Annotated in this window: 44 protein-coding genes; 5 read left to right on the top strand and 39 right to left on the bottom strand. The window is 48.5% G+C overall.

Going from position 1 to position 57671, the window contains the following annotated elements; translation table 11 throughout:
- Positions 1 to 167: 167 nt before the first annotated feature.
- The 5 genes from BN3772_RS06935 to BN3772_RS06955 form a co-directional block, all read right to left on the bottom strand.
- Positions 168 to 3197: a bifunctional DNA primase/polymerase gene (locus tag BN3772_RS06935; protein WP_042198132.1), complete on the bottom strand. Its 3030-nt coding sequence runs from the start codon at positions 3195 to 3197 to the stop codon at positions 168 to 170.
- A 65-nt stretch (positions 3198 to 3262) separates the two neighbouring features.
- Positions 3263 to 3790 (bottom strand): hypothetical protein, encoded by a 528-nt coding sequence (locus BN3772_RS06940; RefSeq protein WP_157643559.1) that lies wholly within the window; start codon positions 3788 to 3790, stop codon positions 3263 to 3265.
- A gap of 188 nt (positions 3791 to 3978) precedes the next feature.
- On the bottom strand, positions 3979 to 4779 hold the full coding sequence (locus tag BN3772_RS06945) for a hypothetical protein (RefSeq protein ID WP_042198137.1): 801 nt from the start codon (positions 4777 to 4779) through the stop codon (positions 3979 to 3981).
- A 144-nt stretch (positions 4780 to 4923) separates the two neighbouring features.
- Positions 4924 to 6225 (bottom strand): copper amine oxidase N-terminal domain-containing protein, encoded by a 1302-nt coding sequence (locus BN3772_RS06950; protein ID WP_042198139.1) that lies wholly within the window; start codon positions 6223 to 6225, stop codon positions 4924 to 4926.
- 63 nt (positions 6226 to 6288) lie between these two features.
- Positions 6289 to 7287: a TcaA NTF2-like domain-containing protein gene (locus tag BN3772_RS06955; RefSeq protein WP_042198142.1), complete on the bottom strand. Its 999-nt coding sequence runs from the start codon at positions 7285 to 7287 to the stop codon at positions 6289 to 6291.
- Between the two features lie 162 nt (positions 7288 to 7449).
- Here BN3772_RS06955 and BN3772_RS06960 point away from each other — a divergent pair, with 162 nt between their 5' ends.
- Positions 7450 to 7818, top strand: coding sequence for a helix-turn-helix domain-containing protein (locus BN3772_RS06960; RefSeq protein WP_042198144.1), 369 nt, complete (start codon positions 7450 to 7452; stop codon positions 7816 to 7818).
- 60 nt (positions 7819 to 7878) lie between these two features.
- Here BN3772_RS06960 and BN3772_RS06965 read toward each other — a convergent pair whose 3' ends face one another.
- The 4 genes from BN3772_RS06965 to BN3772_RS06980 form a co-directional block, all read right to left on the bottom strand.
- Positions 7879 to 8907: a hypothetical protein gene (locus tag BN3772_RS06965; protein WP_042198146.1), complete on the bottom strand. Its 1029-nt coding sequence runs from the start codon at positions 8905 to 8907 to the stop codon at positions 7879 to 7881.
- A 71-nt stretch (positions 8908 to 8978) separates the two neighbouring features.
- Positions 8979 to 9452 carry a hypothetical protein gene (locus tag BN3772_RS06970; protein ID WP_042198149.1) on the bottom strand — a complete coding sequence of 158 codons (474 nt, stop codon included), beginning with the start codon at positions 9450 to 9452 and terminating at the stop codon, positions 8979 to 8981.
- 132 nt (positions 9453 to 9584) lie between these two features.
- Positions 9585 to 10106: a hypothetical protein gene (locus BN3772_RS06975; protein ID WP_052380405.1), complete on the bottom strand. Its 522-nt coding sequence runs from the start codon at positions 10104 to 10106 to the stop codon at positions 9585 to 9587.
- A gap of 361 nt (positions 10107 to 10467) precedes the next feature.
- Positions 10468 to 13653: an Eco57I restriction-modification methylase domain-containing protein gene (locus BN3772_RS06980; protein WP_042198152.1), complete on the bottom strand. Its 3186-nt coding sequence runs from the start codon at positions 13651 to 13653 to the stop codon at positions 10468 to 10470.
- A gap of 169 nt (positions 13654 to 13822) precedes the next feature.
- Between BN3772_RS06980 and BN3772_RS06985 the strand changes: the two genes are divergently transcribed.
- Positions 13823 to 14842 carry a transposase gene (locus BN3772_RS06985; protein WP_086074447.1) on the top strand — a complete coding sequence of 340 codons (1020 nt, stop codon included), beginning with the start codon at positions 13823 to 13825 and terminating at the stop codon, positions 14840 to 14842.
- 624 nt (positions 14843 to 15466) lie between these two features.
- On the opposite strand, the gene BN3772_RS06995 is transcribed toward BN3772_RS06985, so the two are convergent.
- The 4 genes from BN3772_RS06995 to BN3772_RS07010 form a co-directional block, all read right to left on the bottom strand.
- Positions 15467 to 18349 carry an N-6 DNA methylase gene (locus BN3772_RS06995; protein WP_042198156.1) on the bottom strand — a complete coding sequence of 961 codons (2883 nt, stop codon included), beginning with the start codon at positions 18347 to 18349 and terminating at the stop codon, positions 15467 to 15469.
- Between the two features lie 4 nt (positions 18350 to 18353).
- Entirely contained in the window at positions 18354 to 20273 is a 1920-nt protein-coding gene (locus BN3772_RS07000) for a DNA methyltransferase (protein WP_052380406.1), read from the bottom strand.
- A 209-nt stretch (positions 20274 to 20482) separates the two neighbouring features.
- Entirely contained in the window at positions 20483 to 20962 is a 480-nt protein-coding gene (rlmH, locus tag BN3772_RS07005; RefSeq protein WP_039878000.1) for a 23S rRNA (pseudouridine(1915)-N(3))-methyltransferase RlmH, read from the bottom strand.
- A gap of 841 nt (positions 20963 to 21803) precedes the next feature.
- A complete protein-coding gene (locus tag BN3772_RS07010) occupies positions 21804 to 22145 on the bottom strand; it encodes an ArsR/SmtB family transcription factor (RefSeq protein WP_042198158.1) in 342 nt (113 codons plus the stop codon).
- 207 nt (positions 22146 to 22352) lie between these two features.
- Here BN3772_RS07010 and BN3772_RS07015 point away from each other — a divergent pair, with 207 nt between their 5' ends.
- Complete coding sequence (locus BN3772_RS07015) at positions 22353 to 23792, top strand: MFS transporter (protein ID WP_086074448.1); 1440 nt, start codon at positions 22353 to 22355, stop codon at positions 23790 to 23792.
- A gap of 120 nt (positions 23793 to 23912) precedes the next feature.
- Here the strand turns inward: BN3772_RS07015 and BN3772_RS07020 are convergent, their stop codons facing one another.
- Together BN3772_RS07020 and BN3772_RS07025 are read right to left on the bottom strand one after the other, a co-directional pair.
- Positions 23913 to 24080 carry a CxxH/CxxC protein gene (locus tag BN3772_RS07020; protein ID WP_066377900.1) on the bottom strand — a complete coding sequence of 56 codons (168 nt, stop codon included), beginning with the start codon at positions 24078 to 24080 and terminating at the stop codon, positions 23913 to 23915.
- Positions 24081 to 24182: 102 nt separating this feature from the next.
- Positions 24183 to 25961 carry a M3 family oligoendopeptidase gene (locus BN3772_RS07025; protein ID WP_042198160.1) on the bottom strand — a complete coding sequence of 593 codons (1779 nt, stop codon included), beginning with the start codon at positions 25959 to 25961 and terminating at the stop codon, positions 24183 to 24185.
- Between the two features lie 169 nt (positions 25962 to 26130).
- On the opposite strand from BN3772_RS07025, the gene BN3772_RS07030 reads away from it, so the two are divergent.
- Positions 26131 to 27468, top strand: coding sequence for a DUF2252 domain-containing protein (locus BN3772_RS07030; protein WP_042198163.1), 1338 nt, complete (start codon positions 26131 to 26133; stop codon positions 27466 to 27468).
- Between the two features lie 64 nt (positions 27469 to 27532).
- On the opposite strand, the gene cydC is transcribed toward BN3772_RS07030, so the two are convergent.
- The 7 genes from cydC to BN3772_RS07065 all read right to left on the bottom strand — a co-directional run bounded on the left by cydC (position 27533) and on the right by BN3772_RS07065 (position 36021).
- Positions 27533 to 29329, bottom strand: a complete 1797-nt coding sequence (gene cydC / locus BN3772_RS07035) for a thiol reductant ABC exporter subunit CydC (protein ID WP_042198165.1) — start codon at positions 29327 to 29329, stop codon at positions 27533 to 27535.
- A complete protein-coding gene (gene cydD / locus BN3772_RS07040; RefSeq protein WP_042198167.1) occupies positions 29326 to 31083 on the bottom strand; it encodes a thiol reductant ABC exporter subunit CydD in 1758 nt (585 codons plus the stop codon). The genes cydC and cydD overlap by 4 nt, the downstream gene beginning before the upstream one ends.
- On the bottom strand, positions 31083 to 32099 hold the full coding sequence (gene cydB, locus BN3772_RS07045) for a cytochrome d ubiquinol oxidase subunit II (protein ID WP_042198170.1): 1017 nt from the start codon (positions 32097 to 32099) through the stop codon (positions 31083 to 31085). The genes cydD and cydB overlap by 1 nt, the downstream gene beginning before the upstream one ends.
- Positions 32086 to 33492, bottom strand: coding sequence for a cytochrome ubiquinol oxidase subunit I (locus BN3772_RS07050; RefSeq protein WP_042198173.1), 1407 nt, complete (start codon positions 33490 to 33492; stop codon positions 32086 to 32088). The genes cydB and BN3772_RS07050 overlap by 14 nt, the downstream gene beginning before the upstream one ends.
- 223 nt (positions 33493 to 33715) lie before the next feature.
- Positions 33716 to 33946: a cold-shock protein gene (locus tag BN3772_RS07055; RefSeq protein WP_042181873.1), complete on the bottom strand. Its 231-nt coding sequence runs from the start codon at positions 33944 to 33946 to the stop codon at positions 33716 to 33718.
- A 219-nt stretch (positions 33947 to 34165) separates the two neighbouring features.
- Positions 34166 to 34366 carry a cold-shock protein gene (locus tag BN3772_RS07060; protein ID WP_039878010.1) on the bottom strand — a complete coding sequence of 67 codons (201 nt, stop codon included), beginning with the start codon at positions 34364 to 34366 and terminating at the stop codon, positions 34166 to 34168.
- A 404-nt stretch (positions 34367 to 34770) separates the two neighbouring features.
- Positions 34771 to 36021 (bottom strand): S1C family serine protease, encoded by a 1251-nt coding sequence (locus BN3772_RS07065; RefSeq protein ID WP_042198175.1) that lies wholly within the window; start codon positions 36019 to 36021, stop codon positions 34771 to 34773.
- 375 nt (positions 36022 to 36396) lie between these two features.
- On the opposite strand from BN3772_RS07065, the gene BN3772_RS07070 reads away from it, so the two are divergent.
- Complete coding sequence (locus BN3772_RS07070; RefSeq protein ID WP_042198178.1) at positions 36397 to 36603, top strand: hypothetical protein; 207 nt, start codon at positions 36397 to 36399, stop codon at positions 36601 to 36603.
- Here BN3772_RS07070 and BN3772_RS07075 read toward each other — a convergent pair.
- The 17 genes from BN3772_RS07075 to BN3772_RS07155 form a co-directional block, all read right to left on the bottom strand.
- Positions 36572 to 37378, bottom strand: coding sequence for an MBL fold metallo-hydrolase (locus BN3772_RS07075; RefSeq protein WP_042198180.1), 807 nt, complete (start codon positions 37376 to 37378; stop codon positions 36572 to 36574). The two genes, BN3772_RS07070 and BN3772_RS07075, sit on opposite strands and share 32 nt — an antisense overlap.
- A gap of 14 nt (positions 37379 to 37392) precedes the next feature.
- Complete coding sequence (gene yycI / locus BN3772_RS07080) at positions 37393 to 38148, bottom strand: two-component system regulatory protein YycI (RefSeq protein ID WP_042198182.1); 756 nt, start codon at positions 38146 to 38148, stop codon at positions 37393 to 37395.
- 41 nt (positions 38149 to 38189) lie between these two features.
- Complete coding sequence (locus tag BN3772_RS07085; RefSeq protein WP_042198184.1) at positions 38190 to 39467, bottom strand: YycH family regulatory protein; 1278 nt, start codon at positions 39465 to 39467, stop codon at positions 38190 to 38192.
- Positions 39464 to 41302, bottom strand: a complete 1839-nt coding sequence (walK, locus tag BN3772_RS07090) for a cell wall metabolism sensor histidine kinase WalK (RefSeq protein WP_042198186.1) — start codon at positions 41300 to 41302, stop codon at positions 39464 to 39466. The genes BN3772_RS07085 and walK overlap by 4 nt, the downstream gene beginning before the upstream one ends.
- Positions 41302 to 42033 carry a response regulator YycF gene (gene yycF / locus BN3772_RS07095; protein WP_042181889.1) on the bottom strand — a complete coding sequence of 244 codons (732 nt, stop codon included), beginning with the start codon at positions 42031 to 42033 and terminating at the stop codon, positions 41302 to 41304. Before yycF ends, walK begins: the two co-directional genes overlap by 1 nt.
- Before the next feature lie 137 nt (positions 42034 to 42170).
- Positions 42171 to 43718: a M23 family metallopeptidase gene (locus BN3772_RS07100; RefSeq protein WP_052380407.1), complete on the bottom strand. Its 1548-nt coding sequence runs from the start codon at positions 43716 to 43718 to the stop codon at positions 42171 to 42173.
- Positions 43719 to 44057: 339 nt separating this feature from the next.
- Complete coding sequence (locus tag BN3772_RS07105; protein WP_042198189.1) at positions 44058 to 44693, bottom strand: hypothetical protein; 636 nt, start codon at positions 44691 to 44693, stop codon at positions 44058 to 44060.
- Between the two features lie 168 nt (positions 44694 to 44861).
- On the bottom strand, positions 44862 to 46148 hold the full coding sequence (locus BN3772_RS07110; protein WP_042198191.1) for an adenylosuccinate synthase: 1287 nt from the start codon (positions 46146 to 46148) through the stop codon (positions 44862 to 44864).
- A 214-nt stretch (positions 46149 to 46362) separates the two neighbouring features.
- Positions 46363 to 47724 (bottom strand): replicative DNA helicase, encoded by a 1362-nt coding sequence (gene dnaB / locus BN3772_RS07115; RefSeq protein ID WP_042198193.1) that lies wholly within the window; start codon positions 47722 to 47724, stop codon positions 46363 to 46365.
- Between the two features lies 1 nt (position 47725).
- Positions 47726 to 48172: a 50S ribosomal protein L9 gene (rplI, locus tag BN3772_RS07120; RefSeq protein WP_042198195.1), complete on the bottom strand. Its 447-nt coding sequence runs from the start codon at positions 48170 to 48172 to the stop codon at positions 47726 to 47728.
- A complete protein-coding gene (locus tag BN3772_RS07125; protein ID WP_042198197.1) occupies positions 48169 to 50178 on the bottom strand; it encodes a DHH family phosphoesterase in 2010 nt (669 codons plus the stop codon). Before BN3772_RS07125 ends, rplI begins: the two co-directional genes overlap by 4 nt.
- 11 nt (positions 50179 to 50189) lie before the next feature.
- On the bottom strand, positions 50190 to 51107 hold the full coding sequence (locus BN3772_RS07130) for a DUF2232 domain-containing protein (RefSeq protein WP_042198200.1): 918 nt from the start codon (positions 51105 to 51107) through the stop codon (positions 50190 to 50192).
- A gap of 6 nt (positions 51108 to 51113) precedes the next feature.
- Complete coding sequence (locus BN3772_RS07135; protein ID WP_209443626.1) at positions 51114 to 51416, bottom strand: MazG-like family protein; 303 nt, start codon at positions 51414 to 51416, stop codon at positions 51114 to 51116.
- Between the two features lie 271 nt (positions 51417 to 51687).
- Positions 51688 to 52119, bottom strand: coding sequence for a CBS domain-containing protein (locus tag BN3772_RS07140; protein ID WP_042198204.1), 432 nt, complete (start codon positions 52117 to 52119; stop codon positions 51688 to 51690).
- Between the two features lie 176 nt (positions 52120 to 52295).
- A complete protein-coding gene (locus BN3772_RS07145) occupies positions 52296 to 53333 on the bottom strand; it encodes an LCP family protein (protein ID WP_042198207.1) in 1038 nt (345 codons plus the stop codon).
- 389 nt (positions 53334 to 53722) lie between these two features.
- Positions 53723 to 55441, bottom strand: coding sequence for an oligopeptide ABC transporter substrate-binding protein (opp4A, locus tag BN3772_RS07150; protein ID WP_042198209.1), 1719 nt, complete (start codon positions 55439 to 55441; stop codon positions 53723 to 53725).
- Between the two features lie 280 nt (positions 55442 to 55721).
- Complete coding sequence (locus tag BN3772_RS07155; protein ID WP_042198212.1) at positions 55722 to 57668, bottom strand: endonuclease MutS2; 1947 nt, start codon at positions 57666 to 57668, stop codon at positions 55722 to 55724.
- Positions 57669 to 57671: the final 3 nt, after the last annotated feature.

The following is a 57671-nucleotide window of genomic DNA, read 5'->3' on the forward strand; positions in this document are numbered from 1 at the left end:
CGGAAAAAATGGGGCCTGGAGACCGGCGTTGACAAAGGGAAATCTTAAAGAAAAGTCAGGGGGTGGTGGGGTTTTTCTTTGATTGTTGTTGACTTTGTTGGCCTCCTGTCAGCCCCCTGGGTCGGAGGTTTGTGGGGAGGTTCCCCCTTTGAGGGGGAGTTGCGGCTTCACGTCTCAAACCAATCGGAAACAGGCCTCGGCTTCTGAGCGGCAGCCGCTTTTCGGACATTCTCCCGAGCTTCACTCTCGGGATCAGACTCCCAAACGGCGCTGCGCTTGATCCAGACGGTGTTGACCCGTTGTCCGTCGATGGCTTTCCTTCGAGTGAACTTGACCTTTTCCTTGCCATGGTCCCGGGTGATCTCCGGCTCCAGCAGCCCGTCAAAGTGGAGTTGCCGCCAGAGGTCCTTCATCTTGAGTGGAATCTGCTCCTGCTGTTTGGACAAAAATGTGCTGACTTCGTTGTACAACACACTCGGCAAAAAGTAGAAGCGTTCGTTGTCCTGCCAGCCTACATGCTTTCCCTTTGGAGCAAGATCTTCGCATGACTTGCGCTCCGCTACGTTTGCAGGAAGAGTGTAGAGCGAACCGTTTTGCAGCAGTTCGCCAACAATGGACAGAAACTGTTCGCCCGGCCTTGCGCCCAACACCTGCTCACTCTGTTCTTCGGACAGAGAAAGCAAGGTGGTCCAGCCTTCGTCCAGCCGCAATTGTCGCTCCGACTCCGTCAGAACGCCCTCAAGGGCGGCAAACTTCAAAAGGTTGTCCCAGCCCAGGAACAGCCAGGCGGCGTTTTCTGCCAACCTCCCGTGGCTTTGACCAGGCAGAGCAAGGTCACGCCTTTCCCGGAACGTTTGCCGGAGTCCTTCTGCAAATCCGGGTTTCGACATCTGCTCTCCTACCCAAGCCACGTACCCGGTCATCGTCGAAGCTAAAAGGTCACTCTGTCGCTGGGCCTCACTCAGCCTGACGAGGTCAATGTCGCTAGGTCGAAGCTCCACTCCCTGAACGCGTGCGCTGCTGGAGTGCCCGTCAATCTGCTGCTCTCCGGTGACGAGCGCGATTCCCTTGGCGGCGTAGTCGGCCCGAAGGGAGGCGTCTGTCTTCATCCGTCCGCGCCCTACCCGGTCGCCGTAGCTGCGAATCAGGAACTGCGCGATCTGCTCCATCTTCCGGGCCTCACCGGAGCTGGCGCTCGGGTGGAAGTCGTCGATCCAGAGCAGGCAATCCTTGCAGTCGAAGGCGCGTTTCTCCAGGGAATTGGCCGTGTCCTTGAAGCTGGCCGGAGGCCCCTTGGGGCTGAACTGGCCGAAGTGGCTCAGAAACAGCGCAGAAAGTGTGGACTTCCGGGTCCCAGTCACGCCGTACAGCCACAGCAAGAAGGCCGGTTCGATCCCGACTTGTCGAAGGGCTTCGCAGAGCGGACTCAAGAACACGGCAGACAGCAACGGAAGCGTGACTTCCGGCTTGGCGACATTCAGAAGGTTCAGGCTGGCGCGGATCGGCTGCTCAAGGGAAGCGCCCGGCTCGGGGAGAACGTACTTCTCCAGCCGCTTGTCCAACTTTACCTCGACATTTTCCTCTCCCACGCAGCCCCCGCCGTGCAGGTATCTCCAGCCTTCAGGAAACCGCCGGAAGCCGAGGTGAGCGTACACGGTTTTCTTCAGCGCGTCTTTGCTGAGGAGCTGGATGAGGTGGCGCATCTTCGCCTTGGCTGCGAATTCCGGCTCCAGATTGGCGCTTAACCCCCAGCGAAAAATCCAGTTCAAGGACTCAAACTCCTCCATCTTGACCTCAAGGGGCGGAAGAGGCCTCCAAGTATCCAGGGAGACGCCTTCAATCGTAAAAAATTGCCGCGCCTCCGCGCCGTCGTCCGCAAGAACCGTCGCCGAGGCGTAGGCGACAAAGTTGGCAATGGGGTGGAAAGTCTCTTCGCCCTTCTTGGCGTAAGTGCTCTCTCCCACCTTGCCGTCCTTGATCTGGTACTGTCCCTCCGCCAGCCTTTTGTCGATGTGCTCCGGCAGGGCAGGCTTTGGCTTCTTGGACCTCACCCAATCAGCCGGGGAGTTGGACATCTGCCCGTCCTTTAGGCGGACGGAACCGAAGCAGGCTTTCACCTGATCGGTTGAACAGCCGAAAGCGCTACAGCGCGGATGACCGAAGGCTTCGGCCCTGGCGTCCGCCTCCATCTTCTCCAGCCTGGACTCGCTGTGTGCATCGTGCTTTTCCGACGCTTCCGAGAAGAAACGGGCTTCTTCCTGCTTACCCAAGCGTGTGAGCAGGGAAGTGGTCTTGAACCAGGCGTCCTCGCTGCATCCGCCGTCCGCCTGTTCTCCGGTGATTTGGAGAAGACAGGGACAACCCTTAGCCAGCCGTTCCAGCGTTGGAGCCTGACTGATGAGTCCGGCAGGGCTGAAAGAAGGGGAAGAAAAGCTGAATGAGGCGCTTGGAGCAAGTTTTCCGGTTAGAGGTTGGGAAAGGTCCACATTTTCGGAAAAAGCTTCTTGAGCGTTTTCCTGCGATGGATCTGCCTCATCTTCCTGAGCTTCGTCGTCAAACAGCCCAGCTGCGGCCCAAGAAGTGTTCATCTCCCTAAGCATCCATTCGGGTGCCGGGGCCAGCGGCAAGTCGTCAGGACTGCCGCCTTCCTCCCACTCGTAGACACCGCCGTTGGCGTGAACGGAGCCGGGAATGACCGTGTACTGGCCGTCTCCCAGCAGTTCCAACGCCTCGTGCTCATCGTCTGCGGAGGAAAAGGATGCCTTTTTAAAGACAGCGTCGTAAGGCGTTAGGTAGAGGTAGCGATAACCTCCGCCCGGTGTGGAATATCTCCAGGTAGGAGGCAGGTCGCCGCCAGAGAGTTCCTCCAGCTTGGCTCTCCCGAACTCCCCGTCCACATCAATAGCAATGACACGAGAACGTTTGCCGAGTACCAAACCGGCGTTCCAGTTCGGACGTTTGGCAAACCAATTCCTGATCTGCTCCAAATCCGTAGTGGCCCGATTTCTCCAGTCCGAAATTAAGGTTAGTTTGCCAGGGCGCTTACAGCTCTTTCGGTGATTTTTGCTCATGCCAGAATGACTGTGTGAGCAGAGAGGCAAAACAGGCATACCCAGTCTGCCCAACCGTAGAGCCTCATTTAATATTTTCAATGGGTATTTTGGATTAGTGTTGTCCGCTTGCTTTTCAATAGTCAAGGTGCATGTCCTCCTGTCAGTGGTAATGCGGACGGTTCACCCGCAGAAGCGAACCGTCCGTCGTGTTACTCGTACTGTTCTTCGCCGTCCGCCTCTTCCGGGTTAGAACCTTCGGAATCATCGTCAAAGTCGTCGGGGATCAATTCCGTTTGGACAAGGTTGGTGAAGGACCTGCCGTTTTTGGCGCTGTTGATCTTGACGGTTAGGAGCAGTTCGCGTCCCTCCAGGCCGATGACGTCGAGTGCTTCTTTCGGTCCTGGCAGCAAATCGGTCACCTCGAGCAACTGGCGGAAGGGCGAGCCTTCCTTCCAATCCGGTTGAATCAGGAAGGATTCAACCAGAGATTCGCCTTCAGTGTTGAAGAACTCCGCCTCGAGCCGCAGGCGTTCGGTTCCGGTTGAGCTGATGACAGAAGCAGCCATGATCTTGGCCTTGTACTGGTCATCGGTCAATGTGTCGAATCCTGGGCGGCGGAGCAGAAGCGGTTCTTCATTGGGGCGAGTTAGTGCTGAGCGAAGAGGCTCTCTGTTCTTGTTACTGGCAGTGGTTTCTTCTTTAGAGGTACTGTTTGGAATTCTTTTGATTGGTGGCAATAGTATCAGTCTCCCTTAACTTAGTAATGGTTGCTACAAACTACACACTAAGTATCACAGAAACTGAGGGCCAAAATATTTACAGAAATTAACCCGTTTTCTGTAAAATAAACGACTAAAATTAAGGTGGTAGAGAGCAGCATAGAAAAAACCATTCATGGTTACCGTCTAGGTAACCATGAATGGTTCTATTCAAAGTCTTTTGAAGATTTCATTTCCGTAATCAGTCTTTGTCCAACTGCATTCTCAGTTAACTTATTAATGGTACTCATGTTAGCCTTAGGTCCCAACAAAGCCACATTGAAACCCTCTTGCTCTATCAATTCGTTTAAGTCGCCAAAGATAGCTTGATGAGTCATCAATCGACTAATTTGTTCACGCCACTCGCTTAAAGCTGATTCTAATATCATCTGGTAGTCACGGATCATTACCAATTGAAATTCTAAGCTCATCATTTGCTCTGTAGAAAAAATATCTTCGGCAAGCTGACTATGAGCTTTATTTTGAAGGTCAATGATTTTCTCTTGTAAGAGTACATTACTGATAAGTTGAATACTTTGATCAGAAGGCTTATCCAGAGTTAAGGCTTGTTTATAGAATAATATTAACTCTTCGGATTCCTCTAAAGTTAGCTGGATTTCTTTTCTTATCTTTTCATACAAATGTCTATACTTTCCGTTATGGTAAAAGGCTTTAATGACAGTAATAAAAGCTATTTTTTGAAAAGAGTCAATCTTAGTATTTGCATTTGTTATACCTAAGAGTTTATTCATAGTTTGAATTATTCTTCTAACTTCTTGATCAGCCGCTTGAAAAGCATCGGTTCCTTTTTTAACTCCGGTTATGTCCTGAGTCAATCCCGCAATCGTAAAAAAAGACGGTTTCTTTTTTTTCTTATTCTTATTCTTTTTCTTATTCTTATTCTTTTTCTTATTCTTGTCCTTGCTGTAATGGGCAGGGCGATTATATGGTTTCTTAATATTTGACAAATTTCTCACCAACCATTTAAGATTCAATGCTTACCTATTATATTGAACGAGACAAGAAAATCAAAGAAAAAAACAATGTGGGATATAACAAAAAGCACCGTCTCCTAGAAGACGATGCTTTTTCTAAATAGGTTTGGATGAGATTTAATCATTTTTAAAAACAATAAACTTTGTTGTTTCGCCTCTGTCAGTCACCACCCGAATGAAGAAAGACCCGGAAGTTGGTTGGAACTCTGAACCCGCATCTAAAAATGAAGAAAGGGGAATCATCAATCCCTCGTATCCATTGTTAGAAATAATGGTTTTGGCAGTTGGCGTAAACGTGTAATCCTGAATTTGCACGCTCTTTATCTCCATGCCGGTCAAGTAAGGATCGAAGATTTTCAGTCCATCGGCACTGAGGGTCAACTGCAGACTGTCCATTTTTTTCTGCGCTTCTGCCTGCAGTTCAGGGATCACGACCGAACCACCCTGAGAACGAGTAGAGCGGATGTCATATTCCTGGGACGAACTGAGTAAATTTCCGGCAACTAGGAGAGTCATTGGTTCCGTTTGTTTGCGTCCTAAGGTATCCATCGTGTCCACGCTTCCGCTACCTACTGGAATGCCATTCACAGTAATGCTATCACCAGCCTTGAGAGCAGCCGTTCCAAAGTAGAAAATTTGGAAGTACACGCTATCCTCCCAACTCTCCGTCATTTCTCGGTACTTTCCGCCTGCGTGGGCGACGACTCCAGTTACCGTTTTGCCGTTGCTCAATTTGATTTGACGGATGCTGTCGATCTCCAAGAACGTAAAATTGACAATTGTAGAGCTGTACTTATTCCAATCCCGGGCAATTTCGTTAACCGGTATGGACTTGGCTATCTTATCGAGTGATAGAGGGTTAGCAGCCGAACCGAAGAATGCAGACTGATTATTGGAGAGCGTCTGTTTAGTATTTGCATTGAGCTTAATTCCACCCGCGTACTGATCGAGAGCCAGCGACAGCGTGGCGATCCCGTCGGTGGAGGCGGAAGTTATTGAGGCATTGCCGCTTGTAAGGACCACAGTGTTATTTTTGAAGCTTACGCTGTACCCAAAGGCTTCGGCCACCGCCCGAGCTGGAAGATACACTTTGTTTTGAATGGACCGAGCAGGTACCTCCAACTCTTTGTACAGCATCCCGTTCTTGTAAACCTGCTTTTTGCCGATAGTCACGTTTACCGTGGTATTTCCCTTGACTGCTGTGATGGTCTGCGCCTTGGCATCCCACTTGATTTGGCCGACACCCAGGGCGTTGAGCAGCTCTCGCAGCCCGAAGAAAGTGATGCCTTGTTGAATGAAGGATGGGCTTGTGACTGCCGTTCCGTTGACGCTGAGCTTGACTGAAGCTGCAGAGGCGGTACCGCTGAGAAGAGTTAGAGCAGTGATCGAGGCGATAAACAATGACTTGATTTTTTTCATGAATTTGATTGCTCCTTTAGTATAAGGGTGGTTATAACCACAAGCAGAATGGACTCCAAAATATTATTCAGCCTTCGCTAAAGAACTGAATTGAAAGACTCCCTGATCGACCTGAAAGGCGGTGTACGTCCATACGTTGTCAGTCGTTTTCTCAGTACCATCTGCTAAAAAGACCTTGATCTGCTCCCTTACCTTCATCGTGAGCGTGCCATTCCCCTCATCGTAGGATGTCGATAGAATCTCATATTCTTCTAGTTCCTCACGCGTACCCTTCTCGCTGAGTGTTTGAACAAGCTTTTGCTGTTGGGTGTAGAGGTTGCTGTCGTACAGCAAATGGATCTCCACCAAGGAGAAATCTCCGGTGTTGATAGCTTCGATCAAGGCGTTCAGGTATCCGGTGTAGTTGTCCTCGAAAATAAAATCGTCGGACTTGGCATTTCCGCCTTCAATAAATGAAGAGCTGCTGTCAGTGGTTGGCGGTTCTCCCACCGGAGCTACAGAAGAATCTGTCGCAGATGTGGAAGATAACCCTCCGTCAAATGAAGTGATTCGGTACACATCGTTTTGCCCAACGAAAAACTTAAGCTCGCTTACGTCCTCAGGTCGGACGACAAAGCCTACGCGAAGGGTACGCTTTCCGCCAGGCAAAACCGTTGAGGTTTGGATGTCACCTTTCTCCACGGTTTCTGCAGTGGGATCGCTCTCCAGCAGTTCTTTGTTGACTGTGAGCAGTGCAAAGGATCGGCCAGAGACTTCCAGTTGACTGTCAGTGCCGTTTTGCAGCGTGAGATCAAACACCAAGAATTCCTGATCGAATACATTCATTTTTAATTCTGCGCTGTTAATCTTAATGAGTAGTCCCTTATATTCCGTTTTCCACAAGTGCCCTGCAGGAGGATCAGCTACGGTAGTGGTATCATTTATGGGTGTTGGTCCATGAGTTGCTGCCGTTTGAGGTTTTGCAGTTATCTGAGCAGCCGATTCAGTGACATTCTTTGAGGAGCAACCAGAAATAAGGAGTGTCGCAATTAAGATGACAAAAGCAATTAAGTTTCTTTTCATGTAAAATCTCCTTGTTCAACAATTGTTGGAGAATTAGTATCGAGAAATACAATATACCAGACAAAATAGCACCAAACAATACGATTATAACACCAAACTCGTATCTTTGGTAGTTGGTTCCTTGGGGTAACTCTCTCTTACGCTTATCATGAGGTGATGCTCATGGTACATAAGGCGAAGAGCGACCAAAAAGAGGCAGAGGCGTTTGCGAAAAAAGTAGGAGAGAAGATCAGAGTGCTTCGTGTAGAACAGGGGCTATCCCAGGAGAAATTAGGAGAACTGGCGGAGCTGAACTCGAATTATATTGGGCAGATTGAACGTGGGGAAAAGAGCATTTCTGTCTTTACCCTGAAAAAGATTGCCGAAGGCTTGTCCCTGTCATTAGAGCAATTATTTCGCATAGTGGACCCTGCCGATCGAGAAGATGCATTAGGAGAAATGATTGAATTGATAGTTAAACGACCTGTTTATGAGCACGCCAAAGCGTTGACGGTGTTGAAGGCTGCTTTGGACTGGAAGGAAACTACGTAAATTGAGAACGTTGTTCTGTCCGTCTGAGTTCTAGGGATCCAGTTCTCTTTATTGTAGGTGTTAAACTTTTATTAGGTACTTTGAATTGATGCTTAGGGATTCTTCAGCATGTTTGAGATATAATTTCATATCCCTGGTAGATTGATTGGCCTGTTCGGTAAAAAGCGGGCGCAGGAGGGGATTATCTAATTTAAAGTAGTCTCGCCCCCGCTGTTCTCCAAACAAAGCGATCATGGCGTAGTGGTAACTTGCCGAATTGCAAATACCTGCCGTACCAAGAGGAATGTAATCGGCAATTTCACCCACAGTGAACTTAAATGTGGGATCTTTTCCTGCTTCCAAAGAAAGAAGCAAGCAGGCGAACAGTACGTCGCAGTTGGCGCGCCCAACGATCTGCTCCATCCTAAAGCGCTCAGAAGTAAGCCCATCCCACGTAAAAGTGCGAATGGTGGGTTCTATGGTCCGAAAGTCCGGTGATACCTGCTTGTAAGCGTGCCTGTTACCGTAGGCCTTCAAGAAACGGTCGAGTTTGACCCGTGAATCTTCCTTATAAGGTAACTTGGGAATGATGGATCGGAAAAAGGATGTGTAATCCTCCAAATCAGTAAACTCTAGACTCCTGCTTGCTTCATTCTCAGAATGACTGGTTTCCTGAAGAAGTTCCCGCATGGCTTCCATCCGGTGCCGATCCACAAGTTCAAAATCATTAGAATGTTGAAGGTGGAGCAGAAACGCTGCTGCTGAAAAGCCAGTGCTCCAATCTGGAAGTTGTCCCTGCCAGAACCGAAACACCTCCTGTGGCTCTGATGACGCAACCGGCAAGAACTCCGGCCAGGCTTTGAGAATGACAGCAATCGTGCGCGAAATGGCTGAGGGCAGGCTTTGGCGTTGCCAACCTCCGAAGTGCCAGCCAAGGGCCTTTTTGATCGTCTCAGGCTGAACAGAGGCCGGATCGCAGAAAATTTTGTGCCACTCCAATAGCGGTTCTACCGGGTATCGGGCGTAAGGAAAACGTCCCAAATGTTCGTCGATTCGCTCCTGAACGATAGCGGCCACGGCACGCTTTTCTTTTTCGCTTAATGTAATCATGATATGCTCCTTTCGATTGTTTACTTCTTAAGAAATCCTTCAAGAAATGCCTCCATCAAGCAACTGGTAAACTACTTCCCAAAATACTCGGTGAACCGGTCTTCGGCGTATAGGTTTTTCGTATGTTCATCGTCTCTCGTTTCCATAATCCCTGCTTCAGCGGCCACTGCTTCTTTGGCCTCGTTCGATACCCACAACGGCGGAGCAATCTCTGCTATCCATTCTAAAGCTAATGCGTTCGGGCTTCCTTCAATGATGGGTGTCTCATCTGTCAGGGCCGATTCGCTGAGCAACTGAATGCTGTCTTCGGCCCATGCGATTTCCAATTCGGTCCCGTCCCAGTATGGGTTAATCGTGTTGTCATTTTCCCTGTAGGTCAGAGCGACTCTTAGTTTCCAGTGCGAATTCAAGACTGTTCCAACCTCTGTGCTTATCCTTGCTGAAACTGCCAAAAGGTACGTTGTTCCGTCGTAATTAAAGGTTCTGTCTAGAAATTCCAACAGTTTCTTCCTCCTGCTTTCATTTGTGTAAAAGTCCCCTTCCATGTCAATCTCCTCCTATTTAATGGCGTTCAATATATTAATATTTGTCTGTGATTGTTTGCTTTGCGAAAAGAAACCTCTACCCATAAACAGGTAGAGGCTGACCGTGAAAGCAGTTAGGAAGGCGAAATATCCTCAGATAGTAACTTTGTCCAGCAACGCTTCCTGAGAAGTGAAGGTTTTGGTGACCGATACCTGCAGTGAACGTTCACTAATTTGGAAGAAGGCTATCCGTTGGCCTTCCACCGTCTGCATGTAGGAAATTTCGCTGAACGAGATACTGGTTCTTCCGCTGAAGTCCAGGTCAAAAATCTCCGTCACTTCTCTTACCAACGGTGCGCAATAGATGACGGCTTTGTTGCCCATCTTTTTTACTTCAAATCTGGTTTGGTTATCGGGTAGGTATGCTGCTAAGGCTATTCCATCCTCACCAATCGCGATCTGAATTGTCTCTGGCGATCCTAATTGTGCCATCACAATTGGAGAAATGGCAATCCGCATGCCGTTTCTCTTTGTGTTGACAACGGTAAGCAGCACAGGAGATTCCTTTTTTGATCCGCGTTGCCCTTTTTGTGTTGCAGGGGCTTCGAATCTTGCGCTTTCGTAAATTGGAAGCATGTCGGCAATCTGGTTTTCTTCGTTTGGAATGGTATCCATTGTCATCCTCCTTTACCTGTTCGCATTTTATTTACAAAATGATGAGCTTCAATTCGGAGTAAGTACCTCCATCACGTTGTCATTTTGCATTTTCATTATCTCTGTATAGGACAACGAAAAAAATTACAAGAAACAGGCCGGATTATGTAAGAAAGTAGGCAAAAAGACTAGAGGCCCGCAGTGTTTCAAATACAGAGGTTGTTATCTTTTTTCTCTGCTCTTCTCACCATTACTTCTATTAAAATGAAGATACTGCAAATACCTCTATTCAAAATGAAGAATAGAGGTATTTGCTATTAAATTTACGAGAGATGATGTAAAGATCTTTGCTTCAATAATTATAATATCTCAATCAACATCTTTAATTGTACAAGGGCTTGGAGCTCCCCTCCACATGGAAGAACTCTGATATTAAATGATTAAGTGTTACTAGCTCAGGTATAATCATTTTACGCACTTTTGATCTCCGTGATGTTAGCTTGTTTTCAATATTCAGCTCATCCGCAGTAATATTCATTAGAATTTTTTGTTCAATTTCCTCTACTTGCTTAACAATAGCCAGCTGTAATTCTGTTTGCTTATACTTAGGAATAAACATCAAAGGCAGTTTATGAACATGTCGCTCGGTAAAGCCACCTTCTGCTTGAAAATCCTTTATTGCCGCATTAATATAATCAGAATTAATAAAAGCTACGACATAACGGGCCTCATCAAGATTATCAAACGGAGCAACATACGTTGTTTGATCGGCAATAAACTTAGCCGGATTTGTCTTGTCATTTAATTGGATGGCAGCACATGGCTGACTACCACCTGCACCCATATGCACTAACACTTCATTCTTATAAAACATTTGTTGTGAAAGCTTTCCGCGCACATCAATACCCTTTCGAAAGCTGTTATTTCTAAATTCCGGGAGATCATCAAACTGAGCAAACCACTCTGCAGAATAATTCTCACCTGCCAGCAATAAATCCTCGGTATTTAACAATTCAATCTCTTCACTAATCTCAACTGGTAATGCTACAGTTAAATCATCAGATAGGATAAAGAATGGCAATAACATTTCTGAAATTACTGTTCGATGAAGGAATCTCTGATTAATAATCCCTTTGAAGACCCTACCTTTCAGCTTCTTGTTATTCTTATTATTTACCGCATACTTGGATGTGGATATCGTTACATTGATACCTGCATTTTTATTCAATGTCTCTACGAATACAGCTGTTCGAGGCATCAAATCGGCTCCCTGTCTAAACTTATCAAGGTATGGGCTAGTTATTGCTGAAGCGATCGTTGAATTTGTACTATACGCATTTTTCTTATTTAGCTCTACCAGATAGAGCTGGGCAAGTTGCACATTCTCATGTTCATCTAGTGATTGTAACTCCCGATAACTAAACCCTTTATTATCACTTAATATTTTTGTGCAGAATAAAACACAAGATTTCACTTTAAACTTAGAAAGACCGTTAGGGATTTCCCATAGTTCATCAAATTGAATGGGTACAATCTCACTAAAGGCAGCCTTGCGGAAACCGTAATGTTGGTCCCCATTCATAATTGTTCCTGGTAGAATAAATGCTGCCGTTCCATCCATCTTTAAATAGTTATCAATACAGATAAGCATAAAAATTGTTGCAATCTCTGTATGATGAGCTGTTTCACCTGTTGGTTTTATTTTGTACCTCTTCGCCATCAGCTCTAATTTACCTCCATATTTTACATTTGGTAAACTCGACATTGCCAACCAAGGTGGGTTTGATACGATGAAATCAAATTCATTACGCAGCCCTTTTGGAACACTTGTATTCAGCAACATAAACTGCCAAATCCCATCATTCACTTGGGATCGTTTTTTAAAGAAATACCTAATTAAAATATTTGTTGCCTCTTGAAGCGTCCTTAACAGAAATTCATCTATACCTTTAATATCTTCATCCAGAATATTATGAATATCGATTCTTCTCAAAATAGTATCCAAATTATTGTTCGTAAGAGCTGATAAAGCCAACTGGTCACATTTCTTATATAACTTCGCCAACGCACTATGACTCTTAGCAATTAGTTGAGGAATAGTAATAAAACCAAATTCATCATCTAATTTTACTTCGATTATCTCTTGATCGATTGCCTTTTCAATTAAAGAATCCGTATGATATATAGGAATTGTAATGACATCCATAGCTTCTGAAAGTAGCTCATTGTTTGTCATTAGCCAAATCCCCTTTGATAAAATAACTGCGATTGGGTCAACATCAAACCCTACAATGTTTTGCTGAATGGTTTTTATTTGTTGTACTTTTGGTACATTTTGCGTTTCTAGCAAGATTTGTAATTGCCGAATTGCTTCTCCAAATATAACTCCTGTCCCAACAGCTGGTTCTAAAATTTTGGAATCACTTCTTAATAATGGACGAATACGCTTAAATATATTCGTACTTAAACTATCCGGTGTGCTTGTTTGCCCATTCTCTTTGCGTGCATCTGCAGGAATGATTTCTTCGAAGATCAAATGGAAGAGGTTGATCTTGTCTACGTGATTGAAATCATATTCTTTAATATAGAAATATATTTCCTTTGCAATTGCCACAAATTCATCTATATATAACAAGCTTAACATCCATGAATAGTAATCAGACTCAACGTAATTACTTACTCTTAGTGAATTTTTCACTATGTCCCCAGTAATAATTTCTTTAATTAACGAATCATCAATTACTTTACCTGAATCCAGCCTTAAGCTTCGAGCCACAATCACACGACAAAGGATTACTAAATACAAATGCTGGCTATATGATTTCATTACACGTTCAGGTGGAGACTGGTAATTATACTGTTGGAAGAATGTCCATAAGTTTATTGCGTTTTGCACTATAGAATCACTATCATATGCCTTTACAACAATTTGCTGAATCTTACTCACATTCTGATTAAACTGTACACTGCCCTCACCAAAGTTAATATTTAAGACCCCTGGTGTAATTTGAAGTACATTATCAGTAATTAAATATTTTTCTAAAAAATCAACAAGATACGCTGCAGAGTTTTCCAAATCATTTGATGCATCAACTTCTTCGATTATTAATAATGTAACTTCATCTGCATTGTATCTATCCTTAATTTCAGTACAAGTGGCTTGATATGCTTTCCACCGTAACCCATCTGTAATAATTCCTATATGTTTATCATCGTATCCAAAAATATTCCATTTTCCGGAAATATAACGACGGATTTCTAAATGTGCTACATCAAATGCACCTGTTATAGTTGTATCTCGCTTCCACTCGATTGTTACATTTCCTAGATCGGTATCCTGAAATCCTATGACACTGTTACTTCTGGAAGACTTTTCAGTGCGTATCTGCCCCTCTGCCCCCATATAAATATTATTAACTTTCATTTTTGCTATAGGATTATCTTGAAAAATTTCTCCGATTTTCCCTACAAAAATTTCTTTACGTACACTTTCATTTCTATTTTCCATCTCTGCTTTTTTCATCCAGGTAAGCATGTCAATAGCTGCACTAATCTGTTTCTTTTTCATCATGACACCTCCGTGATTATCTCATCTAAATTTAAGTCCTCGTAATATAAGGATAGTCGATATGGAACTTCCTGTCAACTGAATTTGCAAAAAAAACTACGCTTGATTATTTCTCTAACTATTCTGAAATCGGGTAATAAAAGGTAAGACCTAACTTGGAGGATTCATCATGAAACCACAAAAGAGAGGCTTACCTGAAAATCGAATTGTTCCCGAACGAAAAATGTATTTTCGCCCGGAGGTCACTCATTGCCCAGATTGTGGGACCAAACTCAAGCGACATCACAACGCTTCGAATAAAATAGTTGCGACCCTCGAAGGCATTATTGAAGTCTGGAATATGGCGTACCATTGTCCAGATTTGGCCTGTGGTAAACCCAAACGGTATTTTCGTTCGGTTCAGGCAGACGCCTTGTGTCTCAAACACACCTCGTATGCCTACGATGTACTGGCTCTTGTCGGCGAGATGCGATTTAAGCAACATATGACTGTGACTGAAATCTCAGAAGCCCTAACGGAGCGAGGAATTCCCACCTCAGAACGTCATGCGATGCGTCTGTACGAATGGTATCTGACCTTGCTTCGTGCCTCCCTAACCGCAGATGTCAAAGAACAATTAGTGGATGTCGTCAAGGAATATAACGGACTCCTTCTCTCCATGGACGGTGTCCAGCCCGAGAAAGGAAATGAAACGTTGTATGTCGTGCGCGAAGGGTTTAGCGGGCGGATTCTAGCGGCAAAGAATTTGAAAAGTGGTTCAAAAACCGAATTAATGGCTCTTTTAAAACCTGTCAAAGACCTTGGATTTCCTGTCATTGGCCTGGTCAGCGATGGTCAACAATCTATTCGACTCGCGATGGGAGAAACCTGGCCGGATACACCTTACCAATACTGCCAATACCACTATCTCAAAGATATTGCCAAACCTGTCGTTGACCTGGATCGTAAACTCAAAACCGGGCTCAAAAAAAGCTTACGGGGTCTGCGGGAGATTGAGAAGCAAGTGGAAGACGACGATTCAATAGAAAGTGAAGTCACTCGGGATTACTTAGCCGCAACTCGCTCGCTTCTGCTGGAGGACGGAAATCCCCCACTTGATTTGCCAGGAATTCAGATTTATGAGAAAGCTAAGGCCGTGAAAGCTTCGCTCGAAAAGAGTGTAGCTAAAAAAGGGGGGCCATACTCCTAAAAAAGGTTCTCCTTTTGTTCCGCAAACTCCCTGAATTCACTTCAAAATACCACGCGGTAAAACGGTGGCAGGTTCCGATTCAGGAAACCGCAAGGTTGCTTGCTCCTACAACGGTCATGGAGGACCAGCGCAGTGAAACCGTAAGCTTTGCAATGCAATGTTTGCTGTCTTGGATACAAAAAACGTATACCCGAAAAGAGGATGCCGTGCTGGTATCCAATTTCCAAAGTTATACCCGTGGCTTTTGGAAAGGGCTTTTTACCTGCTATGATTCGCCCTGGGTGCCACGCACGAATAATGACCATGAGCGTTTTTTTCGACAAACGAAAACCAAACACCGACGAACTACGGGACGTCGCAGTTGGAACGAACACATTCTCCGCTGCGGTGAATTTGTGGTGCTCGTCGATGATGCTCTAAACCAACCGAATCTCGTGTCAAGGTTGCACCAAGTTTCTTATGAATCCTTTAACCAAGAACGCCAGAATTGGACAAAACGACTGGACGAAACGACGAAACGCAGACGCTTTCGCCGAGACCCATTAGCCTACCTTAAACAGATTGAAAACAAACTATGTTAGTGAATTAGTCAACCGTAGAAAAAAAAAGAAATAAGCATTTAGCTTATTTCTTCAATCGCTCTTTGGTTAAGAAATCTATTATAGTTTTCGCCTCCTGTAAGATCCCTTCAGTTCCTCTCTCTGTATCAAGGACAACTTCTAAAAGTAGCATATCTAACTCATCACAAATTTCTTTACTAACTAGTGAAGCATTTTTCAACTTTTCCCCTAATTTATACAATCGATATAACTGTCTCTCTGAAAATACTCGGAGGTTAGGCAAGACAATTTTTCGTAAGTGTGTGGCTTCAACCTTTAAAGCCCCTCCACCCATAACACTGCAATTCTTCTCAAGTTGTAAGCGAAGCAAGCTTGAATTTAATATTGCAAAATATATAAGTAGGTGCTTTTCATCTAGGCCATACAATGTCATCGTAATAAAATTAGCATCAATTACGTAAGGGTCTTGTATATCATTCATTATGAATGGCATCTCTTTATAGTTAATACGATTTACAAAAATATTACCGACATGTCTTTCACGAAGACCTAATGAGTACCAAAAAGCGGGTACGTTCTGAAGAGTCGGCTTATTATGATACCCTTGTAAAACAGGCATATCAGGAATATAAATAATCCCCTCGTTTTTTTGTACACGTAATTTGGCTGCCTCTTCTATATATTGGGCGGTACTCTCATCAAAAATGTGTAGCCCCGCTTCTTGCCAAGTTCGTAGCTCATCGGAGGTAAACTTAGTTTCTAAAGTCTCATAATCTTTAGCTAGAATCCCTTTATCACTTATAAAAATATAATGTTCTAGCTCATCATTTAGAACAAAATAGTGAGATAAATCCTTAATAGAACGCACTACCTTTTTGAGATATCTTTTACGTATAAATGCAAGTCTCAAATCCTTCTGGTTTAAATCCACACGCTGATACACTACAAGTAAATACTCTTCATGCAATTGATCATAGTTTACCGGAGTTTGAAAACTCAATGCCTTTAAATCATTTACACTCACAAGCTTTTTACAAAACAGATCCTCCCAAGAACAGTCTGCATAAGCATCTTCTTTAAGTTTTCCGACCAACAGACCATGATTCACAAGGTTCCGATAGTTCATTTTTTCAAAATAGAAAAAACTGTTATAACCCGTTCGAACCCCTTGGTTAACCTCAATTGGTAAGCGTTCAATACTAATCCATTTCTCAGGACTGTAGAGTTGATCTAGAGCACTCTCTTTCTGGAAAAGATCACTCCATTTCTTAATCGAAGATGAAACTTTTTTAATCGGAGCAGTGAGAAGTCTCCGTGCCTTCTTATCCTCCATTAATTCGCCTGCTAAATCAGATTGCTCAACGACATTAATTCTGATAAAGTCATCCTCCCAATTGTCATCAAGGGCTTCTAACCATTTTTTAAATTGTAATTCGATGCTGTATTCCCCATCATATTGATTTGAATTTTCTAAAATCCTTCTCATAATTTCATGTAGACTCACATTTAGATTGTCTATTTGCTTAAACTTGATAAACTTAACACGATTTTGTAGTTTGGGTACCTTCTTCTTTGTAATTACAATCGATGTGCTTACTTGTGCATCTTCAAATGCATTTATATTCGATAAATCCATGACGTATTCTAACTCAGTTAACTGCAGAAAAAACAATTTCAGTATGGCTCCATAATCACGATTAAACCATGAATTAGAGGTAATGAATCCTATTTTCCCATCTGTACGGCAAAGCGAATATGCCAACAACCACGTTGGAACTGTTAAATCGGATAAACCCGAATAACCATTAACAAGATTAAACCAAAACAGTTCATCTTCCTCAAATGAATGTTTATTCTTCCTCAACCATTCAAGCTGTTCAATAAAGTGTTCGTCATTATTTACACCTCCAAGGAGACCTGCTCGTATATAGTGACTAACAAATTGTCCTTGTAATTTAGTATCATCTAATGCGACTTTATAAAAACTAATATAGGCTTGTTTAAACTCATTAGGGATGAATTTAAATAATTTCCACAGATTTTGATAGCGGATGTATGCAGGATTACCGAAAACCACATCAAACGGAGCTATTTTTTCTTGTCTAAGATTTTCTGTGTATAAATCAGGTGCCTTATGTTCACGAATCATCGGATTAAAGGCATCCACATTCATAATCTTCACAATATGTTGATTGTTGCCTTCTACACTGTAAATTTTAAAAAGAAGGTTTGCGATCTCTGCAGTAACTGGGTTAATTTCAAATCCTATAAATTCTTTCGTTACACCGGAATCACCCTGCTCTAGTAGCTCCATCGCTGAAGTGATAAATAAACCTGTTCCGCACATTGGATCCAAAATTCTTTTACTTTCTTTTGATATAGTTAAAGCAGCAATCAGCTTACTTATTGTACCCTCTGTAAAAAACTTCCCCATATCTTTACGTTCTTTATTACTAATTACATCTTCGTAGATACTCACTAATGCCATTAAATCCAGTTGATGATGAAACTCATTTATAAAATCAAAATAAAGGTTTTTATGTGCTTCATGTACAATGTATTCATCATAAAATGATAATATTTTATAATAGAACATCATAGAATGATCACTAGACTGGTCTGAATCTACGTTGGATCGATGTAATATAAGAAGTTCACGAAAGCTATGCGTAGCAGGAAAGTCCTTTAACGAATACTTTTGAAGAAACAGCGTTTTCAGTGTAAATAAGTATAGTAGTTTTTCTATCTCCTTCTCCGTTTGCAGTATAAAATCGTGCTCATTGACTTTTATATCGTTTATTTCAATCCAGCTTTCCAGGATATCTGATACATTTCCATTTGCATATAAAGAAGCGATTTTTCGAGAGATTGTTTCAATTAATTCCGAACTAATCAATTTCCAATTGGCATATCTCTCTCTTCTGCTATGTTGGTCGTACAAAATCATACGCTTACTCCTTTGAAAACCTCGATTTCAGTTCTTTATAAAAATCCTTTGCATCATATTCAATCGTTAAATGATTCTTAATCATATAACTCAAATACAAGCTATACAGTAATTGCTTGTCCATTTCATCAACAGAAGAATTTGACTGCCCAATTATTTGAGCCAGGTAATCCCAAACTTTATTTTCAACAACAGCCATATCTTGTTGTTGAGCTTTATTTCCTAATTTAACCGCTCCGATGATAATGTCTTTACTTACTGCATTGTGGGCTTTTACCTGCTTAATGCTTCCTTGCTTCTTATCCAAGATAGATGTTTCTACAATTTTAAATCCCGCTTCTCTCATTGCTTCTAATGTTGCATCCCATACATCCTTTTTAGAATTGTGAAATACGACCGAGATATGTTTATTAGGCTTTAAGATGCGATACATTTCACTAAAAGATTGTTTCATTAACTCTTTATAATCAGCAAGTTCCTTTCCTTGTGCCTTACAAATAATAGCTTCATTTGTGTTATCTGTATAAACACCTAACCAAGCCTCTAAAATAAAATTCATTTCCGAGTAAATAATATCCTGACCAAATGGTGGATCTGTAAATATATAATCTATACTATTATCTGGAAGATCCAAATCTGTAATTGATTGTGTCGAAATACGTAAGTCATCTTTTTCAACATTGAATAATTCAATTGCCTTTAACAATGTCTTTAACTTTTGCTCCTTAATACCCTTTAGAATATTCTTTTCTAGGGAGATAGAACCCATATACAGTTGGCCGTTCTGATAGCCAGTAACCACTAAGTCGTCTATATTACTTTTAAAAACCACTCTTGTCATTAACGTCGAATTTGATAAGTTATAGCTAGAAATAAGGAATAATAATTGATTTCTAAATTCTATAGGTGCAGTCCATGCTTTCTCCCACAGAGTTCCTAAAACAATTAAGTTTCTTTTTGTGTAGAAATGATGTACATGTGTAATCCCTTTATGATAGCCACTTCGATACATTTCTCCCCAGTTACCATCCTTAAACATCATTTTGACATTTGGTATAGTTGTAGGTACTGCCATATCCTCAATTTTTTGAATCAACTTATAGTCTGCTTCTATGCATTCTCGGTAATATTTGTTTTTTTCAACTTGGACGTATACTCGTTTTGGTATCCGTTTTACCCTCATTGCCGGTTTTTTCAGCACATCATCATAAACTTCCTCGGTAACCCGCTCACACTCAGTTTTTATCACTATATTTTTACAATTTGGACAAGTAAATCGATCATGAAATGTCTTCTTCTGAAAATCTACACCAACATCCCAATAGTCAATATGATCCCCACAGTGATGGCACTTATAAACTTCTGACCAAATAATTTGTCTAATAGTTTCTTCGGTTCCATTGTTCACAACCTTATACATCCAGCCAATTTCTTTTTCTGTCTCTTCCAACAAATTCATTGCTTGTTTTTCGAGACTTTTTATATTTACTGGAATAGCGACACTTGATGAAATAAATGTTGCAATGGGGCTTAAATCAGTAATAACAGCCTTCCTTTTTCCTAAATGAACATTAATTTTCTTTTCTGCAAATTCCTTTTCTAAATCTTCATCTAATTTTTCACAAGACAGTGCTGCTAGACCTGTTGAACCAGTTCCAGAAAATCCGTCAAACACAACATCACCGGGCTTTGTGTAATATAAAATGTATCTAATAATTGACTTATAATCTATTTTTGTCGGATATGAATGCATATTATAAACTGGACCACTTCTTTTAGACTCTATTGGCTTATCGTAAGGTGACCAATTCGGACAATCACTACTGACTACTGAACGATCCTCATTTCCGTTGGCATATAATATTTCATTTATATATTTATTTTTATCTGTAGAATAAAAAGGTGGTCTACTTAATTTTTCCATTTCTCTCTCTCCTGTTAGCGTAATTGCAAGTGTAGCAACAACAATTATCGCAACTCTACTTGATTAATATAGTATAACACAAAACGTACGTTCCCATAAAAAACCAGAAAATCCTCAGAAACAAACTGCAACTGAGGTTCTTAAATCTCAGCTAGTCAAACATTCACTATACCCGTCATGTTTGAACTCAAGCAAGTGTAAATTTCGCCCTACTTATGATACGGTTCCCCCCGATTTATCTTCACCGCGCGATAAATCTGCTCCACCAGCACCAGCCGCATGAGCTGATGGGGCAGCGTCATGCGGCCGAAGCTCATGCGCTGCTGGGCGCGGCGCATCACGTCATCGGAGAGGCCATGGCTGCCTCCGATGACGAATACGACATGGCTCGTCCCGTAGGTGCCGAGCCGGTCGATTTCCGCGGCAAGCTCCTCGGAGCTCCAGAGCTTGCCGTCAATCGCGAGCGCAATGACATGCGCATCGCTCTTAATGTGCGCGAGGATCCGCTCGCCCTCGCGCGTTTTGACCTGGACAACCTCAGCATCGCTGAGATTGTCCGGTGCCTTTTCATCCGCCACCTCAATTACCTGGAACTTGAGGTATGGCGTCAGCCGCTTGGCATACTCTGCAATGCCGCTGACTAAATATTTTTCCTTCAATTTGCCTACGCCAATAATTTGAATGAACATAATATCCTCCATATTGCCTGCCTGAAAGCCGGCTGCTGCTCGTTAATTTGAATTTATAATATAAGAAGGCAGCTTTGAACGGCCTGCTCCGCTTTAGTTCGTCCGGTAATAAGTACATAAATACAGCAATACCACTACGGCCAAGACTGCAAAAGCAATCATGCCGGTTATCAACACCCCGCCGGATGACTCTTGTGCCTGTTCTTGTGCTCTTCGTTTGTCTGCCTCTTTGCCAGGAGCATTCATATTGCCAGGTTGCATAGATACATTACACCGGCTCCTCTATGACCAAGCTTACCATATCCTAACGCAGCTGTTTAATAGTACGAACACTTTATATGTATGAATGGCTAAGCGGTGTTTAGCAGATCTGTGTCTGGCTGCCGCTTAAGCGAGGGGTCTGCAGCATTTAGTTGGATTTTCGCCATGTAATTCTATCGTTTTCTAAAATTTATACTCATTAGGTGGATAATCGCCACTTATTTTAACCCAAAACCCCCGGCCGGAGTAAAATATGAGAAATTAAGTTTCGTTTTTCCACCTAATGCCCTCTAACTTGCAGTCAGACTAGTAAATAGTTTGCCTTTTTCCACTTAGATTAGTCATGGGTGCCTGTAAGGTTACTTTCTTTCACTCATTAAGCAGATGGTTACCTGACTGCACACTCTCAGCTCCCCTTCTGCCCAAAAGCCCCAATACCCCGTATCCTCCAATCACATTGTACAGCTCATCCCGCCATCTCCCCGCCAAGTATCCAAACGCAAAAAGACCCTGCTGCCGCAGAGTCCTATATCGTATTTTACTCTTCACACTTTACTTTTGACTCTTCACTCTCTACTCTTCACCCTTCACTCTTCTCCACAAACGCTGCTGCCTCACCGGCCTCATACGCCTCTATTATCGAATCCAGCACCCCCGGAAACCGTACATTCAAGTCCTCTTCCCGCAGTGACAAAATACGCTGGGTGCCCTGTGCCCGTGTGTGCACAACACCTGATTCGCGCAGGGTCCGGGCGTGATGGGACAAGGTGGACTTGGCGATCGGTACCTTAAAGCTGTTGCAGGCCTGCTCGCCGTGCTTGCGGATTTCCGACACAACATATAAACGGATCGGATCGCTAAGCGCATACAAAACAGAAGCAAGCTGTATGTCCTTACGGTCCGGATGATGGAGCAGCTTCATATATAAGACCCCTTTATGATTACTTAAAATGCACTTAATTTCTTAAATTCTCATAAATATCTTTCAATTTCTCATACTCATATCCTTCAACGCCCTGACACTTCTGCATCTTCCTAATTGCATTTTACATCTTTGCATGCTATATTTCAATTGTTCGTAAGTAATCGAACTATTAAACAAAAGAACCAAAGGAGTGGCATACCCACCATGAACTCATTACATACATCCGAGGATACTGCCGGCAATACCAGCAGTCCCTGCAATAGCCCTCTCAACCCTGCTACCGCAGAACCCTCCCTGCCCCGAGAAGGCCTGCTGACCCTGCTGTTCAGCGTCGCCGTCGTACTCGTCATTATGAATACAGCGATGTTCAATCTGGCGCTGCCGGATGTGACTGAGACGTTCGGCATTACAGCGGCATCCGCATCCTGGATTGTAACCGGGTATTCCATTATGTTCTCAATCGCATCCATCACGTACAGCCGGCTGTCTGATTTCCTGCCGATCCGCCGGCTGCTGATTATCGGCCTGCTGACGCTGGGGCTTTCCGCAGTAGCTGGCTTCTTCAGCACTAACTTTATCTTCCTGCTGATCGTACGGATTCTACAGGCATCCGGTGCAGGAGCCGTTATGTCGCTGTCACTCGTCCTGTTCACCCGCTATGTTCCGCAGGCCCGCCGCGGCAAAGCCATGGCAACCATTATGTCCGCCGTTTCACTCGGGCTGGGGCTTGGTCCGGTAGCGGGCGGCTCGATCGTTGAGTATCTGGGCTGGCACTGGCTATTCGCGGTTACGGCAGCAATTCTGCTGCTGGTGCCGCTGTTTATGGTGCTGCTTCCTAAGGAAGTGCCTGCCCGCGGCTCGTTCGATATCCTGGGCGGAGTGTTCCTCGGGATCGGTACCACCGGGCTGCTGCTGTTCCTGACCAGCGGCCTGTGGGTTGCCCTGATTGCCGGATTTGCCGCAATCGCCCTGTTCGTTGGCCGCATCCGCAGCACACCTGATCCATTCGTGATGCCCGCGCTGTTCGCTAACCGCTCATATCTTGTACTTGCTCTGGTCGGAGTCGCCTCCTACCTGTGCAGCTTTGCCACTCTGTTCCTGCTGCCGCAGATTTTGACCCACCGCTTCGGGTTCAGCGCCAGCCATGCCGGGCTGGTGATCTTCCCGGGCTCACTGCTGGCGATCTTCGTCTCCCGCGCCGTCGGGCGGGTCATTGACCGCTACGGCAATGCCGGAATTCTGCGCTACGCACCGCTGCTGGTACTGCTGGCTACCGTGCTCTTCGCCCTCCTGGCCGGTCAGTCCTGGGTTGCTGTTATGCTCGTTTACATGATTATGAGCCTATCCTTCACCGTACTGTCGAGCAGCGTATCCAATGAAATCTCGCGCATCCTGCCATCCTCGCAGATCGGCTCGGGTATGGGATTGTTCCAGCTGCTGCAGTTCTTCAGCGGAGCATTCAGTGTGGCTATGGCTGCCAGTGCCTTGGAGTGGCAAAAAGGTCTGCCGCTCTCTACAGCCTACTCCAACATCTACTGGGGACTCTCTGCTGCTGCAATCATTGCAATTGCCTCAGCATTCGTCTACCACCGCAGCAGCCGGGGCGGCCGGCTTACCCAAATACCAGACGCGGCAGACGCCTAAAGGCCTGCTGCCCTTCCGATGATATGCCGACTGCTTTGTCCCATATCCCCGTACACCAAAACACCCTACAGTCCGCTTTCACGGCTGCAGGGTGTTCTTTTGAATACATGACGGCAGTCCTCAGACCACCAGATATTCCGCATTTTTCTCACATTCCGCACATTTCGCCGGCGGGTCCCAGTCCGAGAATTCCGTCTCCTTCAGATCCACAACATCCGGTGCATCCTCGTACTCGTCCACAAATCTGTCGATGGCCAGCTCAACATGTTCTTTACATACTACATACATTCAATCAAGCATCCCTTTCTGTGCCGCTGCGGTGTATACTTCTACTATTGTTCTACCACACTTCCACGTAAAAAGGAACCTTCCGCCGCGCAAAAGCCAGTCTTACTCGGCTTCCATAAATTTCTCAACATCTCCGGCAATCACCTGGATCGCATCCTGCCAAAAGGCCAGAGAATGTACGTCAATATCCATCAGCCTGGCAGCCTCGGCAATATTCCGTGTGCTGGAGGCTGAGAGAAACTGCTCATACCGTCTGACGAACGCCTGGCCCTGCTTTTTATACTGCGCATATAGCCCCTTGGAGAGCAGCAGGCCGAACGAGTACGGGAAGTTAAGAAATTCATTGCCTGCCATATAATATCCGGCCTTGCTGATCCACTGGTAGGGATGGATTGACTCCGGCAATATACTTTCGCCATAGGCAGCCTCCATCGACTCCAGCATCAGCCCGTTCAGCTCATCTACCGAAAGATTACCCGATTGTCTGCGCTCATACAGTCTGTTCTCGAAGCAGTAACGTGCATAGAAATCGATAATATAATACCCGGCATCCGCCAGGCTCCGCTCCAGAATAGCTTCTGCTTCAGCAGCAGGAGCGCTCTGCAGCAGCTCACCGCTGATTAGGCTCTCGCAAAAAATCGACGCCGTCTCGGCAACCGGCACCGGATAATCCGTATTGACCATACTCTGCCCGGCAAGCCGGCTGCTGTGGTAAGCATGTCCGATCTCATGCGCAAGCACGCTCACATCTATATAATTGCCTTGGAAGCTGGTAATCATCCGGCTCTCCCCGATCGGGAAGATATCAACGCACATCCCGAAGCTGCCTTTACCGCTGCGCGGCTCGGCATCGATCCAGCGCCGGGCGAACACCTTTTGTGCAAAAGCGCCCAGCTCCGGGCTGAAGCTGCTGAAGCCGGAGACAATCATCGCCTGCGCCTGCGTATAGGTGATCACACCTGACGATTCCCTGCCGGCAGGCGCGAATACATCATAGAACGGGAGCGCACCGGAGTATCCCAGCAGCTCTGCCTTCTTTTTATAATAGCGGTGGAACACCGGCAGACTGTCCCGGATAGCCTGCAGCATCACTTCAAGCGTAGCTTCATCCATCCGCGAAGACTCCAGCACCTTATGCAGCGGTGATGTATATCCACGCAGCTCATAGACTGCCGCCGCTTCACCGGACACGGCATTAATACAGGCGGCACTCAGCGCAGCTACACTCCGGCAGGCTTCACCCTCGGCTGCTGCCGCAGCTTTGCGTACGGCTGCGTCCGCATCATAGGCCAGATTCCGCAGCTCAGCCAGCGACACACTCCGGCTCTTTCCGTCCAGCTGGAGCTCCGTCCGCAGCGTAGACAGCGTCTGCATATACAGCCGCTCCCACGCCTTCGAGCCGTTAGCCTGCATCCGGGCAATGACGGCCTCGCCTTCTGCACTCAGCAGATGCTGCGACTTCGCCTGCAGCTCGCGCAGATAAAAGCTATGCTCCGCAAGGTAAGCATTACCTCCCAGGCTCGCCTCCAGATCCTCCGAGCTGACCCGGGCCAGCCACTTGCTGAAGCTCACCCGGGCTTCCTCCGCCCCGATGCTGAGCTCCTCCAGCTCATCCATCAGATTGATGGCCTCCGCATTGCTGCTGTCAGCACTGAAGATCAGCTCCGCATAGCTGAACAAGCGGAGGTAAATGCTTTTATAAGCGTTATATTGTTTAAGGAACTGCTCCATTACTTCAGAGGCAGCCTGTCCATCCTTTAGCTGTGAACCTGCCCATGCTGCAAGCCCCCCGGCCATTGTCTCCACAAGCCCGCGGTCCTGCCGGAAACAATCTGACTGAAATCCGGGATATATGCTATTCAAATCCCATGTTAACTGCATTTTTTAACCTCTCCTTATATTAGCTGCAGTAACCGTTGCTTCTTACATGCTCCCACCTCATTCTTCCTATTTTCACGGGTTAAATTGCTTTAAGTATAACACGCTTGCCAAATTGCTAGTCTATGGAAATAATAGATTTAGTTATATTAGTCCGAAAGGAGCACCACCCATGGTTAACCAGACGATTACCGAAGGGGTTATCCGCACACGCACCAAGCTGCGCAAAGACCTGCTGATTTCCATTTTAGATGAATTTGACGGCAGTATCATGGCCTTGAGCCACGTTGACCGTGCAGAGAAATACAGCAAAATGGCGCAGAGCGCCTTTTCTTTTTACCGCGGCAGTGCCTATCTGTTTTATTTTGATACGACCAGGCAGTATTTCCCGTACCACAGCGCACCGGAGCGTCCAACCTGGATTCAGGGAGATTTACATTTTGAGAACTTCGGCGCTTTTCGCAGTGAGGATGGGAATATTGTCTATGATGTGAATGATTTTGACGAGGGCTGTGTTGGCTCTTATCTGTATGATGTGCTGCGTATGGCAGTCAGTATTGCCCTTGCCGGCAGGCAGTTAGGTTATAGCGGGGCGGAGCAGCAGAGCTTCGTTTCAGATTATGCACAAGCGTATGCGCGGCAGATCCGCCGCTTCTGTCAAGGTAAGGATGATCCTGCTGATTATGCAGTAGACGAGAATAACGCTAAGGGCCCGGTCAAAAAACTGCTGCGCAAGCTGGAAAAACGCCGTCAGAGCCACTTTCTGGAGAAGGTTACCGCCCATATGCAGAGCAGCAGAGTATTCCTTGAGAACGCTGAGCTGCTGATTCCGGAGGCTGAAGAGCAGGCGCAGCTGGAGCAGTCCTGGAGCTTCTATACACAGACGGTGGCAGCGCGTAAGCTGCAGGACGGGCATTTCCGGATCAAGGACATTGCCGTCAAGCATGGTTCAGGGACAGCATCGATCGGTCTCGACCGCTATTATATTCTGATTGAGGGCGGCATGGAGCAGGAAGGTGCAGATGATCCCGTGCTGGAGGTAAAAGAGGTCCGTGCTCCCGTCCCGGCCTACTTCATGCCGTATTCGGAATCCTTCTGGCAGGCCTTCGCCCATCAGGGCAAACGGGTGACCGCTACCCAGCAGGCGATGCATCACAAGGCTGACCCTTATCTCGGATTCCTGACTATGAACGGCCGCGAATTCTACGTCAGAGAACGTTCTCCCTACAAAAAAAGACTGAAGCTGGAGGACATCACGGATGCCGGTGAACTGACCAAGGTACTTGAGCTGATGGGCAGCCTGACTGCCAAAATGCACGCCCGCGCCGATGCGGATGTCGACAAGGGAATCCTCGACTATCATAGCGAGCATGAGATTTCCAGAGCCATGGGCCCTGATCAGGAAGGCTTCGCCCGTTATATTGCCGAATGGGCCTTCGGCTATGCTAATCAGGTGGAGAAGGACTATGCTATGTTCAAGGATTGGGTAACCGCAGAATTTGGTCTGTAGAATCATGCACCAAAAGAAGCTCGCCTCCCCAATCCGGGAAGGATGAGCTTCTTTTGGTATCATGCTATGCCTGTTCCGGGGCGTCTGCATCCATGAACTGAATCGGCCGGTCCAGCTCGTACAGCTTGCGGTAACGCGGCTCACGCTCCATTAACTGGGCATGAGTGCCGCGCATCTCTACCCGGCCGTCTTCCATAAAGATAACCTCATCCATCTGCTCTGCACCGACCAGATGATGCGTAACCCAGATCAGCGTTTTGCCGGCCATCGCCTCGAACATGGTCGCCAGCAGCTCGCGCTCTATCCGCGGATCAAGACCTACCGTCGGCTCATCGAGCACGACAACCGGCGTATTCTGCAGCAGAATCCGGGCCAGAGCCATCCGCTGGCGTTCCCCGCCCGAGAAGCGTTGCCCGGCTTCCCGTACCGGAGTGTTATATCCTTCCGGCAGCGAAGAGATCAGCGTATCCAGCTTCGCCAGCGCTGCCGCCTTGCGGATACTCTCCTCAGAGGCCTCAGGATCACCGAGCCGGATATTATTCGCCACCGTAGTGTCGAACAGGTGCGGGCTCTGGTTCAGCACGGCAATCAGCTGCGGAATCTGCTCACCGTAGGCCGAAGCATCCGCTCCGTTAATGGTCACTGAACCGGCGGCAGGGGCAATAACTCCCTGAACCATCTTCAGCAGTGTCGATTTACCTGCCCCGCTGCGGCCGATAACCGCAATTTTTCGGCCCTGCGGAAGGTCAAGGCTCAGATTCTGCACCGACCAGGCAGCATCTGCAGTGTAGCGGTAGCCGGCAGATTTCAATTCAATACGAGCCTGTCCGTCAGCCAGAATTCCCCGGACCTGTGCTGCGGCCTTGGCATTTACAGCCTCATAAGCTTCCCTGGTTATTACAGCTCCTTGCGCCTCTTCTACACCATTTAAGCGATCCAGAGAATTCCGGTACTGCGGGATTTTTTCGACAGCCTCAGACACCGGCAGAAAGGCATCGGCAACCGGAAAGACTACCAGCACGAACGCCGCAATCAGGGTACCGGCGATGGCGCCGTCTGCAAATTCTCCAGCCGACCAGTACAGCATCGACAGTACGGCAACACCTACTACAGCCTGCCCGATGAACATCCGCAGACGTGCCCAGCTGCGCAGCGCCCCGTCTGTGCGGGCAACTTCCCGCTCATCTGCCTCATAGGTGGCCACGAACTGGGCCTGCCGTCCGCTGATCATCCAGTCGCCCATGCCGAGCACGGCATCGGTCAGCTTCTGGTAGAGCCGGTTGCGCTCCTGCTTGACCTGTCGCTGGCGTCTTTGGGTGAACAGCAGCGAGATCAGCGGCAGGACAACAACCAGTACCAGCATATACAACCCAATTATAAGAGCAAACGCCAGATTGAAGGTACCCAGGGTAATGATTGCTGCTGCATAAATCAGCAGAGCAATAATACTCGGGAACACGGTGCGAAGATACACGTTCTGCAGGTATTCAATATCATCAGCCAGCATACCGAGAATATCACCTGTCCGGAAGCGCGAGGACAGAAATAACGCCTGCGGCTCCAGGATGTTGTACAGCCTGATACGCATCTTGGACAGAATGCGCAGAATGGTATCATGTCCGACCAGACGCTCCACATAGTGAATGACTGCACGGCTTGTCCCGAAGGTACGTACACCGACAATCGGCACGTAGACCATCAGAATATTTTCCGGCGGGATGGATGACTTGGAGATCAGGAATCCCGAGGTGTACATCAGAGACGAAGCTGAGAAGATCGTCAGTGACCCCAGAATGATAATCAGCAGAAACCGCCAGAAGTAGCTGGAAGCATAGGGAGCAAACCATCCTTCACGTTTCAATGGATTCCCTCCAGTTGGCTTTGAATAAGCCCGTAATAAGCACCCCGGCGCTGAATCAGCTCACGGTGTGTGCCGGCTTCAGCCACCTTGCCTTGCTGCATAACGATAATCAGATCCATATCCATCATCCAGTGCAGCCGGTGGGTCGCCAGGAATACCAGCTTCCCCTCAAACAGCGGAAGCATGGTTTCCTTAAGCTCATATTCCGTCTCAATATCAAGATGGGCTGTAGGCTCATCAAGCAGCATGACCGGACGGCTGCTGAGCAGTGCCCGGGCCAGTGCAATGCGCTGCTCCTGACCCCCGCTGACCGACCGTCCGCCGCTGCCGATCATTTCGTTTAATCCGTCCGGTAATGACGAGACAAGCTGTGATAGCCCAGCAGCTTTAACAACTGCAGCTATATCCTCAAGCGTTGCCTCCGGGTAATAGAACCGCACATTATCAGCCAGCGTTCCGCTGAAGATGTAAGGCCTCTGCGGAATATACGCAGTCTGTTTGCGCCACTCCTCGTCCGTAAGCGCACTGACACGGCTTCCGTTAATAACCAGACTGCCTGAGGTCGGGTGCAGGAACCCGCCCAGAATATCGACCAGTGTCGACTTGCCGGCACCGCTCTCCCCGATAATACCGATCTTGGCAGCGCCGGTAAATGCAAGGTTCACCTCTGCCAGTGATGAAATGCCGCCTGCTTCATACTGGACACCAACCCCTTCGAGGGCCAGTGTACTGTCAGGCTTCCAGTTGAATACCCCCGCCTGGAGCGGCTTGTTTGTGGTATGCCCTTCAGCCGTGAGCGGCTCAGCCTTTACCGTCTCTCGGTCAATGATGTCCTTCATCGCTTCACCAGCCTCCTTGCCGTCCAGCGTAGCATGGAAGTCAGCGCCCACCAGCCGGACCGGCAGGAAATATTCCGGTGCCAGAATTAGAATAGTCAGCCCGGTAACCAGGGTCATCTCTTCATTAATCAGCCGCAGGCCGAGGCTTACAGCGACTGAAGCGACAGATAACATAGTGAAGAAGTCAAGCGCAAACGATGACAGAAACGCGACACGAAGCGTGCGCATCGTTGCAGAGCGGTACCGGTCGCTGACTGTAGCAATACTTCCGCTGTGACTGCGGCTGCGCCCGAGGAACTTCAACGTCTCAAGCCCGCGCAGAGAATCGACGAAATGATTGGACAGGGTCCGGTAGGACTTCAGCTGGCGGTCCATCTGCTTGCGCGCCGTCATCCCAATCAGAATCATAAAGATAATAATAATCGGCATTGTTAAGGTTAGAATGATCCCGCTTGATGTATCAAGCATGAAGATATAAGCCAGCAGCAGCCATGGTGTAACACCCATGCCTACCATTCTTGGAATGATCAGCTCCAGATAGGTGCGGAACTTGGTCACACCCTCCAGCACGATCGTAACCAGCGCACCTGTTCCCCGGTCGCCCGCCAGCCTTGGTCCCAGCTGGAACAGCTTATCCATCATTTGTCTCCGCATGCTGCTGCCGGTAGTCTCCGCGAAGCGGTAGGAGACACGGCTCATCAGCATGGCGCAGGCATGGCGCACAAGAAACGCAAGAAGGAACAAGAGCATTCTTGCCCCTTGTTCCTTCAGCGGTTCTCCCGCAAACAGCGCCGAGACAGCTTCAGCCAGCGACTTAGCCAGCAGAAGAATGGACAGGCTTTGCACCAGGGTAAGGAAGCCTACGATCAGAAAGACCGGCTTAACTCCTTTATACCCAAGCAAATTTTTATCCATTAGTATTCAAGATGCTCCTTCTCGTGAACCCGTTTGTGGAAAATAAAGTAACTCCAGATCTGATAACCAAGCACGAACGGCAGTAGGGTCAGCGCCACAATGGTCATCACCTTCAGCGAATACTGGCCGGATGCGGCATTGGTAATTGTCAGGCTGAATGCTTCGTCAATAGAGCTGATCATTACACGCGGGAACAGTCCTACGAAGACGGATAGAACAGACAGTGCCATTACAGCACCCGTCATTCCGAACGCCCAGCCGTCCTTCTGCTTGCTCATGAAATAACCGGACAATACAAAAGCCGCAACTCCTGCAACTACAAGAATCATCAGCAAGGCTCCGCGCTGCTCAAAGATATCGGTCATGAAATAAGTCATAACAACAAAAGCAGTCAGCAGTGCTGCCAGCGGAATCAGCAGTGTCCGGCCCAGCTTGCGGGCCCGCACCTGCAGATCGCCAACCGTGCGGAGGGTGGTGAACATCAGTCCGTGCACCAGGCAGAGCATAACGACGGTAAGTCCTGCTACTACTGTATAAGGATTAACGATATCGAAGAATCCGGCATACATCTGCATGTCGCCGTCAATCGGCAGCCCTTTGATGAAGCTCGCGAAGACCACCGCCAGCAGGAACGGCGGCAGGAAGCTGCCGAAGAAGATGCAGACATCCCAGGTTTTTTTCCAGACTTGCGAATCGCGTTTGCCTCTGAATTCAAAGGCGACACCGCGGGCGATCAGCGCCAGCAGCGCGAAGACAAACGGGATATAGAATCCGCTGAACAGTGTTGCATACCAGTTCGGGAAGGCGGCGAACATGGCTCCGGCTCCTGTCAGCAGCCATACTTCATTCGCATCCCAGAACGGGCCGATTGAGTTAATCAGCAGCCGGCGTTCTGTATCATTTTTGGCCAGAATCTGCGTTTCCATGCCTACGCCGAAGTCAAAGCCCTCAAGGAAGAAGAAACCGATAAAAAGAACCGCAATCAGCACAAACCATAATTCATTAAGAGAAAGCATGCGTGGTTCCCTCCTTGCTATACGGGTCATGGTCAACGCCGTGATCGTTATCCATGTTATAAGGGCCCTTTTTAATTACTTTAATGAACAACCCAACCAGAACAATACCCAGAATGGCATAAATAGCGTTAAACGTAATCACCGAGAACAGAACGGAGCCTGCAGAAACGTTAGGTGATACACTGTCTTCTGTCGTCATCAGCCCGAATACGGTCCAAGGCTGACGTCCGATTTCTGTCATAATCCAGCCTGCTGTATTGGCGATAGGCGGAAGCAGCAGCCCCCAGAACATGAAACGCAGGAACCAGGTGTTCGGACGCTCCATCTTTTTACGCCACATCAGGTACATCGCATACAGGCCAAACACTACCATTAATGAGCCGGCGGCAACCATAATCCGGAAGCTCCAGAATGTAGTCCGTACAGGCGGAATATAATTGCCCGGTCCATACGCCTCTTCATATTCAGCCTGCAGCGTATTCATCCCTTTAACGTCACCGGAGAATTTACTGTAGGACAGGAAGCTGAGCATGTATGGAATTTTGATTTCGCCCGAGTTCACTTTATTGACCGGATCTATAAAAGCAGAAACTGTCCACGCGGCAGGATCACCGCTGTCCTCCCAAAGGCCTTCGGAGGCCGCCATCTTCATGGGCTGTGTCTCTACCAGATACTGTGCCTGGGCATGACCGGCAACAGCAACACCTACAGAGGATACAATCCCGACAATCGCTGCAATTTCAAACGATCTTCTGAAGAACGGCACATCCTGCTTCTTCAGCATTTTATAAGCACTGATCCCTGTTACCAGGAACGCACCTGTTGCATATGCAGCCAGCAGGGTATGCGGCAATTCAACAAGCAGCTGTCCGTTAGTAATCAGAGCCAGAAAATCATTCATCTCAGCCCGGCCGTTATTAATCTCGAACCCGACAGGGTGCTGCATAAACGAGTTAGCTGTGAGAATCCAGAACGCCGACAGTGTTGTTCCCAGTGCCACCATCCAGATGGACAGCAGGTGAATCTTCTTGGACACCTTGTCCCAGCCGAAGATCCAGATTCCGATAAAGGTTGATTCCAGGAAGAAGGCAAGCAGTGCTTCAATTGCCAGCGGAGCTCCGAACACATCACCTACAAAGCGGGAATAGTCAGACCAGTTCATTCCGAACTGGAACTCCTGTAGAATTCCTGTTACTACACCTACTGCAAAGTTTATAAGGAAGAGCTTCCCCCAGAACTGTGCCATTCTTTTGTACTCTTCGTTGCCTTTTCTCACATACATCGTCTCCATGATCGCAATCATCAGAGCCAGGCCAATCGATACCGGTACAAAGAAATAATGAAAGATCGTCGTCGACGCAAATTGTATACGCGACAGCATTACTATATCCATATTTCTCCCCTTCCTTCTCCCCATTCAATACGTCTATTCTGTCAAAAATGAAGGGATTAAAGTGTGACATATATCACATTAAAGGTCGGGTTTTACGCAAAACTTCAATAAATTTGTGACAAATATCACAATATTCCGCTTAGAAAGCAAAAAAAATAAGACGGTTTCACCGTCTTGGATTTGTTCATCATTCTATTGTAGGTTGCCTTATAAAAGGTGATGGTTAGGTAATGGAAATACCCTTCTTCAGTGATTTCAGATCGCCGTTGGAGTTCACCAGCTGCGGCAGCATCTTCATATTACGTGCCATCGGAGCATGACAGAGGGGGCAAGAAGGCGCATGTTCAAATGCGAAATTGTCCCTCATCCATCCATTACAGTCATCATTGGTGCAGGCCCAGATTGCGGTATTCTCTTCCGGTATTTCCTCGACAGGCTTCTTCCGGTAGTTCATTGCCATTCCTCCCTTCCTAATATGCCACATGCCTAGACAACAAGTAAAAAAGCATCTGACGATGCTCTTACAGGTTGCTGACTGACAAATCCTTTGTTACAGAACGTGTGCCCAGCATTATTCTGCTTAGATCAGGTGACTAGACAAGGATGAACTTACATCTGATCTTATAAAAAAAGACCGCCCCGACTTACATAAGCAGGGACGGCGCTTCTATTATTACAGTTTTACAACGTTTTCGGCTTGTGGTCCACGGTTGCCTTGAACAACGTTGAATTCAACGCGTTGGCCTTCGTCCAAAGTTTTGAATCCTTCGCCAGTGATAGCGGAGAAGTGTACGAATACGTCGCTTCCGCCTTCAACTTCGATGAATCCGAATCCTTTTTCTGCGTTGAACCATTTAACTGTACCTGTTTGCATGTGTGTTACCTCCACAAATTTAAATTAATATGTTCTTTTTATCTTCAAACAAAGAAAAAATTCACACATTGAAAAGGGTTGTATTCCATTTGACAGCCCTTTTCAATACGAGAATTAGGTATCAGATGTATTAATATTTTCATGTTACCACACCCGCGAAACAAAGGCAAGCTGTTGTATCCGATTTTCTCCGTATTTTCCCTTATAAGGTACACTTTCCAATGTAAGGGCTCCCAGAAGGGTTAAATTCTAACTTTTTCAATCAGTATAGACCTTATTACCCCGAATATTTAGCTTTGAAACGAAAGAAACGGTGCCGCCCCCAAAAAAAGTTTTGCTTAGGACGGCCGGGCCGCTTCGCTCTTTCATGACTGCCTCTTCATTATATACAGGCCTTGCTGATTTTATTCCTCCGGTTTCTCAAGAAGTTTCACAGTAGCCTGTTTCACTTCCCCGTTCCGGTAATAAGTAATCTTGAGCTCGTCACCGATCTTTGTCTGCTCATACAGATACCTGCGCAGCGACAGTGTCGAAGTGATAGCCTGATCATCAAACTTGGTAATCACGTCATTGAACTGGAGCCCCGCCGCCTCAGCCGGACCGACGGCATCAAGAACTACTACCCCTTCTTTGACCGAAGCAGGCAGATTAAGCTCCTTCACCTGATCTTCAGCAAGCGGAACATAAGGATTGTTCAAATCAACAGAATAGACGCCCAAGTAGGAACGGGATATCTTGCCCTTCGTTGCCAGCTCATCAGCTGTCTGGATCACATGATTGGCCGGAATGGCAAATCCCAGCCCTTCCACGCCTGTATCGGAGATCTTCATTGTATTGATTCCAATGACCTTGCCGTTGAGATCAACAAGTGCCCCTCCGCTGTTGCCTTCGTTAATTGCAGCGTCAGTCTGGATGACCTCCTGCTCCCAGTCATAGACCCCGTCCTGATTGAGAGATACCGGAATTGTACGCTCGGTATAGCTGACAATCCCGGAGGTCAAGGTATCCCCGAGCCCCAGCGGGTTGCCGATTGCAATAACGGTTTCCCCGAGCCGCAGCTTGGAGGAATCGCCGATCTGGGCTACGGTTGTGACATCCTTGGCATCCATCGACAGCACGGCAATATCCGTAACCTTATCTGCACCGACCAGGGATGCTTTGTGGGTCACACCGTCCACGGTAACCACTTCAAGCTTACCCGAGCCTTCAATAACATGGTTATTGGTAATAATAAAGGCCTTATCATCGTCTTTTTTATAGATAACTCCCGATCCGAGTGCGGATTCATCGAGTATATTTAGTTCCTCGTTATCTTCTTTATGGTTAATAATGCTCACGACTGCAGGACGCACCAGTGCGGCAGCCTGAACAATCCGTTCAAACGGATCACCGCTGCTTGCAGTAACGTTCTGTACTACCTGCGGGACATAAGCTTCCTTCTCGTCAGTGAACTGGCCTGTAACAAAGCTGAACAGAAGCACGGCAACTACTGCACTGACTGCTGAGCTGATTACGGACACCTGCCATGTCGCCATCGTACGGCGGGATTTGTGCACCGTCCATTTACGGCTGGTGAGAACCTTGCTCTCCTCCAGCTCTCTCCGTTTGCGGCGCGGCACTTTCGTTGAATAGAAATCATCATCAAACAATCCCACGGGTACATCCTCTCCCCTCTATTGCTACTGCATTCAAGACTGAACGCCAAGCAACTGCGACCGAGCTTCTCGCTTCTCTCTTAGACTCCGGAAAGAGCTAAAAGGTTTCACTTTATTTATATACCGCCAAAGATACGGTTTATAAGCGCATGGACACCCTGTTTCTTGCAACATACCACCAAAAATACCGCTAGTCTCAGGAATATTTTGCAGCTTAAAAGACTACAATAATAGAAGTACTGCATGAACGCAGCTCTATCTGTCTGCGCTTTATAATTGTATCATAAGCAGGCTTGCCGCCCGCATTTTTTCTGAAGCAATTTTCTAGAAATATTTAACTGTTGTTACCAGGAAATCCGGAAAGGAGTAGAATGTATGGAATCTTTTTCAACTAGTATGGATCTTGTCCAATTTATCGGTAAGCTCGGTGATTTGAAGGACGAGCACTATCATATACTGCTGGTGCAGAGCGCACTTATTGAACTCATGATCGACAAGGGCTTATTCTCACGGCAGGAGCTTGACCGTAAAATGGCTGAGCTTGACCGGCTTATGGCTGGCTCACCTTATCCCATGGCGTAGGCCTGTCATAGTAGGTGTCGCATAGCTTAAATTCGCTGTCCTTGTAAAAGCAGCCCCGGTCCTCCATCGCCCCGCGCACCGACATTCTGGCCAGGTCTATCATATTATGATCCAGGCTGAGATGTGCCAGATATGTCCGTTTGGTCCGTCCGGTCAGAATCTCACTCAGAGCTGCACCGGCCGCCTCATTGGACAGATGGCCCATATCACCGAGAATCCGCCGCTTCGTATTCCACGGGTAACGCCCCATCCGCAGCATCTCGATATCATGATTGGCTTCAAGCACCAGCACGTCTGAGCCCTCGAGCGCCATCCTCACCTTATCGCTGACATACCCAAGGTCTGTTGCTACGCACAGCTTCTCATTCCCGTCATAAAAGTTATAGCCTACCGGCTCCGCTGCATCATGAGAGATTGCAAAGGACTCTACTCTCATACTGCCAAAATCACGGTGCGTACCGGTCTCCAGAATAATCCGGTTATGCTCGGCAATGTTGCCGATTCCCTTTTCTATTGCTCCCCAGGTCTTGGTATTGGCGTAGATCGGCAGATCATATTTACGCGCTACCGCCCCCAGCCCTTTGATATGGTCAGAATGCTCGTGTGTGACTAATATTCCGTCTATATCCCTGCCTGTAAGCTCACGCACCGCCAGCAGCTCATCGATCCGCTTGGCGCTGAACCCCGCATCTATCATCAGTGTTGTTTCCCCGTTGCGTACCACTGTCGCATTGCCGGTAGAACCGCTGGACAGCACTGTAAATGAAATTCCCATCTCTCCTGCTCCCTCTACTCTGTTGTCTTCGGACTGATTATGTCCGCGCTGATGGCGTCTACGTAGTACGCACTGCCATCCTCCAGCCAGAACCTCCACATGGGCGAAGCCACCTGGCTCTCGGAATTGAATACTTCCCCGTAATAGCCCAGTTCAATCTCCTTCACTACCGCATCCGCCGGAAAATATTTCTCGATCAGGCTGCTTAGCGCCTGGGATGCGGGAAGCACCTTCTGCACATCCCCATTCCCGCTTTCGCCAGAAGGCGGTGCTACAATTTCAATCTTCGAATAGCGGTAAGCAACGATTTTTTGGTTGCTGTTAATCAGCTCCAGCCTTACCCGGAACAAGGAGTACTTCTGATCTACCAGCGGATGAAGGACGAATTTGCCAACCTCGCTCTCCTGGGAGTCAAAACGGTAATTCGCAATATCCGGAATCTGTCCCTGCAGCGCACTGCTGAGCTCTGAGAACGAGGAATACATCAGCCCGCTGTCCACCGGCTCAGTCAGCAGTACCGGCGGAGCGTCCTGCTCTTCGCCGGAGTAGATATAGGTGATATCAGGCAGCTGCGGCGTAGCCGCCGGAATCGGGCTGAGCACCCGGATGCCCTTCTGCTCCATAACCGCCTGCGTCTCTGCCGAGAGGGAAGTAAAGTCCAGGCTGGCGCTGGCCTGATCGCGCAGATCCATCCACAGCTGATAGCACAGCAGCAGATTCAATACCAGAAAAGCGAATATCAGCACACTTTTTGCTCTGCCCCAGTCCATACTTTCCCTCCTTGTTGTTTCGCGAGACTCTATTATACCGCCTAGCTGACCGTAAGCACACTTCCATCATTTAGGGTTACCCGCCATACCGGCGTAAGGCGCAGGGTGTCCCTCTGCAATACCGGAATATAGGCCGGAATAAGATCCTTAACTGCAGATCCGGAGCTGATCTGGGCAAGCTTGGCTTTCAGCTCATCTCCGCCGGGAAGCTCTACGATTCGTTTTACTGCCTGCTCATCCTCCATATACATCAGCGAGCGCTCATAGGAGGAGACTGTACCCTGCTGCAGCTCCAGGTTAATAACCCCGTACTGCAGCTGCGGCCGGCTCATAATCGGGTAAGAGCCGTAATACTGCTGGAAGGATACCTTGCGTTCCTGCTTCTCCTCTTCCGTGGAGGCCAGCCGGTAGGTCCCGTTCCAGCCTCCATGCTCATTAACAAATTCAACGGCCTCCAGCGCATCCTTGGCAGGCGTGCTCTCTCCGGCCGGCAGGGCCGCAGGGTCGCTGTAGCTCATCCAATTCAGCTCCTGATCCACCTGGAGGCTGCGCTTGCTGTCGGTATAGATTTTGGAGCCGTCTTTTTCCGGAATATACCGGGTGCTTCCTGCGTCAAAGAAAAGATTGCTCTGCATCTGTTCAATGGTATACATTCCCGAAGGGATTTCAGCCTCAACCGCGTCCAGCTTCTCTTCAGGCACATAGTAATTGCCGTTCACCACCGTATATGGCGTCCAGTTCACACCGAAATCAACATGCTGCTGCACGTCCTGTACGGTAAGATCCGCTTTGGCCGCCTCATACACAATGTCTCCTCTGGTGCTGAAAAAAACGGCATGCGCCTTGGAGTCATTTTTGACATTATAAATCCAGACCCGGTCGATGCTCTCTCCCTCGAACAGCGAATCCGGTGACAGCTGCATCACCCGCTGCAGCAGGGTTACCGGAATGCCTGCACCGAAGCTGAGCTCAATGCCGGCATTCTCGCTGCGGATTTTGTCCCAGTCGAAGTCCTCTACCGGGCGCCGCTGAAAGCTTTCAAAGCTGCGTCCCTTGAGACGGTTAAAGATCAGCTCATAAAAGGTCGAGTCCGGATAGAACAGCGTGTGCCTGCCCCCGCCCATATGAATAATCATCCGGTCAGGATAGAGCAGGTTCTCGACTTTTTCCTTAGGGCCCATATTATCTGTTTTTACATAAAGGTCCTCAGACTTTACCGCAGAATCGCTGCCCGGCAGCCGGTAGATCAGATAATAGCTTTCTATCAGGCTTCCGGCTACCAGAATGGCAAGAATCCAAGTCTTTAGTTTCTCTTTCATCCTTCACTCCCTCCTTGCTGATGCAGCAGAGGCAGCGTAAATGTCACTAAAGAGCCCTCGTTAAGCTCCGACTGCAGGGAAATAGAGCCGCCATGCGCTTTGACAATTTCCCGGGCAATGGACAGTCCGAGACCTGTGCCCCCCATGTTGCGTGAACGGGCCTTGTCCACCCGGTAGAAGCGTTCAAAGATACGCTCTATATCCTTCTTCGGAATCCCGATCCCCGAATCACGGACGGAGACGGCCAGCATTCCTTCTTCACTTTTGACAGCCTGCAGGCTGATTGTGCCGCCCTCCGGCGTATATTTCAGCGCATTGGAGACCAGATTGCCCAGCACCTGATCTATCTGGTCACGGTCCAGCCAGGCCATGGCGACCTCCTTATGCACAATTGTATTGATATGAATCCGCTTCTGGCGGATCTGAAACGAGAAGCGGTCAGCAACATCCTCCAGCATCTCAGAGATATCAGTCTGCTGGATACGCAGGCTTGATTCCTTCGAGTCGAGCCGCGACAGATGCAGCAGATCGGTGACCAGCCGGATCATCCGCTCGGTCTCATTGCGGATGACGCCGACGAACCGTACAGCCAGCTGCTGGTCATCCAGCGCCCCGTCATCCAGTGCCTCCACGTAGCTCTTAATCGTCGTAAGCGGAGTCCGCAGCTCATGCGAGACGTTGGCTACGAACTCGCGCCGCGATTCCTCCAGATTCTCCTGCTCGGTAACATCCTGCAGTACAGCAATCGTTCCGGAAATCCCGCCGCCCTCCCGGCGGTGGATCGGAGTAAACGTCACCCGTACTATGTTCGGATCTCCGCCGCCCATCGGCGACAGATGAATGAGCGCCGACTGGGCGTTGCCCTCCGCCAGTGAGCCTGTCTGCTCATGATCCAGACCGAGCAGCTCGTCAAGCGGTGCGCCCTCCGGCAACGGTCCTTCCGCACCCAGCATATCAGCAGCACGGGTGTTCATCAGAATAACCATGCCGCTCTCGTCGGTAGCTACTACACCGTCACTCATATTGGTCAGAATAGAGGCAAGCTTCTCCTTCTCTTCCTCATTCTGCGACAAGGCCTCCCTTAACCGGCCTGTCATGTAGTTGAAGGCCTGGCTCAGCTGTCCGATCTCATCATTGCCGAATTCCGGCATCTTGCGGTGAAACTTGCCTTCGGCAAGCGCAGTCGCATGCCGGGTCATCTCCTTGATCGGATGGGTAATGGTATGGGCCAGAATGACGCATAACACCGCCGTCAGCGCCAGGGCAAGCAGCAGCCCCGAAAGAAATACGCTGTTGATCCGGCTCATAGTGGCATAGAGATCCTTCATATCAGCGGCAATATAGATCGCTCCAACTACCTTATCACCGGAGAGCACAGGCTTCGCTACTACTTTCTTGCGCACATTGTCATCGGCAATAATATATTCCTCGTTGTCACTAATACCCTGCAGTGCGCGGCTGACCACGGTCTGGGTATTGCGCTGCCCGACATAATCATTCTGGGAAGGAACCGAAGTTGTAATGATCTTTCCGCTCGCATCCAGCACCTGAATCTCCGCGCCGTTAATATAGAGATTGTTGACCATGCCGCGCAGGCTCTCTACTGCGGTCTCTTCATCTGCCGTTCCGGTTTCGCTGCCAAGCTTGTCTGCGGTCAGTATAGACAGCATCTCAGCCCGCGCCTTCAGATCCTTGGTGAAATTATCGGTCAGGGAATTCTTCATCGAGCTGACAAAATAAACCCCGATCAGCTGCATCGCCACCAGGATCAGCAGGACATAGATGATAGTCAGCCTGGCCTGAATCGTCCGGAAAAAGGACAGCCCTTTCTTCATCACAGGCCCCCGCTTTTGGGGCTGTGCATCAAATAGCCGAGCCCGCGCCGGGTGAAGATATATTCCGGCTTACTTGGATTCTCCTCAATTTTCTCTCTCAGCCGCCGGATCGTGACATCCACGGTCCGCACGTCACCGAAATATTCAAATCCCCATACCGCCTGCAGAAGATGCTCCCGTGTCATCACTTTGCCCGCGTGACGGATCATATAATAGAGCAGCTCATATTCACGGTGGGTCAGATCCAGCGGCTCGCCGTCCTTATAAACCATGTACATATCGGTATCGACGAATAACCCGAAATGATGAACGCCCTGCTTGCTCTCCGCTGTATCGCTCAACGGACCTGAAGATACCGGCTTATGCTGCCGCCGCATCTGCGCCTTGACTCTGGCCAGCAGCTCACGCGTGCTGAAGGGCTTGGTCACATAATCATCGGCACCAAGCTCCAGACCCAGCACCTTATCAATCTCCCCGTCCTTGGCGGTCAGCATGATGATCGGAATATCGAGATGGGCCTGGCGTACCTCACGGCATACATCCATTCCGTCCTTGCCGGGAAGCATCAGATCGAGCAGCATCAGATCAGGGCGTTTGGATAGCGCAAGCTCCACTGCACTGTTGCCGTCAAAAGCGCAGATTACCTCATAGCCTTCTTTTTCTAAATTGAACTTCAAAATATCAGCAATAGGCTGTTCATCGTCAACTACCAGGATCGTTCCCATCTGCATATGCTCAGCTTCACCTTTCTCGCCATACTTTTCATTGATTCCTTTATTTTAACATACCTGTCCTGGCGCCACACCCTGCCTCGGCTAAATATAAAGCCGCCCGAAAAGGTTTCGGACGGCTGGACAGTAAGAATGAATTATTTCAGATATTTCAACGGATTAACAGCAGTACCGTTCTTTCGGATTTCAAAATGCAGGTGGGTACCGGTCGAACGCCCTGTATTGCCCATAATCCCGATTTTGCCTCCCTGCTCAAGCCGCTGTCCCACAGATACAGCAATGCTGCGCAGATGCCCGTAATAGGTTACGTACCCGTTCTTGTGATCAACAATAACGACATTGCCGTATCCGCTCTGCACACCGGCAAAGGTTACTGTACCGGCATCAGCAGCTTTAATCGTGCGGTTGCCGGATACAAGATCGACGCCTTTATGGGCACGTCCCCAACGTTCGCCGAAGCTGCTGGATAATGTTGCACCGCTGACCGGCCAGGCAAACATTCCTGTTCCCTCACCGACAACCTTGGTACCCTGATAGACGACCTCCGGCAGCGAAGCCTGCAGCACCGTCTGTCCCAGCCACTCTTCCTTAACCACCAGGCCGTTCTCCTTTGTTAACCGGTACTGCATTTCTTTAAGCCCGGTCTGGCCCGGACGTACAACCTTCCGCTTGCCTGCAGCCAGCTGATCGCTAGTACGCACAATAACCTCAGGCTCAGTAACCATCTGCTCAGTTACCTGTTCAACGGTTACAACGGTAAGCTCCGGCTGCGGCACGGTAAGCTGCAGCTCATCCCCGATCTGCAGGGTAAGCTCTTTGACCGAAGGGTTATTCTTGAAAATATCTGCCTGCGTAATACTGAAGCGTGTAGCAATTCCTGAAACTGTGTCACCTTCCTGAACGGTATAGACCAGCGGCTCTTCCTTGCCTTCAGTCAGTGCCTTAACCGCTTCCTCTACCGTGAGTACCTTATTAGGGTCCGCCTTAACGGGGACAATCGTTACGTCTTCCTCAATGGAAGCTGATTCTGCCTGTCCCGCACTAGTCGAAGCTGCTGCCTTACTGGTTGCTGCCGTTCTCTTCAGCTGTGCACCTGCTGGCTCTGACGCCTCCGGCAGATAATGAGCCTTCACACCCTCCAGGACGGCAGCTGCAGTCTCCTGATCCTTCACGATACCGATAGATTTGCCGTCGACAGTCAATTGTACGCCGATCGCGTAGGCCTTGAGCATGCCATCCAGCTTGTCCAGTGTGGCTGTACTATCCACCTCAGGCTTGTAAGCTGACTCCTCTTCGGTAGTAATACCGTCTGTCTGCAGGATCATGACCGAATCGGGATACTTGGTCTGATATTCCTCCTGTTTCTGATCAAACAGCTGATTCAGCTCGGCTTGCTGGCTGATCTTTCCGATCTCTTCGCCCTTCACCAGTACCTTGTAATAAGTTACCGTATGTCCGGCTACATACTTCTTCTCTGCCCCGATCAGGAAAGCAGACAAAAGCACAAGCCCGGCAGATGCCGTAATCCAGGAACGCCGTAATCTCCGCGGCTTGAGCTCCTGATGAAAGACATTAGCTTCGCCGGAGGCACGAATGCCCTGTTGACTCTCTGCACCAGATCCTGCGGAGGCTTCATCGCTGCCCCGCAGCTTCCCCATCCGGCGCATGAACTTAAATCCCTTCATGAAACTCTCCCTTTCAATCCGCCCATTCAGTCCGCTCATAGAAAGCGGCCAAGCTTGTTATGCGACCCCTTTTATATATTCTGCTGCATCCATTTCTCTATTTGCGTTAGTGTGAATGATCTATGTTGTCGGTTATAAATAATGCCTAAAAACTTAAGCTTTTTGTCCCTGAAAAGGTTACAAAAAATTAACCCCTTCTAGTCCTTTTTTACTGTAACATAGCCGGGAGAAAAATTTCAACTTTGTGTACATGGCAAAACCCGCGTTTATCGCGGGTTTTTATTGATAAAATGCGGTTTAAACATCTTCCCTGTGTCCAAAAAGTGACAATTTTCATTATTATGGATTGCTGTCCGTTTCCGGTGTAAGCATTTTCATTAGAAGCTCATATTCATCCTGATTTACGTATTTGGCAATAACCTCCTGTATTTCCTTAACCTCTGTTTCTGTTAAGCCATCCTCCATAGCTGTAGAGATTGCCTGCATCTCCTCCTGCGGCAGCTTGGTCATCAGGATATTAAAGATACCTACTTTATCCGCTTCCGGTATGTTATCCTTCATTTCATTCATGTCACCTGGAGTCATTACAAGCTGCCCGTCCCGTTTGCTTGTATCCGTATCCTCTTCAGCCGCCGGCTGTCCCATAACAGCTAATGCATCCTCAGGCACCTTCTCTTCTACAGGCTTGTCACTGTCCTGAGCAGGAGTACCTTCCCTGTTCTCTCCGCCGCCATCATCTGCAGCAGGCTCCTTAGTCTTGTCAGCGGTACCGCCGGAGTCCGTTTTTGTATTCATTCCGGTCAGACTTTTGACAAACCCGCCGATGCCCGGCGCCGGGCCGTCCAGCTTAATATCAAAGCTTGCCAGAACAGACTGAATATAGGTATTCACTACAAAAGCAGTGGTCAATACCGAAAGTGCACTGGCCAGTACAACGATTAGGCATACGCCGATTGCATATTTAACAATTCTCATCTTCATCTCTCCCTTGCACGCTGTCATTTCCAGTATTGACCATAAAATGCACCGGGAAACATGCACCAGAGGGTCAGTGAAGGCTTAACTGGAGATGCTGCACCTGCATAGAGCAGAGTCGATGTACGCAAAAAAGACCCCGTAGGGGTCTTTTCGTATATCAGCTTATTAAATGTAGATCGGCAGCACCTGATTAGTCTGCTCGCGGTTACGTCCCACGGAGAAAATAGCAATTGGAATACCTGTCAGCTCAGCCACACGTTCAACATAACGGCGGGTGCTCTCCGGCAGATCGTCCAGCGTCTTGGCTGCAGTAATATCTTCGCTCCAGCCCGGAAGCTCTTCGTATACCGCTTCACATTCAGCCAGCATCTTGAGGCTTGCCGGATAATGGGTAATGATCTCGCCGCGGAATTTATAGCCTGTGCAGATTTTGACGGTTTCCAGCCCGCTCAGCACGTCCAGAGAATTAAGCGACAGGCCGGTAATTCCGCTTACGCGGCGGGCATGACGTACAACTACACTGTCGAACCAGCCGACACGGCGCGGGCGTCCGGTTACTGTACCATACTCATGACCGGTCTCACGGATGTAATCCCCGGTCGCATCCCCAAGCTCTGTAGGGAACGGGCCGTCTCCGACACGGGTAGTATAAGCTTTGGCAACACCGATAACCTGTTTGATCTTCGACGGGCCTACACCGGAGCCGATGCACACACCGCCTGCAGACGGATTAGATGAGGTTACATACGGATACGTTCCCTGGTCGATATCAAGCATTACGCCCTGCGCGCCTTCGAACAATACTTTGGAATCTGCATCGATCGCATCATTCAGAACAACGGAGGTATCCGTTACATAACCGCGGAGAACCTCTGCATATTCCAGATACTTAGCCAGAATCTCATCCACATTCAGCGCTTCCGCCCCATAGACCTGGGTGATTACCTGGTTCTTCTCTTCCACCAGATGACGCAGTCTAAGCTCGAATTCCTCAGCGTCCATCAGATCAGCGATCCGGATGCCGTTGCGTGCAGCCTTGTCCATATAGGCTGGGCCGATTCCCTTGCGGGTTGTGCCGATTTTGTTCGGGCCTTTACGGTCTTCTTCCAGTGCATCCAGCAGCATATGGTATGGCATGATGACATGGGCGCGGTCACTGATGACCAGATTCTTGGTGTCGAAGCCGTTCTCATGAATATAATTAATTTCTTGGATTAGGGCTTCCGGATTAATAACCATCCCGTTACCGATTACGCAAGTTTTCTCTTTATAAAATACACCGGATGGGATCAGGCTCAGCTTAAATTTCTTACCGTCAATCAGAATCGTGTGACCGGCATTGTTGCCCCCCTGATAACGGGCGACCACATCTGCGCTCTCTGCCAGAAAGTCTGTGATCTTCCCTTTGCCTTCGTCTCCCCATTGTGTTCCCACGACGACTACCGTTGACATATTCATTCCTCCGTTGGTGCCAGCTTTAGCACCATTATTTATAATAATATGGGCTCTGTACAGCTTTCTTATGTACGCTGCCCTCCGGACGCTATGCGGGTTTAACCCGCTAAAGCACAATAACCAGTGTAACAGCGGTACTTTTTAAAGTCAAATAAAAACGAACGATCACACAATGAAATGTATGATCGTTCGGATATTGTGCTTAATTTGCCTAACCTGCAAACGGTTCGGCGTGTGCCCGCTCGTAGTTGACGAACTTGTTAAAGTTCTTCAGGAATACAAGCTCTACCGTGCCTACCGGGCCGTTACGCTGCTTGGCAATAATAATTTCGATAATATTCTTCTTCTCCGTGTCCTGGTTATAGTAGTCATCACGGTACAGGAAGGCTACGATATCGGCATCCTGCTCAATCGAACCGGATTCACGAAGGTCACTCATCATCGGACGCTTATCCTGACGCTGCTCCACACCGCGGCTGAGCTGGGAGAGGGCAATAACCGGAACATCCAGCTCACGGGCGATCTGCTTCAGGGTACGGGATATTTCAGAGACCTCCTGCTGGCGGTTCTCGCCTGCCTTACCGCGGCCCTGAATCAGCTGCAGGTAATCGATGACGATCATGCCAAGGCCTTTTTCCTTCTTCAGCCTGCGGCATTTCGCGCGGATGTCCGTAACTGTAATCCCGGGGGTATCATCAATGTAAATTTCCGACTCGCCCAGGGCCTGTATGCCCATCGTCAGCTTCGACCAGTCATCATCATTCTTGAACTCACCGGTACGCATAATATTCGCATCCAGATTAGCTTCAGCACAGATCATACGCTGGACCAGCTGCGCCGCCGACATTTCCAGACTGAAAATCGCAACAGTCTCTTTGGCCCGGACCGCTACATTCTGGCATATATTCAGTGCAAATGCCGTCTTGCCGACAGAAGGACGCGCAGCAACGATAATCAGGTCATTGCGCTGAAAGCCGTTGGTCATATGGTCAAGGTCAACGAAGCCGCTTGGAATCCCCGAGGTACCGCCTTTATTCTGATGGAGCAGCTCCACCCGGTCAAATACCTCCATTACTACATCGCGGATAGCAATGAAGCCGCTGCCGCTGCGCCGGTTGGAGATTTCCAGGATGCGCCGCTCGGCATCGCTCAGCATGATGCCTACATCCTCGCCGCCGGTATAGCCCTCGCTGACAATCTGAGTCGCTGTACGGATAAGCCGCCGCAGCATCGCCTTTTCTTCGATGATCTGTGCATAATAGTCCACATTGGCTGCAGTCGGCACTGCATGGGCCAGCTTAGCCAAATAGCTGACACCGCCGATATCCTCAAGCTCTCCCTTATCCTGAAGCCGGGAGGTCAGTGTAATCAGGTCAATCGGCTGGCTCTCTTCTCCGAGCTGCACCATCGCCTCAAAGATCATCTGATGCGGTTTGTCGTAGAAGTCTTCGGTGTTCACCCGCTCCATCGCGGTAATCAGCGCTTCATCATTCAGCAGAACAGCACCTAGTACAGCCTGCTCCGCTTCCAGGTTCTGCGGGGGAATCCGATCGAAAAAGAGATCTCCGCCCATTCTACTCCTCCGTTACCTGAACCGTGAGGTTAGCCTTTACTTCAGTATGCAGCTTCACATGAATCTGGAATTTGCCGACATGGCGGATCGGATCACTCAGCTCAATCTTGCGTTTATCAATAACGATGCCCTGTGTAGCCGCCAGTGTCTCAGCAATCTGCTTGCTGGTAATTGCCCCGAACAGACGGCCGCCTTCACCTGATTTCGCTTTCAGCGTCAAGGTCAGCTCGTCCAGCTTCTTGCCCAGCTGTACAGCTTCCTCTTTCTCCTGCTCCTTCTTGCGCAGCTCAGCAGCAGCCTGGTTCTCCAGTGTCTTTACATTACCGTCGGTAGCCGGACGCACGAGTCCGCGCGGCAGCAGGAAGTTTGTTGCATAGCCTTCTGATACCTCTTTAACCTGTCCCTTTTTGCCTTGACCCTTAACATCCTTTAAGAAAATGACCTTCATTCGAACAGCCCCTCTTTCGCTTCAATTTCAGCCAGCACTTCCAGCAGTCTGGCCTCTGCTTCCTTGCATGTTCCTTCAAGCTGCACAGCCGCGTTGGACAGATGCCCGCCGCCGCCCAGCTTTTCCATTACAACCTGCACATTCATTCTGCCGAGTGAACGGGCACTGATGCCGATCAGGCCGTCAGGCCGCTCGCTGATGACAAAGGATGCCACAACATTCGTCATGCCGAGCAGAGTATCTGCAGTCTGGGCAATAAGCAGCTGCGGAATTTTCATCCCGGGTGCAGTTACAACCAGCGCTATGTGATCATAGACCATCCGCGCATGCTTAATGATTTCGGCTTTGGAGATATACTCCTGAAGATCCTCCTTCAGCATACGCTGAATCAGAATCGTATCGGCACCGATCCGCCGCAGGAAGCCTGCCGCCTCAAAGGTACGCGATCCGGTATGGAGGGCAAAATGCTTCGTATCGACTGTAATTCCAGCCAGCAGCATCGTCGCCTCCAGCGGGGTTAGCTTAATTTTGTCGTGGATATACTGCAGCAGCTCTGTTACCAGCTCGCAGGTTGAAGAGGCGTAAGGCTCCAGATAGACCAGCACGGCATCATTGATAAATTCCTCACCCCGCCGGTGATGGTCCACCACAACGATCCGGCTGGCATACTGCACAAGCCGGGGCTCCATTGTCATAGAAGCCTTATGGGTATCCACAACGATAAGCAGCGTGTGCTCCGTCATAATCTGCAGTGCCTGCTCTGTGCTGATAAAGCTCCGGTGCAGCTCCTCGTCCCGCTTGATCTGCTCCATCATCCGGGTAATGGAAGGATTGGGCCCTTCCAAGACGATGCTTGCTTCCACATTGTACATCTGTGCTGCCTTAAGCAGCCCGATTGAAGCGCCTATAGCATCTATATCGGGCGTACGGTGGCCCATAATCAGCACCCGGTCGCTTTCCTGCATCAGGTCGCGCAGCGCATGGGCAATGACCCTGGCCCGGACTCTGGTCCGCTTCTCGGCAGCATTACTCTTGCCGCCGTAGAAGGACAGTCGCTGTCCGGCCTTCACGGCAGCCTGATCACCGCCGCGTCCCAGCGCCATGTCCAGGCTGGACTGCGCCAGCGCCCCCAGCTCACTGGCTGATTCGGAGCCGTACGCCAGTCCGATGCTCAGCGTCATCGGCACCTTAAGATCGGCTGTCATTTCACGCACCTCATCAAGGATGACAAAACGGCTCTCCTCCAGCGCCTGCAGACTGCGGTGATTGAGCAGCATCAGATAACGCTCCGAAGACAGCCTCCGCAGATATACCTCAAACTGCTTGCTCCACTCTGTAATCTCGCTGGCCACCTTGGCAATCAGCGAGGTGCGCTGCTGGTCATCCATGCCCTGGGCTGCCTCATCAAGATTGTCCATCATGACAATGCCGATGGCCAGCTTCTCTTCCTCATAACGCTCGCGAAGCACAACAAGCTCCGTAATATCGTACAAGTACAGCATTCGTTCACTGGGAATAATTACGGCCTGGTAATACCGGTCGTCTACGCTGATTTCCTGCCGGATATCCTTCAGTGTCCCGATATCCCTGGCAGCTTCACGTTTCACCGGCCCGCCGCTGGCCAGCGAAGGCACGATATCCGGCAATAGCTCCTGCAGTTCCCCGCCTACCAGCGTTTTGCGGCTGAAGATGTCACTGGCATTGCGGTTATGCCATTCCACAGTACGGTCTTCACTGTACAGGATGATACCGAGCGGAAGCAGGCTGACCGCCTCACCCTCCACCCGCTTGATCCGGAAGGACAACCCGTTAATGTACTCCACCAGATTACGCCGGAACGAGAGCTCCGCCTGCAGCATCGAGAAGCACAGAGTGCCTGCCAGAAACAGGCTGGCTACACCCAGAACCCAGTTATAGATGCTGACGATGATAATAAGGACCAGCATCAGCAGGAACGCCCAAACGGTATGATAGCCGTGCCAGCGTCTTTGCAGAAATTTAGGCATGACCTCTCACCCTATCGTTTCGATTTCTTCACAAACTCCCGCAGCGGGAACGCAATGTCGATCACACCGATAATCCAAAGTCCCGGCACCCAGAGCACCAGCAGTGACAGCACGATCGCCACGACCTTGCTCCACTTGAGCTTATGGACGATAAAGAACATGAACCCGATCGTCTGAATGATGAATACAGCCTGCAGCAGCGGAAGCAGGTTCGCGCTGATCATCGGCATAAAACCGCTGTCTGAATTCCCGAAAATAAAGGTGATTACAACACCAATCAGATAATACCAGATAAACGATCTTGAAAGTTTCCAATCCCGTGCAGGCTTCAGCCTTGGAACCGCATATTCCATACTGTTCAGAATAGGACGGACGATGGAATGGGTAATAACCGCCATTACGAAGGAGCTTAGAATCAGCGTGATCGGAATGACCTGAATGGTCCGGAAGCTGATGTCACTTATATCCTTTGAGGTAAGGACAAACTCGCTTGCGAGCGGGTTGCCAGTGCCAAGGTCAGCAAACATGGCAGCAACCATTTCCACTGTGTCGGTTACGTAGCTGGACAGGTCAAAATTAAACAGGGCCGCCCCTACGACCAGAAGCAGCAAAAACTCTCCCAGAATCGTAATGGTGCCGGCAAGGATGGTTGACAGTGCCGAGGCGCGTTTCTTGTACCATCGCCCCATGACCAGCGCAGGAATCAGAAAATAGAGCGCTAACAGCACATAGATAGGTGTAATCAAGCCAACAATCAGCAAAACGGGCAGCAGATGCAGAATAAACTGTTTAGTGTTCAGGGTTGTGAACAGTACTACAGCCGGAATAGTCAGGAACAATGTAGTAATAATTAGCAGCGGAGTCGATAAGGATAGCAGCAGCAGTAAATATGCAACGCTCCATGCCACAGATGTCCAGCGGAATTTCAACAGTTTTCACCTCTTACGCATATGTTCTTCTAGTGCAGATATATCCTGGTACCATTCTTCAAGCTGATGTCCTTCCTGTTTATGCTTCTTCAGCTTATCCAGCAGGAGATCATCAAGCTCACGGTAAGGGAGTCCCAGCCGGCGCCCCAGTATATAAGAGCTCATAATCAGGCTGGCCAGACTGTCGCCGACCCTGGCGGTACTGCCTTCCCAGAGTGCCTTAAACAGCCGTGACACCTGGTCAATCACTTCGGTCTTCAACCACTCAATTACCTTGGCGCGTTTGGCCACATCCAGATCCTTAGGCACATTGGGCACGTCTCTCTACCTCCGGCAAAAAGCATTATTCTCCATTATAGCATAAATATTTCGCAGTCACACAAGGCCCCTGCCCCTTAAGGCTCACAGTCCCTCAGCCCTCCGGATAACATCACAAAGCGGGCCTTAACATTGAAGCTGATTGAGGCAAATGACGGGGGACCCGAAGCAGGTCTTCAAAAAAGGCCCGCATTCCGTTATACCGCCGGAAATACAGGCCTTGGTGTGCCGTCTGCTTCTAATCTGCTCCGCAGTCCATCATTTACAATGATTCCTGTGTCTGCGACTGCCTGGAAACAACCTTCTCGCAGTATTCAATAATCTGGCTCCGGCGGACAATACCGATGAACCGGTTCATATCATCGACCACCGGCACAAAATTCTGCACCTTGGCCAAATTAATCAGATCTTCCATATCTGCATCAATCGAGACCGGCAGATTATTCATCCGCAGCGGAACATCCTTAAGCAGAAATCTGGAAGCATTCTCAAAAGTGACCGTCCCGCCTGAATCCTTCATATACCAGAGCAGATCGCCTTCTGTTACTGTACCGGCATACTCTCCGTTCCTGTTCAGAATCGGTACTGCAGTATATCGGTGATATTCCATCCTCTCCAGAGTCTGGCGCAGCGTCGAATCCAGCGTAACGCAGGCCACCTCCTGCTTAGGAAGTAAAAAAAACGCAATATTCATCTCCTGATCCTCCTCAAAGAATTCCGAAGGAATTAACCCTGCTTCTAAGGGCACCCGTAATAATACGCTTTACCCGGCAAGTAGTTCCACCTCATTATACCACGAAGACAGTAAGCAGCAGCCAGTAACATTACACATGGCTGCTGCTTTTATCATTCTATGGAATTTACGGGCTGTTACTCTGCTGTTGCTGTAGCCTTCGGCTTTAGCGCATTTTCGGCTTTTCCAGGCTCAATCAGCTGGCTGACCGGTGTGCCGGCATTCATCCAGTTGTCGATCATTGCCTGTGCCTCACTAAGATCTTCTTCATCAACAATGTCATAATACACACCGTCAATTTTTTTGCCTTCGCCCATAACTGTAAAGCTGGAGATATCCATGTCCTTACCGCCCATGAACTTCTTGGCCAGGCTGATGATCAGCGAAGGCTCCATGTCCGTCTTGAAATTCTCGCCCATAATATCAAGCAGCTCAGGAATTTTACCAATCTGGCTGATTGATAACATTTTATTCGCAACGACATCAATAAAGACCTGCTGCCGCTTAGTCCGGTTGAAATCACTGTCCTCCCGGTAGCGGGTATAATTAAGCGCTTCTTCACCGTTATAGCTCGACTTGCCGCCTACAATGGTGAATTTTTCATGATCAGCACCTTTATTGACGATATCCTTTTTGATCGGAAGCGGAACTCCGTCAATAGCATCGACAGCATCCTTCAGTCCCTGAAAGTTAATTGTGGCATAGTACTGAATATCATGCCCAAGCAGGGCCTCCATTGTATCCTTTGCCATTTGCTGGCCGCCGAAAGCATACGCATGCGTAATTTTGTCCTTTTTGTTATCCCTGTGTCCGATGATCTCAGTATACGTATCACGCGGGATGGATATCAGCAGAAGCTTATAATCCTCCGGACGGACAACGGCATAGATCATCGTATCAGAACGGGCGGTTTCATTCCCGCGCTGGTCTGTACCGAGCAGCATCAGCGAGAACGGATCGCTTTTGAAGACGACGGGTTCAGGCTTAACTGCTGTTGTATTATCCTTAACGAGCGGTACATAAGATTCCTCTTCCAGCTTCGCCTCTACCTGATCCGACAGGAACAGGTCAAAAGCCAGCACCGCAAGCGGCTTCTGGAACAGAAAGCCTCCCAGCAGAATAACGGCAAGCGTTATAAGGGCAATATACCGTTTTTTTAATTTTTTAATGTTCATAAATGAATTCCTTCTTTATGGTGGAATATAATGATGGCTTGCAATCTATTTACAATGCCTGCCCGGGTCATACCGGGCACTCATGTCCGGACTTCTCTCAGCTGCTGTTACGTTCTGCCCCATTCGGTCTTAGCGTTCCCCCTTTCAGGAATTAGGGTCGTTCTAAAAATAGAATAAACCTGGAAATCGGCTTTGACACAGACAATATTTCTATTGTAATCACTTGGCACTCAAAAAGAAATAACAAAAAACGACATTTTTAACGGCAGCAGCCGGTTATTCCTAAAGTATATGACGCTGTAAATCCGGTTTTGATTCATTTTTCATAAAAAAAAGAACCATTCAGCCCGCTGCATTCCGCCGCCGCGACTTCAGGTTCTGCTCTATACTCAGTTAGTCTCCTTAATCCACCATTTTTCCGGCTCATTGATATTGCTGATCGAATTGACCTTCACGCCCTGCAGACGCTTGTTGACTGCTGTAATATTCGTCCGCTCCGCAAAAAAGATCATCGGGACCTCTTCATTAATCAGCTGCTGCCATTCATAATAAATCTGCTTCCGGTATTCCTTGTCGTACGCCTTGGCTTCTACCCCTTCACGGATCAGCTCATCGCTCTGCTCAGAGAACCACCGGGAATAATTCCACAGGTCGGATTGCCGCCACAGCCCCGAAGGATCAGGATCACTGCCCAGCCCCCAGACCCCGTTAAATAGTTCAACTGTAGGATCATCGTTCTCCACCGCCTCATAAAAGAGGTTCAGCTCCTTCAGCTGGCCGCCGTTAAGCCGTACATCAAGCCCGACATTCCGCCAGTCCTGCATAATGGACTTCGTCCGTTCCTCAGCGGTTTTGCTGCCGCTCATCGCGTCATAATGAATGATAAGCGGCTGCCCCTCCGGGTCCTCACGCCAGCCGTCACCATTAATATCAACATACCCGGCCTCCTCGAGCAGCGCTTCTGCCTTCTGCGGGTCAAACGGATAGGTGTTGATCTCGGTATCAGGTATCTTCGCCCAGCTTGTACTGGGAACCGGCGTTTCAATCAGCTCACCCAGCCCGTATGAGAAGCGGTTGATGATGCCTTCTCTGTCCAGCGCATAATACATGGCCTGCCGCAGCCGCTTATCAGCGAACTTCGGGTTGTCCATTACATTCTGCTGTGCCGCTTCATCCCAGCGCCCGAATTTGAAGCCTATGTATTCGTATGACAATTCCGCCGACTGCACCAGCGTTATGTTATCAAGCTCTTTTAGCGCAGTGTAAGCATCCCTTGGCACTGTCCCGATATCCAGGCTGCCCGCTTCAAGTAACCCTGTCATTTCACCGTCGCCCACAACGGTATAATTCACTCCGTCCAGCAGCGCTTTGCCTTTGTAATAGTGATCGAACCGCTTCATCCGGACAAGCTGCCCGGGCTGAATCTCTTCCACCTCGAAGGGTCCAATGCCGATCGGCCGCATACGTACCTGTTCACTGTCTGCCATATCCTTAACCGCGACGCCTTCATAATACTTCTTATTCATCGGGTACGGCCACAAATTGTCAATCGTATTCACCCGCGCAGCGTTAACAGTAATCTTCAAGGTATAAGGGTCTACAACCTTAACTCCGGTTAATTCATCCGTTTCCCCCCGGTGATAGGCATCAGCGCCTTTTATCATCTCCACACTGTAATATCTGGGACCCGTGTAGTCAGGGCTCGCAATAGTCTCAAGCGCAAACTTCCAGTCCTCAACCGTCAGCTCGTCACCGTTATGCCAGCGTACGCCCGGCCTGATTTTGAAGGTAAACACGGTGTGATCATCTGATTCCTTCCAGGAGGCAATATTGGGTACGGTAGTCAGATCATCCTTTACTGTGAACATTGCTTCAGTAATAAAATCAAGCACATTGGAATCATCCTCCCCTTCAAAAAAAGCCGGATCAAACATCCCCTGAAACGGAGACGTATAAGCATAAGTAACGATTCCGCCCGGAGCAGCCTTTTCCTCAACCTTATTGTAGCGTACCGCGTAGGAATCGCTGCTTTTGCCTCCTGCACCGTTGCATGCCGTTAGAATAAAAGTCACCGCCAGCAGCAGTGTGCCGATTTTGGTTTTATACATGTAGTTCTTCCTTTCTGAGGTACAACCCACTAATGAAAGCGTTTTCTAATCTCTATTGTTATAAAAACCGTTGTTTACCAAGCTCATAAACATTCCATATTAAGTTATATATCATATAATGCGTAAATTTTTAAATCCTGAATTTGATCAGCTACAACATAGAGAATAACGAATAATCAGCAGAATGGGAAGGCAATAATTGGAGATGACCGTTATGAAATTATTCCCTGCATCCAAAAAGACCTGCCTTTTCAGGCAGGTCTCCGTGTTTTTTGGGGAGCTATACCTCCTCTTCAGGATGGATAATGCTTAGCCCTTCGACATGCTTTTTCCGCATCAGCTTGCGCTTTTTCCGGTTCTCCTTACTCTCAAAAATAATGTCGAAATCATAATCCTCCGGATACAGCTCCTCCTTCGATAAATACGGCTTCAGACGCTTATGATTAATCCGCAGTTTTTCCTTCTGGACCATTACGCCGACGATCCCCATGCTGTCCTGCCTGGCATATACAATTCCTGTCCGGTTGATTGAGCTGACATATACCGCATCTCCAATCTCAAAGCTGGAGCCTAGTGCCTTGCTGTCTTTAGACGAAGCCTCCTGCAGCTGATCTCCTTGAACAGGCTCCTCTTTGCTGTCCAGAGGGGGTTTATGGCGGTTATGCGCCTTAATAGCCCTCGCTCTCTCCGGAACCTCTGGCCTGCGCTGCTGTGCTGTAAGCTCGTGAGAACGCCGGATTACCTCCGGGGGAATACCCAGCTTTTCGGCAATCTGCAGGGCATAGCTTTCGCCTGCCTCGCCGATGGTGAGCTTGTAGAGCGGCTGAAGCGTGTGCTTATCGAACTCCATCCGCGCGTTTTCGAACCCGGGTGCTGCTGCTGCAAATGATTTTAACTCGTTAAAATGGGTGGTAACAACGATATTGGCGCCTTTGCGGCTCAGTTCCTCCAGAATAGCAATAGAAAGCGCGAAGCCCTCACCGGGATCTGTACCTGCAGCCAGCTCATCAATCAGCAGCAGCACGCCTCTTCCCGCAAAGCGCAGCATGCCTTCAATACTCTTCATCTGGGCGGAGAAGGTGCTCAGCGACTGTGTCAGGCTCTGTCCGTCTCCAATCACACTGACAATATCAGAGAAGACGGTAAATTCACTTTGCTCCTCGACAGGGATCAGCAGGCCGGACTGAACCATGGCACTCAGGAGCCCGAGTGTCTTGAGAACCACTGTCTTTCCCCCTGTATTCGGGCCGGTGACAATCAGTGACTTGTAGCTTTGGCCAAAATTAAGGCTGACCGGTACCATATCCTTCAGCTTAGGATGCCTGCCCCCGTTCATGCGCAGCACCCCCCGGTCATTAAGGGCTACATTACGTGCATTCAAAGAGCGTGCATACTTGGCCTTGGCAAAAATAAAATCATAGACTCCCGTCACCTCAATATTGAGGCGGAGCGATTCCTGCTCCCGCTCCACAAGTCCGCTCAGCATGCTCAGGATAATGCCCTCCTCCCTTGCCTCATCTGCTGCCAGCAGCTCCAGCTCGCCCTGCAGTGCGGCAATTTCATACGGCTCCACGAATACCGTCTGCCCGCTTGTCGACTGGTCCAATACAGCTCCCTTCACCTGCTTGTGATACTCCCGCTTTACCGGAATTACATACCGTCCGCCACGCATACTGACCAGATTCTCCTGAAGAATAGACTGATGCCTCGACATAATGCTGTCCAGCTTGCGCTGCAGCCGGTCCTTGGCTACCGCTAATTGCTTGCGTACCCGTTCCAGCCCTCTGCTGGCCTGAGTCTCGATCACGCCGAACCGGATGCAGCGCCCGATCTCTTCCCGGAGCCCCGGCAGCTCCTGCAGTGAAGACCCGTAAGCGGCAATCCGCGGCGCACTCTGCTCTTTGGAGGCCATGTATTTGCGCAGCTGCCCGCAACTGTTCAGGAAGACGCCAACCGCCGACAAATCCTGCTCGCTGAACAAATATCCCGTACCTATCAGAGACATAACCCATTCAATCCCTTCCAGTGATGGCAGAGGAACACTGGCACCGCGCTCAAGCAGCTCCTTAGCCTCCTCTGTCTCCTCCAGTGCACGGTGTATTGCCGTCATATAAATCATAGGCTCAAGCTCTTCTGCCAGCCTTTTACCTTCGTAAGAGACTGTATACCGTACAACCTCCTGTTTTATTTCTTCATAACCAAGTGTGCGCAGGCTCTCAAGATTCACTGA

This window comes from Paenibacillus camerounensis (assembly GCF_000723885.1).
GTDB classification, from domain to species: Bacteria; Bacillota; Bacilli; order Paenibacillales; family Paenibacillaceae; genus Paenibacillus_AQ; species Paenibacillus_AQ camerounensis.

Coding starts and splice junctions, on each gene's coding strand:
- BN3772_RS06950 (WP_042198139.1), bottom strand. CDS start 6,225: ATGAAAAAAATCAAGTCATTGTTTATCGCCTCGATCACTGCTCTAACT.
- BN3772_RS06955 (WP_042198142.1), bottom strand. CDS start 7,287: ATGAAAAGAAACTTAATTGCTTTTGTCATCTTAATTGCGACACTCCTT.
- BN3772_RS06960 (WP_042198144.1), top strand. CDS start 7,450: ATGGTACATAAGGCGAAGAGCGACCAAAAAGAGGCAGAGGCGTTTGCG.
- BN3772_RS06965 (WP_042198146.1), bottom strand. CDS start 8,907: ATGATTACATTAAGCGAAAAAGAAAAGCGTGCCGTGGCCGCTATCGTT.
- BN3772_RS06970 (WP_042198149.1), bottom strand. CDS start 9,452: ATGGAAGGGGACTTTTACACAAATGAAAGCAGGAGGAAGAAACTGTTG.
- BN3772_RS06975 (WP_052380405.1), bottom strand. CDS start 10,106: ATGGATACCATTCCAAACGAAGAAAACCAGATTGCCGACATGCTTCCA.
- BN3772_RS06980 (WP_042198152.1), bottom strand. CDS start 13,653: ATGAAAAAGAAACAGATTAGTGCAGCTATTGACATGCTTACCTGGATG.
- BN3772_RS06985 (WP_086074447.1), top strand. CDS start 13,823: ATGAAACCACAAAAGAGAGGCTTACCTGAAAATCGAATTGTTCCCGAA.
- BN3772_RS06995 (WP_042198156.1), bottom strand. CDS start 18,349: ATGATTTTGTACGACCAACATAGCAGAAGAGAGAGATATGCCAATTGG.
- BN3772_RS07000 (WP_052380406.1), bottom strand. CDS start 20,273: ATGGAAAAATTAAGTAGACCACCTTTTTATTCTACAGATAAAAATAAA.
- rlmH (WP_039878000.1), bottom strand. CDS start 20,962: ATGTTCATTCAAATTATTGGCGTAGGCAAATTGAAGGAAAAATATTTA.
- BN3772_RS07010 (WP_042198158.1), bottom strand. CDS start 22,145: ATGAAGCTGCTCCATCATCCGGACCGTAAGGACATACAGCTTGCTTCT.
- BN3772_RS07015 (WP_086074448.1), top strand. CDS start 22,353: ATGAACTCATTACATACATCCGAGGATACTGCCGGCAATACCAGCAGT.
- BN3772_RS07020 (WP_066377900.1), bottom strand. CDS start 24,080: ATGTATGTAGTATGTAAAGAACATGTTGAGCTGGCCATCGACAGATTT.
- BN3772_RS07025 (WP_042198160.1), bottom strand. CDS start 25,961: ATGCAGTTAACATGGGATTTGAATAGCATATATCCCGGATTTCAGTCA.
- BN3772_RS07030 (WP_042198163.1), top strand. CDS start 26,131: ATGGTTAACCAGACGATTACCGAAGGGGTTATCCGCACACGCACCAAG.
- cydD (WP_042198167.1), bottom strand. CDS start 31,083: ATGGATAAAAATTTGCTTGGGTATAAAGGAGTTAAGCCGGTCTTTCTG.
- cydB (WP_042198170.1), bottom strand. CDS start 32,099: ATGCTTTCTCTTAATGAATTATGGTTTGTGCTGATTGCGGTTCTTTTT.
- BN3772_RS07050 (WP_042198173.1), bottom strand. CDS start 33,492: ATGGATATAGTAATGCTGTCGCGTATACAATTTGCGTCGACGACGATC.
- BN3772_RS07055 (WP_042181873.1), bottom strand. CDS start 33,946: ATGAACTACCGGAAGAAGCCTGTCGAGGAAATACCGGAAGAGAATACC.
- BN3772_RS07060 (WP_039878010.1), bottom strand. CDS start 34,366: ATGCAAACAGGTACAGTTAAATGGTTCAACGCAGAAAAAGGATTCGGA.
- BN3772_RS07070 (WP_042198178.1), top strand. CDS start 36,397: ATGGAATCTTTTTCAACTAGTATGGATCTTGTCCAATTTATCGGTAAG.
- BN3772_RS07075 (WP_042198180.1), bottom strand. CDS start 37,378: ATGGGAATTTCATTTACAGTGCTGTCCAGCGGTTCTACCGGCAATGCG.
- yycI (WP_042198182.1), bottom strand. CDS start 38,148: ATGGACTGGGGCAGAGCAAAAAGTGTGCTGATATTCGCTTTTCTGGTA.
- BN3772_RS07085 (WP_042198184.1), bottom strand. CDS start 39,467: ATGAAAGAGAAACTAAAGACTTGGATTCTTGCCATTCTGGTAGCCGGA.
- walK (WP_042198186.1), bottom strand. CDS start 41,302: ATGAAGAAAGGGCTGTCCTTTTTCCGGACGATTCAGGCCAGGCTGACT.
- yycF (WP_042181889.1), bottom strand. CDS start 42,033: ATGCAGATGGGAACGATCCTGGTAGTTGACGATGAACAGCCTATTGCT.
- BN3772_RS07100 (WP_052380407.1), bottom strand. CDS start 43,718: ATGAAGGGATTTAAGTTCATGCGCCGGATGGGGAAGCTGCGGGGCAGC.
- BN3772_RS07105 (WP_042198189.1), bottom strand. CDS start 44,693: ATGAGAATTGTTAAATATGCAATCGGCGTATGCCTAATCGTTGTACTG.
- BN3772_RS07110 (WP_042198191.1), bottom strand. CDS start 46,148: ATGTCAACGGTAGTCGTCGTGGGAACACAATGGGGAGACGAAGGCAAA.
- dnaB (WP_042198193.1), bottom strand. CDS start 47,724: ATGGGCGGAGATCTCTTTTTCGATCGGATTCCCCCGCAGAACCTGGAA.
- rplI (WP_042198195.1), bottom strand. CDS start 48,172: ATGAAGGTCATTTTCTTAAAGGATGTTAAGGGTCAAGGCAAAAAGGGA.
- BN3772_RS07125 (WP_042198197.1), bottom strand. CDS start 50,178: ATGCCTAAATTTCTGCAAAGACGCTGGCACGGCTATCATACCGTTTGG.
- BN3772_RS07140 (WP_042198204.1), bottom strand. CDS start 52,119: ATGAATATTGCGTTTTTTTTACTTCCTAAGCAGGAGGTGGCCTGCGTT.
- BN3772_RS07145 (WP_042198207.1), bottom strand. CDS start 53,333: ATGAACATTAAAAAATTAAAAAAACGGTATATTGCCCTTATAACGCTT.
- opp4A (WP_042198209.1), bottom strand. CDS start 55,441: ATGTATAAAACCAAAATCGGCACACTGCTGCTGGCGGTGACTTTTATT.